General features: G+C 43.0%; 50 protein-coding genes, 14 tRNA genes, 1 rRNA gene and 1 riboswitch (1 of these 66 running past the window's edge). Of the genes, 47 read left to right on the forward strand and 18 right to left on the reverse strand.

From position 1 onward, the window contains the following. From rrf to GGQ95_RS06010, 15 genes are all read left to right on the forward strand, one after another. Nucleotides 1–94: ribosomal RNA gene (gene rrf, locus GGQ95_RS05940) — 5S ribosomal RNA — on the forward strand; the annotation flags it as partial. Between the two features lie 162 nt (nt 95–256). Next, nucleotides 257–331: transfer RNA gene (locus GGQ95_RS05945), tRNA-Asn, on the forward strand. 4 nt (nt 332–335) lie between these two features. After that, a tRNA-Ser gene (locus GGQ95_RS05950) sits at nt 336–426 on the forward strand. A 14-nt stretch (nt 427–440) separates the two neighbouring features. Beyond that, nucleotides 441–512 (forward strand) — tRNA-Glu (locus tag GGQ95_RS05955). Nucleotides 513–518: 6 nt separating this feature from the next. After that, nucleotides 519–594: transfer RNA gene (locus GGQ95_RS05960), tRNA-Val, on the forward strand. Between the two features lie 37 nt (nt 595–631). After that, nucleotides 632–708 (forward strand) — tRNA-Met (locus GGQ95_RS05965). Between the two features lie 12 nt (nt 709–720). Beyond that, nucleotides 721–796 (forward strand) — tRNA-Asp (locus GGQ95_RS05970). 12 nt (nt 797–808) lie between these two features. After that, nucleotides 809–884, forward strand: a tRNA-Phe gene (locus tag GGQ95_RS05975). Nucleotides 885–1,053: 169 nt separating this feature from the next. Beyond that, a tRNA-Thr gene (locus tag GGQ95_RS05980) sits at nt 1,054–1,126 on the forward strand. Nucleotides 1,127–1,145: 19 nt separating this feature from the next. After that, nucleotides 1,146–1,221: transfer RNA gene (locus tag GGQ95_RS05985), tRNA-His, on the forward strand. A gap of 205 nt (nt 1,222–1,426) precedes the next feature. Next, nucleotides 1,427–1,497 (forward strand) — tRNA-Gly (locus GGQ95_RS05990). Nucleotides 1,498–1,504: 7 nt separating this feature from the next. Then, nucleotides 1,505–1,578 (forward strand) — tRNA-Ile (locus tag GGQ95_RS05995). Nucleotides 1,579–1,767: 189 nt separating this feature from the next. Next, nucleotides 1,768–1,842, forward strand: a tRNA-Asn gene (locus GGQ95_RS06000). Nucleotides 1,843–1,844: 2 nt separating this feature from the next. Further along, a tRNA-Ser gene (locus GGQ95_RS06005) sits at nt 1,845–1,937 on the forward strand. A 13-nt stretch (nt 1,938–1,950) separates the two neighbouring features. Continuing rightward, nucleotides 1,951–2,022, forward strand: a tRNA-Glu gene (locus GGQ95_RS06010). A gap of 386 nt (nt 2,023–2,408) precedes the next feature. Here GGQ95_RS06010 and GGQ95_RS06015 read toward each other — a convergent pair. Then, nucleotides 2,409–3,383: a cation diffusion facilitator family transporter gene (locus GGQ95_RS06015; protein WP_066149970.1), complete on the reverse strand. Its 975-nt coding sequence runs from the start codon at nt 3,381–3,383 to the stop codon at nt 2,409–2,411. A 715-nt stretch (nt 3,384–4,098) separates the two neighbouring features. Here GGQ95_RS06015 and glgB point away from each other — a divergent pair. Genes glgB through GGQ95_RS06040 form a run of 5 tightly spaced genes read left to right on the forward strand, consistent with a single transcriptional unit; the run spans nt 4,099 to nt 12,031 of the window. Then, nucleotides 4,099–6,042: a 1,4-alpha-glucan branching enzyme gene (glgB, locus tag GGQ95_RS06020; protein ID WP_159720298.1), complete on the forward strand. Its 1,944-nt coding sequence runs from the start codon at nt 4,099–4,101 to the stop codon at nt 6,040–6,042. After that, a complete protein-coding gene (locus tag GGQ95_RS06025; protein ID WP_159720297.1) occupies nt 5,993–7,156 on the forward strand; it encodes a glucose-1-phosphate adenylyltransferase in 1,164 nt (387 codons plus the stop codon). Before glgB ends, GGQ95_RS06025 begins: the two co-directional genes overlap by 50 nt. 6 nt (nt 7,157–7,162) lie before the next feature. Next, complete coding sequence (locus GGQ95_RS06030; protein WP_044745831.1) at nt 7,163–8,191, forward strand: GlgC family sugar phosphate nucleotidyltransferase; 1,029 nt, start codon at nt 7,163–7,165, stop codon at nt 8,189–8,191. Continuing rightward, entirely contained in the window at nt 8,188–9,642 is a 1,455-nt protein-coding gene (gene glgA, locus GGQ95_RS06035) for a glycogen synthase GlgA (RefSeq protein WP_183186483.1), read from the forward strand. Before GGQ95_RS06030 ends, glgA begins: the two co-directional genes overlap by 4 nt. Then, a complete protein-coding gene (locus tag GGQ95_RS06040) occupies nt 9,632–12,031 on the forward strand; it encodes a glycogen/starch/alpha-glucan phosphorylase (protein ID WP_183186484.1) in 2,400 nt (799 codons plus the stop codon). The genes glgA and GGQ95_RS06040 overlap by 11 nt, the downstream gene beginning before the upstream one ends. Nucleotides 12,032–12,241: 210 nt before the next feature. Here GGQ95_RS06040 and GGQ95_RS06045 read toward each other — a convergent pair whose 3' ends face one another. The 3 genes from GGQ95_RS06045 to GGQ95_RS06055 form a co-directional block, all read right to left on the reverse strand. Beyond that, nucleotides 12,242–13,036, reverse strand: a complete 795-nt coding sequence (locus GGQ95_RS06045; RefSeq protein WP_159720294.1) for a TIGR00266 family protein — start codon at nt 13,034–13,036, stop codon at nt 12,242–12,244. 338 nt (nt 13,037–13,374) lie between these two features. Then, a complete protein-coding gene (locus tag GGQ95_RS06050) occupies nt 13,375–14,142 on the reverse strand; it encodes a yteA family sporulation protein (RefSeq protein WP_080862017.1) in 768 nt (255 codons plus the stop codon). Nucleotides 14,143–14,224: 82 nt separating this feature from the next. Continuing rightward, nucleotides 14,225–15,163, reverse strand: a complete 939-nt coding sequence (locus GGQ95_RS06055) for a 1,4-dihydroxy-2-naphthoate polyprenyltransferase (RefSeq protein ID WP_044745837.1) — start codon at nt 15,161–15,163, stop codon at nt 14,225–14,227. Nucleotides 15,164–15,364: 201 nt separating this feature from the next. On the opposite strand from GGQ95_RS06055, the gene GGQ95_RS06060 reads away from it, so the two are divergent. From GGQ95_RS06060 to GGQ95_RS06080, 5 genes are all read left to right on the forward strand, one after another. Beyond that, nucleotides 15,365–16,750 (forward strand): isochorismate synthase, encoded by a 1,386-nt coding sequence (locus tag GGQ95_RS06060; RefSeq protein WP_080862144.1) that lies wholly within the window; start codon nt 15,365–15,367, stop codon nt 16,748–16,750. Next, nucleotides 16,740–18,497 carry a 2-succinyl-5-enolpyruvyl-6-hydroxy-3-cyclohexene-1-carboxylic-acid synthase gene (gene menD, locus GGQ95_RS06065; RefSeq protein ID WP_080862018.1) on the forward strand — a complete coding sequence of 586 codons (1,758 nt, stop codon included), beginning with the start codon at nt 16,740–16,742 and terminating at the stop codon, nt 18,495–18,497. The genes GGQ95_RS06060 and menD overlap by 11 nt, the downstream gene beginning before the upstream one ends. Next, a complete protein-coding gene (gene menH / locus GGQ95_RS06070) occupies nt 18,494–19,318 on the forward strand; it encodes a 2-succinyl-6-hydroxy-2,4-cyclohexadiene-1-carboxylate synthase (protein ID WP_066149999.1) in 825 nt (274 codons plus the stop codon). Before menD ends, menH begins: the two co-directional genes overlap by 4 nt. Next, nucleotides 19,308–20,126 (forward strand): 1,4-dihydroxy-2-naphthoyl-CoA synthase, encoded by an 819-nt coding sequence (menB, locus tag GGQ95_RS06075; RefSeq protein WP_044745840.1) that lies wholly within the window; start codon nt 19,308–19,310, stop codon nt 20,124–20,126. Before menH ends, menB begins: the two co-directional genes overlap by 11 nt. Nucleotides 20,127–20,391: 265 nt before the next feature. Next, nucleotides 20,392–21,864, forward strand: a complete 1,473-nt coding sequence (locus tag GGQ95_RS06080; RefSeq protein ID WP_183186485.1) for an o-succinylbenzoate--CoA ligase — start codon at nt 20,392–20,394, stop codon at nt 21,862–21,864. 208 nt (nt 21,865–22,072) lie between these two features. Here the strand turns inward: GGQ95_RS06080 and GGQ95_RS06085 are convergent, their stop codons facing one another. After that, entirely contained in the window at nt 22,073–22,234 is a 162-nt protein-coding gene (locus tag GGQ95_RS06085) for a DUF1540 domain-containing protein (RefSeq protein WP_080862021.1), read from the reverse strand. 163 nt (nt 22,235–22,397) lie between these two features. Between GGQ95_RS06085 and GGQ95_RS06090 the strand changes: the two genes are divergently transcribed. The 4 genes from GGQ95_RS06090 to GGQ95_RS06105 all read left to right on the forward strand — a co-directional run bounded on the left by GGQ95_RS06090 (nt 22,398) and on the right by GGQ95_RS06105 (nt 27,438). Continuing rightward, nucleotides 22,398–22,697, forward strand: coding sequence for a DUF2325 domain-containing protein (locus GGQ95_RS06090; RefSeq protein ID WP_044745842.1), 300 nt, complete (start codon nt 22,398–22,400; stop codon nt 22,695–22,697). Between the two features lie 19 nt (nt 22,698–22,716). Continuing rightward, nucleotides 22,717–23,241, forward strand: a complete 525-nt coding sequence (locus GGQ95_RS06095) for a hypothetical protein (RefSeq protein ID WP_066150005.1) — start codon at nt 22,717–22,719, stop codon at nt 23,239–23,241. Nucleotides 23,242–23,304: 63 nt separating this feature from the next. Continuing rightward, nucleotides 23,305–25,386, forward strand: a complete 2,082-nt coding sequence (locus tag GGQ95_RS06100; protein WP_183186486.1) for a hypothetical protein — start codon at nt 23,305–23,307, stop codon at nt 25,384–25,386. Between the two features lie 96 nt (nt 25,387–25,482). Then, nucleotides 25,483–27,438, forward strand: a complete 1,956-nt coding sequence (locus GGQ95_RS06105) for a beta-propeller fold lactonase family protein (RefSeq protein ID WP_183186487.1) — start codon at nt 25,483–25,485, stop codon at nt 27,436–27,438. A 70-nt stretch (nt 27,439–27,508) separates the two neighbouring features. On the opposite strand, the gene GGQ95_RS06110 is transcribed toward GGQ95_RS06105, so the two are convergent. The 4 genes from GGQ95_RS06110 to yidD all read right to left on the reverse strand — a co-directional run bounded on the left by GGQ95_RS06110 (nt 27,509) and on the right by yidD (nt 31,458). Next, a complete protein-coding gene (locus tag GGQ95_RS06110; protein ID WP_066150013.1) occupies nt 27,509–28,549 on the reverse strand; it encodes a cytochrome d ubiquinol oxidase subunit II in 1,041 nt (346 codons plus the stop codon). A 13-nt stretch (nt 28,550–28,562) separates the two neighbouring features. Next, entirely contained in the window at nt 28,563–29,915 is a 1,353-nt protein-coding gene (locus tag GGQ95_RS06115; RefSeq protein ID WP_080862026.1) for a cytochrome ubiquinol oxidase subunit I, read from the reverse strand. 132 nt (nt 29,916–30,047) lie between these two features. After that, nucleotides 30,048–31,028 carry a metal ABC transporter solute-binding protein, Zn/Mn family gene (locus GGQ95_RS06120; protein WP_080862027.1) on the reverse strand — a complete coding sequence of 327 codons (981 nt, stop codon included), beginning with the start codon at nt 31,026–31,028 and terminating at the stop codon, nt 30,048–30,050. 196 nt (nt 31,029–31,224) lie between these two features. Next, on the reverse strand, nt 31,225–31,458 hold the full coding sequence (gene yidD, locus GGQ95_RS06125; protein ID WP_044745849.1) for a membrane protein insertion efficiency factor YidD: 234 nt from the start codon (nt 31,456–31,458) through the stop codon (nt 31,225–31,227). A gap of 150 nt (nt 31,459–31,608) precedes the next feature. Here yidD and GGQ95_RS06130 point away from each other — a divergent pair, with 150 nt between their 5' ends. Continuing rightward, nucleotides 31,609–32,082: an S-ribosylhomocysteine lyase gene (locus tag GGQ95_RS06130; protein ID WP_027409561.1), complete on the forward strand. Its 474-nt coding sequence runs from the start codon at nt 31,609–31,611 to the stop codon at nt 32,080–32,082. Between the two features lie 15 nt (nt 32,083–32,097). Here GGQ95_RS06130 and ytzI read toward each other — a convergent pair whose 3' ends face one another. After that, nucleotides 32,098–32,268 (reverse strand): YtzI protein, encoded by a 171-nt coding sequence (gene ytzI / locus GGQ95_RS06135; protein ID WP_080862028.1) that lies wholly within the window; start codon nt 32,266–32,268, stop codon nt 32,098–32,100. Between the two features lie 568 nt (nt 32,269–32,836). On the opposite strand from ytzI, the gene GGQ95_RS06140 reads away from it, so the two are divergent. The 5 genes from GGQ95_RS06140 to ytkD all read left to right on the forward strand — a co-directional run bounded on the left by GGQ95_RS06140 (nt 32,837) and on the right by ytkD (nt 36,095). Beyond that, nucleotides 32,837–33,274 carry a Dps family protein gene (locus GGQ95_RS06140; protein WP_066150023.1) on the forward strand — a complete coding sequence of 146 codons (438 nt, stop codon included), beginning with the start codon at nt 32,837–32,839 and terminating at the stop codon, nt 33,272–33,274. 412 nt (nt 33,275–33,686) lie between these two features. Beyond that, nucleotides 33,687–34,106: a phage holin family protein gene (locus tag GGQ95_RS06145; RefSeq protein WP_066150026.1), complete on the forward strand. Its 420-nt coding sequence runs from the start codon at nt 33,687–33,689 to the stop codon at nt 34,104–34,106. Between the two features lie 62 nt (nt 34,107–34,168). Then, nucleotides 34,169–34,489, forward strand: coding sequence for a hypothetical protein (locus GGQ95_RS06150; RefSeq protein WP_044745852.1), 321 nt, complete (start codon nt 34,169–34,171; stop codon nt 34,487–34,489). A 258-nt stretch (nt 34,490–34,747) separates the two neighbouring features. Further along, entirely contained in the window at nt 34,748–35,113 is a 366-nt protein-coding gene (locus tag GGQ95_RS06155) for a Na-translocating system protein MpsC family protein (protein WP_044745853.1), read from the forward strand. Between the two features lie 520 nt (nt 35,114–35,633). After that, nucleotides 35,634–36,095 (forward strand): RNA deprotection pyrophosphohydrolase, encoded by a 462-nt coding sequence (gene ytkD, locus GGQ95_RS06160; protein ID WP_066150029.1) that lies wholly within the window; start codon nt 35,634–35,636, stop codon nt 36,093–36,095. Nucleotides 36,096–36,105: 10 nt separating this feature from the next. Here the strand turns inward: ytkD and GGQ95_RS06165 are convergent, their stop codons facing one another. The 3 genes from GGQ95_RS06165 to GGQ95_RS06175 are packed head-to-tail and all read right to left on the reverse strand — an operon-like array spanning nt 36,106 to nt 38,695. Continuing rightward, nucleotides 36,106–36,915, reverse strand: coding sequence for an ABC transporter permease (locus GGQ95_RS06165; protein WP_066150032.1), 810 nt, complete (start codon nt 36,913–36,915; stop codon nt 36,106–36,108). Next, a complete protein-coding gene (locus tag GGQ95_RS06170; RefSeq protein WP_183186488.1) occupies nt 36,899–37,672 on the reverse strand; it encodes an ABC transporter ATP-binding protein in 774 nt (257 codons plus the stop codon). Before GGQ95_RS06170 ends, GGQ95_RS06165 begins: the two co-directional genes overlap by 17 nt. Before the next feature lie 18 nt (nt 37,673–37,690). Beyond that, entirely contained in the window at nt 37,691–38,695 is a 1,005-nt protein-coding gene (locus GGQ95_RS06175; protein ID WP_066150035.1) for an ABC transporter substrate-binding protein, read from the reverse strand. A 94-nt stretch (nt 38,696–38,789) separates the two neighbouring features. Here GGQ95_RS06175 and GGQ95_RS06180 point away from each other — a divergent pair, with 94 nt between their 5' ends. The 4 genes from GGQ95_RS06180 (at nt 38,790) to GGQ95_RS06195 (ending at nt 44,473) form a co-directional block, all read left to right on the forward strand. After that, on the forward strand, nt 38,790–39,578 hold the full coding sequence (locus GGQ95_RS06180; RefSeq protein WP_080862029.1) for an alpha/beta hydrolase family protein: 789 nt from the start codon (nt 38,790–38,792) through the stop codon (nt 39,576–39,578). 41 nt (nt 39,579–39,619) lie between these two features. Further along, nucleotides 39,620–39,862 carry a DUF2584 domain-containing protein gene (locus tag GGQ95_RS06185; RefSeq protein WP_066150041.1) on the forward strand — a complete coding sequence of 81 codons (243 nt, stop codon included), beginning with the start codon at nt 39,620–39,622 and terminating at the stop codon, nt 39,860–39,862. 506 nt (nt 39,863–40,368) lie between these two features. Then, nucleotides 40,369–41,865, forward strand: a complete 1,497-nt coding sequence (locus GGQ95_RS06190; protein ID WP_183186489.1) for an NADH dehydrogenase subunit 5 — start codon at nt 40,369–40,371, stop codon at nt 41,863–41,865. Then, the gene (locus GGQ95_RS06195) at nt 41,858–44,473 is read left to right on the forward strand and encodes a DUF2309 domain-containing protein (protein ID WP_183186577.1); all 2,616 of its coding nucleotides are present in this window, start codon (nt 41,858–41,860) and stop codon (nt 44,471–44,473) included. The genes GGQ95_RS06190 and GGQ95_RS06195 overlap by 8 nt, the downstream gene beginning before the upstream one ends. 211 nt (nt 44,474–44,684) lie before the next feature. Here the strand turns inward: GGQ95_RS06195 and pckA are convergent, their stop codons facing one another. Continuing rightward, the gene (pckA, locus tag GGQ95_RS06200) at nt 44,685–46,271 is read right to left on the reverse strand and encodes a phosphoenolpyruvate carboxykinase (ATP) (RefSeq protein ID WP_159720288.1); all 1,587 of its coding nucleotides are present in this window, start codon (nt 46,269–46,271) and stop codon (nt 44,685–44,687) included. A gap of 220 nt (nt 46,272–46,491) precedes the next feature. After that, nucleotides 46,492–46,607: riboswitch (SAM riboswitch) on the forward strand. A gap of 162 nt (nt 46,608–46,769) precedes the next feature. Here pckA and metK point away from each other — a divergent pair. Both metK and asnB read left to right on the forward strand, forming a co-directional pair. After that, nucleotides 46,770–47,978 (forward strand): methionine adenosyltransferase, encoded by a 1,209-nt coding sequence (metK, locus tag GGQ95_RS06205; protein WP_044745863.1) that lies wholly within the window; start codon nt 46,770–46,772, stop codon nt 47,976–47,978. 185 nt (nt 47,979–48,163) lie between these two features. After that, the gene (asnB, locus tag GGQ95_RS06210; RefSeq protein ID WP_183186490.1) at nt 48,164–50,062 is read left to right on the forward strand and encodes an asparagine synthase (glutamine-hydrolyzing); all 1,899 of its coding nucleotides are present in this window, start codon (nt 48,164–48,166) and stop codon (nt 50,060–50,062) included. Here asnB and GGQ95_RS06215 read toward each other — a convergent pair. Together GGQ95_RS06215 and GGQ95_RS06220 are read right to left on the reverse strand one after the other, a co-directional pair. Further along, nucleotides 50,059–50,910, reverse strand: coding sequence for a C39 family peptidase (locus GGQ95_RS06215; protein WP_066150059.1), 852 nt, complete (start codon nt 50,908–50,910; stop codon nt 50,059–50,061). The two genes, asnB and GGQ95_RS06215, sit on opposite strands and share 4 nt — an antisense overlap. A gap of 127 nt (nt 50,911–51,037) precedes the next feature. Next, nucleotides 51,038–51,571: a gamma carbonic anhydrase gene (locus GGQ95_RS06220; protein WP_044745866.1), complete on the reverse strand. Its 534-nt coding sequence runs from the start codon at nt 51,569–51,571 to the stop codon at nt 51,038–51,040. Between the two features lie 91 nt (nt 51,572–51,662). Here GGQ95_RS06220 and GGQ95_RS06225 point away from each other — a divergent pair, with 91 nt between their 5' ends. Together GGQ95_RS06225 and tbcS are read left to right on the forward strand one after the other, a co-directional pair. Continuing rightward, on the forward strand, nt 51,663–52,460 hold the full coding sequence (locus GGQ95_RS06225) for an alpha/beta hydrolase (protein WP_183186491.1): 798 nt from the start codon (nt 51,663–51,665) through the stop codon (nt 52,458–52,460). Between the two features lie 25 nt (nt 52,461–52,485). Next, nucleotides 52,486–53,553: a tetraprenyl-beta-curcumene synthase gene (gene tbcS / locus GGQ95_RS06230; protein WP_183186492.1), complete on the forward strand. Its 1,068-nt coding sequence runs from the start codon at nt 52,486–52,488 to the stop codon at nt 53,551–53,553. A gap of 277 nt (nt 53,554–53,830) precedes the next feature. On the opposite strand, the gene mnmM is transcribed toward tbcS, so the two are convergent. Both mnmM and mnmL read right to left on the reverse strand, forming a co-directional pair. After that, nucleotides 53,831–54,403 (reverse strand): tRNA 5-(aminomethyl)-2-thiouridylate-methyltransferase MnmM, encoded by a 573-nt coding sequence (mnmM, locus tag GGQ95_RS06235; RefSeq protein ID WP_159720287.1) that lies wholly within the window; start codon nt 54,401–54,403, stop codon nt 53,831–53,833. Next, nucleotides 54,400–55,353, reverse strand: coding sequence for a tRNA modification radical SAM protein MnmL/YtqA (gene mnmL / locus GGQ95_RS06240; protein ID WP_080862034.1), 954 nt, complete (start codon nt 55,351–55,353; stop codon nt 54,400–54,402). Before mnmL ends, mnmM begins: the two co-directional genes overlap by 4 nt. Before the next feature lie 154 nt (nt 55,354–55,507). Here mnmL and GGQ95_RS06245 point away from each other — a divergent pair, with 154 nt between their 5' ends. From GGQ95_RS06245 to GGQ95_RS06260, 4 genes are all read left to right on the forward strand, one after another. Next, entirely contained in the window at nt 55,508–55,771 is a 264-nt protein-coding gene (locus GGQ95_RS06245) for a YtzC family protein (RefSeq protein ID WP_066150072.1), read from the forward strand. Nucleotides 55,772–55,790: 19 nt separating this feature from the next. After that, the gene (locus GGQ95_RS06250) at nt 55,791–55,946 is read left to right on the forward strand and encodes a glycogen biosynthesis protein GlgD (protein ID WP_066150075.1); all 156 of its coding nucleotides are present in this window, start codon (nt 55,791–55,793) and stop codon (nt 55,944–55,946) included. A 376-nt stretch (nt 55,947–56,322) separates the two neighbouring features. Further along, nucleotides 56,323–57,516 (forward strand): MDR family MFS transporter, encoded by a 1,194-nt coding sequence (locus GGQ95_RS06255; protein ID WP_080862035.1) that lies wholly within the window; start codon nt 56,323–56,325, stop codon nt 57,514–57,516. Between the two features lie 122 nt (nt 57,517–57,638). Further along, nucleotides 57,639–57,671, forward strand: partial view of a DUF2087 domain-containing protein gene (locus GGQ95_RS06260; protein WP_159720284.1) — the 5' end (the start) only. The gene runs 543 nt beyond the window's last position; 33 of the gene's 576 nt are visible here — the first part of the coding sequence; the start codon lies at nt 57,639–57,641; its stop codon lies beyond the right edge, outside the window.

A 57,671-nucleotide genomic window follows, 5' to 3' on the forward strand; every position in this document is an offset into this window, starting at 1 on the left:
CACACCCGTTCCCATCCCGAACACGGAAGTTAAGCTCTCCAGCGCCGATGGTAGTTGGGGCTAACGCCCCTGCAAGAGTAGGACGTTGCTAGGCTTTATATTAAACATATTCCGCAATCGCTCAGCGACGAGCATTTCTCCTCTGAGCAAACAGCGAGTTGCCTCGACGCATTGTGCTTCTTCGAATGTCTTGAAGAGGAAGAGGCAGTAGAAAAATACGAATAATGATTCGTTAGTTTTTGTGTTTATCCACTATTCCGCAATAGCTCAGCGGTAGAGCAACCGGCTGTTAACCGGTAGGTCGTAGGTTCGAATCCTACTTGCGGAGCCATTTTGGAGAGCTGTCCGAGTGGTCGAAGGAGCACGATTGGAAATCGTGTAGACGTTAACAGCGTCTCAAGGGTTCGAATCCCTTGCTCTCCGCCACTATTTCATGTAATGGCCCGTTGGTCAAGTGGTTAAGACACCGCCCTTTCACGGCGGTAACACGGGTTCGAATCCCGTACGGGTCACTTTTAGGAGGATTAGCTCAGCTGGGAGAGCACTTGCCTTACAAGCAAGGGGTCGGCGGTTCGATCCCGTCATCCTCCACCATACATACTATTGATTGAAAAAAATATAATTTTGTCATCGCGGGGTGGAGCAGCCTGGTAGCTCGTCGGGCTCATAACCCGAAGGTCGCAGGTTCAAATCCTGCCCCCGCAACCAAATAAAACGGTTGGTCCCGTAGTGTAGTGGTTAACATGCCTGCCTGTCACGCAGGAGATCGCGGGTTCGAGTCCCGTCGGGACCGCCATAAAATATGTATGGCTCGGTAGCTCAGTCGGTAGAGCAAAGGACTGAAAATCCTTGTGTCGGCGGTTCGATTCCGTCCCGAGCCACCATTTATTTTATCCAACGCATCTTATGAATGCCGGCTTAGCTCAATTGGTAGAGACGAGCGGAGCATCGGTGAAATGACTGCGAGTTGCCTCGACGCATTGGACATCTTGAAATGTCTTGAAGAGGAAGAGGCACAGAACATGTGCTTTTATGGTTAGTTCTATAGATAAAGCCGGCTTAGCTCAATTGGTAGAGCAACTGACTTGTAATCAGTAGGTTGCGGGTTCAAGTCCTGCAGCCGGCATCGATTTATTAAAGTAATGGCGGCTATGGCGAAGTGGTTAACGCACCAGATTGTGGCTCTGGCATTCGTGGGTTCGATTCCCACTAGTCGCCCCATACATATTATCCCAAGACATTTGTGATAAAAGATTTGATAATCGCGCGGATGTAGTTTAATGGTAAAACCTCAGCCACGAGCGATACATCATTGAATAGGCGACGAGTTGCCTCGACGCACAACGCATCTTAGAATGAACTGGTAGAGGAAGAGGCATGGTATATCGGGATACTAGAAATTTGTAATAAAAAATTTGATAATTATGCGGGTGTAGTTTAGTGGTAAAACCTCAGCCTTCCAAGCTGATGTCGTGGGTTCGATTCCCATCACCCGCTTGTATACGGGCCTATAGCTCAGCTGGTTAGAGCGCACGCCTGATAAGCGTGAGGTCGGTGGTTCAAGTCCACTTAGGCCCATCTTTCTTTTTGTAAAGCGTTTTCTTTGCATAAAGTTTGGTGACATGTGTTGCCCATCTATAGGTGTTCTCCTCTCTGAGCAAACAGCGAGTTGCCTCGACGCATTGTACTTCTTCGAATGTCTTGAAGAGGAAGAGGCAGTAGAAAAATACGAATAATGATTCGTTAGTTTTTGTGTTTATCCACTATTCCGCAATAGCTCAGCGGTAGAGCAACCGGCTGTTAACCGGTAGGTCGTAGGTTCGAATCCTACTTGCGGAGCCATTGGAGAAGTACCCAAGTGGCTGAAGGGGACGGTTTGCTAAACCGTTAGGTCGCGTTTTTGCGGCGCGCGGGTTCAAATCCCGCCTTCTCCGCCACTGCTGAATGCAAGGCCCGTTGGTCAAGTGGTTAAGACACCGCCCTTTCACGGCGGTAACACGGGTTCGAATCCCGTACGGGTCATAAGTAAAAAGCACTGTGCTAAAGCATAGTGTTTTTTACTTTATATAAAATCATTTAAAGATAAAACGAGTGTCATCTTCAAAACACACGGGAGAAGAGGTGATGCTCGATCACCGACCGTGGAAAAACGGTATAACTCTATTATGTTAACATAATAAGTTACATCATACGCCTCAAAAATATTCGTTCCTCCAATTATTTAGAAAGAAAAATTTATAAAAAAACTTGATCTATTATATAATATTGTGCATTTCTGTTTTTGATTATTCCGAATTTTTAACTTGACAAAATGTCAAATGTAAATGAATAATAAATACAAAGAAAGGCCGACCATAAAAACAGAAAGGTCGGCATAATTTTTCTACTCATGTTCATATTCCCTAAACTCAAAATGATTCGTTAGGGCTACTCGGCTTTTTTGGTGCTTTGTTTTTTTGGCGAAGAAATTTTTCTCCGTACTCTCCATGATCATGAAAGTAAGCATGTTCAATTTGAATCGTGGAATGTTTAATTCTATATTTCCTTTCCAGCATTTCATTAATGGCTAAAATAACACAGAATGGCTGAATGTGTTCATTGATAAATACGTGAGCAGTTAAGGAATAATGGTCGGAAGAAATCGCCCAAATGTGCATGTCATGTACATCTTCTACCCCTTTAATACCGCTAATGTCAGAGCGTATTTGCTCAAGATCAAACTGCGATGGAACAGAATCCATAAGAATAAAGTACGATTCGCGGATGATTTTTGCTCCTCCTGTAAAAATAATTCCTCCTATAATCATACTAATCAATGGATCTATTAAGGCAAATTCCGTGAAATAGATGATAATAGCTGAAGCGATAACTCCGATTGAACTCAAAAGATCGCCGATAAAATGCCATAAAGCGCTTTTCACATTTAAATTTTCCTCTTCTTTTGTGCTTCTGCTAAGGACGATTGTTAAGATAAGATTAACGATCAGCCCAATTGTAGCAATTGTAAGCATCAGCTGAAAATGAACAGGCTCAGGATGAATGAACCGTCGAATTCCTTCGATAAAGATGCCAATAGCGATCATTGCAAGTGCCAATCCGTTTAAAAAGGAAGCAATAATCTCAAATCGCAAATATCCAAACGTAAATGTTTTATTGGGCTGCCGCGATGCGAGATACAGAGCAACCATACTCAAAATGAGCGCCAGCACATCTGAGGCCATATGAGCTGAATCAGAAAGAAGTGCAAGCGAATTAGATAAAACTCCGCCAATGACTTCAACAAGGGCAAAAAACAGAGTTAGGGAAAGGGTAATCCATAATGTTCGTTTTGATTTGTTTTGTTCTTTGACATGAGGCAGGTGATGATAGTCAGAGTAACTCATAATACACCCCTTTTTTAGAATAATTATCATTAGATATTTATTATAAATTATATGCTGTAAACAAGCAATTTGCAAATCATAGCTTTGTACCATTTTTGAAAGCTTCTTATCTTAATCTTTTGTTCATAATATAGCCGCTTGTTCTCCGAGAGTGGCAAATGCCTTATTGTGTCCATCCTATAAGAGAAAGGGCATATAGCTGGAAATTGCGCGAGATAAGGGAATGTTTATCAGTCAATCATAATAAATATAGCTTGAAGATTGAGCAAAGCGACTCTAGAAAAGAATATGACGAATGTGTGCACAGAGGTTTGTAGCCTATCTTCCATCACATAAACGCGTGGCAAAGCAACAAAGTGTTCGCGAATCTAATGGTTTAGCCTGAAAAATAATATTGTTTGGACATCCAATCATTGAACAAGCAAAAGCAGGGGAAAAAGAGAATCCCTTCATCCTCTTTTTGTATGAAATTTCCTGGTGAGAATTGTCACAAAATATAAACACATTTTATCAAGGAATTTATAAATCAATGTCGAATCTAATTAAATAAATACTAATGGATAAGCCAATAAGTGAAGCAGTGTATGGCGTTGGACAATGGAAAAAAGAAGATGTTGGTTCAGAAGAAAAAACAAACTGCTTCATCTTTCATTTAACATGGAGCAATTAGGATCGTAATGAAATATTGGCAAAATAAAAAAATTATAGTGAAAGGATGAGATGCTCGTTGATAGCAACAAATCCCACAGATTTTGAGGTTCATTTGTTTCATGAAGGAAGCTTATATAAAAGCTATAAAATGTTTGGCGCTCATATCGTAAGAAATGAAGGGGTGGTTGGAACAAGATTTAGTGTATGGGCTCCTCATGCGCGTGCTGTGCGACTTGTAGGGAGCTTTAACAACTGGAACGGGAAAGATCACCCACTTACCAAAATAAACGATCAAGGCGTATGGACCATATTTATCCCTGAAAATTTAGAGGGACACTTATATAAATATGAAATTTTTACGGAAAATGAGCAAGTACTCCTTAAAGCGGATCCATATGCATTTTATTCCGAACTCCGTCCTCGTACGGCCTCTATTGTATATTCATTAGATGGATATCATTGGAATGATAAAGCGTGGCAGCGAAAGAAACGCCGCAAACCAGCTTACGATCAACCGTTATTCATTTATGAAGTTCATTTAGGTTCGTGGAAAAAGAAGGAAGATGGAAGCTTTTACTCCTATCAAGAGCTAGCAGAAGAACTAATCCCTTATGTAGTGCAAAATGGGTTTACTCACATTGAACTGCTTCCCTTAATTGAGCATCCGCTCGATCGCTCATGGGGATATCAAGGAACAGGATATTATTCCGCTACAAGCCGCTATGGAACTCCACATGATTTCATGTTTTTTATTGATCAGTGCCATCAAGCTGGAATAGGAGTGATTTTAGACTGGGTCCCTGGTCATTTTTGTAAAGATGCACATGGCCTATACATGTTTGATGGAGCCCCAACATATGAATATGTCAATATACAGGATCGTGAGAATCCGGTGTGGGGAACAGCCAATTTTGATCTAGGGAAGCCTGAGGTTCGAAGCTTTCTCATCTCGAATGCATTATTTTGGATGGAGTATTTCCATATTGACGGCTTTCGCGTTGATGCAGTAGCTAATATGCTTTATTGGCCCAACAGTCATGTCCTTCATAAAAACCCCTACGCCGTGGAATTTTTGCAGAAACTAAATGAAGCTGTCTTTTCCTATGATCCTTCATTGTTAATGATTGCTGAAGATTCTACAGATTGGCCGAAGGTGACTGCGCCGACTTATGAAGGAGGCTTAGGGTTTAATTATAAATGGAATATGGGCTGGATGAACGACATTCTGACCTATATGGAGGCGGCTCCCGAACATCGTAAATATCTGCATCATAAAGTTACTTTTTCTTTGCTATACGCATACTCAGAAAATTTTATTTTGCCATTTTCACATGATGAGGTAGTGCACGGAAAAAAATCATTATTAAATAAAATGCCTGGCGAATATGAGCAGAAATTTGCGCAACTGCGATTATTATATGGGTATTTAGCTACTCATCCAGGAAAAAAATTATTGTTTATGGGAGGGGAATTCGGTCAATTTGATGAATGGAAGGATTTGGATCAACTTGATTGGATGTTATTTGATTTTGAGATGCATAGAAAAATGAGTGTGTATGTGAAAGACTTAATAAAGTTTTACAAACGTCATAAGCCTCTTTATGAGCTGGATCATTCGCCAGAAGGGTTCGAATGGATTGATGTGCATAACGCTGAACAGAGCATCTTTTCGTTTGTTCGAAAAAGCAATAAAGAGAATGATATATTAGTTGTCGTTTGTAACTTTACTGGAACGGCATACCATGATTACAAGGTAGGCGTTCCGCTGCTTGCCACGTATAAGGAAGCTTTTAACAGCGACGCTTCCCTATATGGAGGATGTGGTTATATTAATAAAAAACCGATGACTGCTCTCGAAGAGCCGTTTCATGGAAAACCATACCACATCGAAATGACTATCCCACCTTTTGGAATTTCTGTGTTGCGCCCAATGAAAAAACGAGGGGAGAGAAGTGTAGATGGTGAAGAAAAGATGCGTCGCCATGTTGTTGGCCGGCGGACAAGGTAGTCGATTAAATTCATTGACCAAACAGCTAGCCAAACCAGCCGTTCCGTTTGGAGGAAAATATCGAATCATTGATTTTACGCTAAGCAACTGCTCCAATTCCGGTATTGATACGGTAGGAATATTGACTCAATATCAGCCGCTTCTTCTACACTCATATATTGGTATTGGCAGCGCTTGGGATTTAGATCGAAGAAATGGAGGAGTGACCGTTTTACCCCCGTATTCTGAATCATCTGGGGTAAAATGGTATGAAGGAACAGCGCACGCCATTTATCAAAACATGAACTATATTGAGCAGTATGATCCGGAATATGTGTTGATTCTTTCAGGTGACCACATTTATAAGATGAATTACGCCAAAATGCTGGATTATCATATCGCCAAAAATGCGGATGTGACGATTTCTGTTATTGAAGTGCCTTGGGCCGAAGCGAGCCGATTTGGTATCATGAACACAGACAAAGAAATGCGGATTGTAGAGTTTGAAGAAAAACCGTCTGCCCCAAAAAACAACCTCGCTTCTATGGGAATTTATATTTTTAATTGGAGTGTTTTAAAGGAATACTTGCAAATCGACAATGAAAATCCGAGTTCAAGTCATGACTTTGGCAAAGATGTGATTCCGCTATTATTGAAAGAAAAGAAACGGCTTATGGCTTATCCATTTAAAGGATATTGGAAGGATGTCGGAACAGTGAAAAGCCTGTGGGAGGCAAATATGGATTTATTAGATCCAGAATGTGAATTAAATTTGTTTGATCAATCATGGAAGATCTATTCCGTTAATCCAAATCAACCTCCTCAGTATATCTCTCCAGATGCAATAGTGATTAACTCGCTGGTGAATGAAGGATGCATTATTGAGGGAACCATTGACCATTCCGTTGTTTTTCAGGGAGTTTATGTTCAAAAGGGAGCGATTGTGAGAGACTGTGTCATTATGCCGGATGTAGTGATTGGTGAAAATGCCTATATTGAAAGAGCCATTGTACCGTCAGAGCTTGAGATCCCGCCGGGAATAGTCATTCGCCCGTCTGCATTTGATGATGAGATTTTTCTTGTTACACAAGAATGGTTGCAGGCACAGAGCTCAGAAATCGTTGAGAAAGGATGAACAGCGATGAATAAAACGATGTTAGGGGTAATAGATGACACAAGGTATATGGAGTCGCTATATGAGCTGACGCTGCATCGTTCCATTGCAGCAATTCCATTTGCAGGAAGATACCGCTTAATAGATTTTGTCCTATCAAACATGGTGAACTCAGGTATGCAAAGCATCGCTATTTTCCCAAAGTATCACTATCGATCATTGATGGATCATTTAGGTTCAGGGAAAAATTGGGATTTGAGTCGAAAACGAGATGGGCTCTTTTTCTTTCCTTCCTCAGATTTAAATATTCCGGCGCATCATTTAGGGGCTTTCCAACATTTTGAACAGCATATTGACTACTTTTTACGCAGCAAACAAAAGTATGCGCTCATTTGCAATAGCTATACCGTTTGCAATATTGACTATGAGGCTGTGTTAAAGCGTCATATCGATAATCAGTGCGATATTACAGAAATACGTCATCAAGGCCGTTCGCTTGGAATGTTCGTGCTAGAAACCTCTCTCCTTCTGGATTTAATTGCGAACCGAATTCATACAGGCTACAATAGCATCATCGATGTTGTCCACGATCATCTTCATCAATTGAAAATATGTGATTATGAGCATTATGGATATGTGGCTGTCATTGACTCTATCGAAAGCTATTTTCGTCATAGCTTAGAGCTGCTTAATCCAACCATTTGGAATCAGCTATTTGTTAAATCGCGTCCTATTTATACAAAAGTGAAGGATGCGCCGCCTACTAAATATACAGAAAATGCTGTTGTCAAAAATTCAATAGTGGCTAATGGATGCATGATCGAAGGACATGTTGAAAACAGCATTATTTTTCGAGCAGTAAAAATAGAAAAGGGGACGGTTGTTAAAAACAGTATTATTATGCAGAAAAGCCATATTGGTGAACAATGCGAGCTGAATTCTGTTATTGTGGATAAAGATGTGAAGGTTGAAAATGGCGTTAAGATCGTAGGTTCGGAGCAGCATCCATTTGTTGTTCGTAAAGGAACTGTACAAGGAGAGTTGATGAATCAGTGAAAATTTTGTTTGTTGTGTCAGAATGCGTACCCTTTGTGAAGTCGGGCGGTTTGGCAGATGTAGCTGGCGCGTTGCCGAAAGAACTCAAACGATTAGGCACAGATATCCGTGTGATGCTTCCTAAATATGGAATGATTTCGGAAGAATTTAAAAAGCAAATGAAAAAGGTCGCGGAGCTGGTTGTTCGAGTCGGCTGGCGCCGTCAATATTGCGGAGTTGAAATGCTGGAATACGAAGGAGTTGTCTATTATTTTATCGACAACGAATACTATTTTAAACGTGATAGTTTATATGGCCATTATGACGACGGAGAACGATTTTCCTATTTCTGTCGAGCTGTTTTAGATGCACTTCCCGCTATTTCCTTCCAGCCGCAAATTATTCATTGCCATGATTGGCACACAGGGATGATTCCATTTTTATTACGGGAAGAGTATAAAAACAATTCGTTTTATGGAAATATCCGCACGGTATTTACGATTCATAATTTACAGTTTCAAGGGATTTTCCCTCGCAGCATTTTAGAGGATTTGCTTAATTTGAGCAGTGAGCGCTATTTTACGATTGATTATTTAGAGTTTTATGGGAACGTCAGCTTTATGAAAGCAGCTCTTGTGTCTGCAGATATGATTACGACTGTTAGTCCCACCTACAAAGAAGAAATTCAAACGGAATATTACGGAGAAAAGCTCGATGGGCTTCTGAGAGCTCGCCGACGCGATCTTTTCGGCATATTAAACGGAATTGATGATGAAATATACAATCCAAAAAAAGACCAGCACATTGCGATTCCATATGATCAGTTCACGATTGCGCGCAAAGACATTAATAAGCAAGCGCTCAGGCAAAAATTCGGTTTGCGCAGCGAAGAAGATACGCCGATTATCGCCATGGTGACCCGTCTAACGAAGCAAAAAGGACTTGATTTAGTGAAATGTGTATTTCATGAAATCATTGCGGAAAATGTCCAGTTTATTGTTCTGGGAACGGGAGATCGGGAGTTCGAACATTTCTTTCATGAAATGGCGATGACATATCCTCATCAAGTAAAAGTATATATTGGATTTAACGAAGAGCTGGCTCATCAAATCTATGCAGGCACCGATTTATTTTTAATGCCATCCCAGTTTGAGCCGTGCGGCTTGGCGCAATTAATTGCATTGCGATATGGCGCGATTCCAATTGTGCGAGAAACAGGCGGATTAAACGATACTGTCCAATCGTTTAATGAGTTTACGGGTGAAGGCAATGGATTTAGTTTTAAAAATTTTAATGCGCATGATATGCTGTATACCATTCGTCGAGCGCTTGAATTTTATAAGCAAAAAGAAATATGGGAAAAGCTTGTGAAAGAAGCGATGAGCCGAGATTACAGCTGGGCGCAGTCGGCGTTTAAGTATAATCAGCTTTATGACGAATTAATGGCTGGGAGTGGAAGTCATGTTCTCTAACAAAGAAGAGTTTAAAATGGTTTTTTTAAGAAGACTTGAGATGATGTATGGAAAGCGGTTTGAGGAATCGACCGTGCGCGATCAATATCATACGTTAGGGAATATGGTTCGCGAATATATAAGCCAGGATTGGATTCGGACAAATGAGCGGAGTCGCGCGAAAAGCAGCAAGCAGGTGTATTATCTATCCATTGAATTTCTGCTTGGCCGTCTTTTGGGAAGTAACTTATTAAATCTTGGAATCCGTGATGTAGTTGAAAAAGGATTAAAAGAGCTGGGCATTGATTTAGAAGAAATTGAGGAAAGCGAGGCGGATGCGGGACTAGGAAATGGCGGTCTTGGCCGCCTTGCCGCTTGTTTTTTGGATTCTCTTGCTTCGTTAAATTTGCCCGGACATGGCTGTGGAATACGATATAAGCATGGGCTGTTTGATCAAAAAATTGTCGATGGCTATCAAGTGGAGCTTCCAGAGCAATGGTTGAGGCATGGGAATGTTTGGGAGGTAAGAAAGGAAGATTTAGCAATTGAAGTGAACTTCTGGGGAAGAGTAGAGGTATCAAATGAAGGAGGAAGGCTGGTATTCCGTCATACAGATAGCGAAAAAGTAACAGCTGTTCCCTACGATATGCCTGTGATTGGCTATGGAACCAAAACGGTTAATACTCTTCGCCTTTGGAGCGCCGAACCTTCTAAAACCTTTCCTAAACATAAAAGTATCATGCAGTATAAGCGGGAAACGGAAGCTATTTCAGAATTTCTATATCCAGATGATACGCACGATGAGGGGAAAATTTTACGTCTTAAACAGCAATATTTTCTTGTAGCGGCGAGTGTCGGAAGCATTGTTCGCGCTCATCGTCGTCAGTACGGGAATTTATCTAACTTGCATAAGCATGTAGCCATTCATGTGAATGATACGCATCCAGTTTTAGCGATTCCAGAGTTAATGAGGGTGTTGTTGGACGAAGAAGGAATGAGCTGGGAAGATGCATGGGAGATTACGACGAACACAGTGTCTTATACGAATCACACAACATTATCAGAAGCGTTAGAGAAATGGCCCATTCATATTTTTCAGCCATTGCTTCCACGCATTTACATGATTGTCGAAGAAATTAATGAGCGCTTTTGTCGTGGTTTATGGAATAAGTATCCAGGTGAATGGAAACGAATTGAGGATATGGCGATTATTGCTCATGGACTTGTTAAAATGGCCCACTTAGCAGTGGTCGGAAGTTATCGTGTAAACGGAGTGGCAAAGCTTCATTCGGAAATCTTAAAAAAACGTGAAATGAAGCAATTTTATGAAGTATTTCCGCAAAAATTTAATAATAAAACCAATGGCATTACGCATCGCCGCTGGTTGCTAAAAGCAAATCCGCAGCTTGCTTCGTTAATTACGGAAGCGATTGGAGCACGGTGGATTCAGCGGCCGGAAACGCTGCTCGATTTAACGTCCTATGCATCAGACCGCTCTTTTCAAAGAGCATTGGCTAAAGTAAAGCAGCAGCGAAAGGCGATTTTAGCTAAACGCATTTACGAGCAAACTGGCATCGCCGTTGACGAGTCTTCGATTTTTGATGTGCAGGTTAAACGGCTTCATGCTTATAAACGCCAGCTTTTGAACGTTTTGCACATTATGTACCTTTACAATCGATTGAAAGAGGATTCGAGCTTTTCGATTTATCCTCGTACCTTTATTTTCGGGGCAAAGGCTTCGCCAGGCTATTATTATGCGAAGCGAATTATTAAGCTGATTAATTCTCTTGCGGAAAAAGTAAATCATGATCCCCAAACAAATGAACAGCTGAAAGTGATTTTTTTAGAGAACTATCGCGTATCTTTAGCAGAGGATATTTTTCCGGCAGCCGATATTAGCGAGCAGATTTCCACAGCTAGCAAGGAAGCTTCGGGAACAGGGAATATGAAATTTATGATGAACGGTGCCATTACCATTGGCACGATGGATGGAGCCAATATTGAAATTTTTGAGGCAGTAGGCAAGGAGAATATTTTCATCTTCGGATTAACGGCTGAGGAAGTTTTGAATTATTATCAGAATGGTGGTTATCGTTCTCATGAGTATTATCACCATGATCGAAGAATCAAGCAAGTCGTTGATCAGTTAGTCAATGGATTTTTTCCAGACGCGCATGATCATTTTGAACCGATTTACGATTCGCTTTTAATGCAAAATGATGAATATTTTGTGCTGCGCGATTTTGCTGATTATGCCGAAACGCAAGAAAAAATCTCCGAAGTGTACCAGGATAGGGAAAAATGGATGGAAATGAGCGCGATCAATATTGCTCATTCGGGCCATTTCTCAAGCGACCGAACCATTCAAGAATATGCAAATGAAATATGGGACATTCATCCTCTTATCTAATGAACAAGAAGAACACAGAGCCATCTGTGTTCTCTAGGTTGTCGACAACGTCCATCTTGATTATGTCTACAATCATTTGACGCATCATCCGTTCAACTACATCAGTCGGGATTGAAAATAAACACTTGGTAAACAAGGAATAGAGCCAATGACGCAGGATGAAGTATGGAGGGCACAGAACCATCTGTGCCCTCTTTTATACATAAGAGATTAATCGTCTCCATTGAGCAAATCTCCAATGCCTCCAAGAATGCTTCCCTCGCCTACAGATCGGCCACCTGAGCTTGGAGCGGAAGCGATAATACGATCAGCGAGACGGCTGAACGGCAACGATTGCACCCAAACGGTTCCCGGACCGCTTAACGTAGCAAAAAATAACCCCTCTCCGCCGAAAAAGGCTGTTTTGATTTTGCCGACATACTCGATATCGTAGTTCACTTCTTTTGTCATAGCGACTAAGCAGCCAGTATCGATTCGCAACTTTTCCCCAGGCTGAAGCTCACGTTTATAAATGGTTCCCCCAGCATGCAAAAAGGCAAGTCCATCTCCTTCCAGCTTTTGCATGATAAACCCTTCACCGCCAAAGAAGCCGGTACCGAGCTTTCGCTGAAAGTCGATGCCGACGGAGACTCCTTTAGCAGCGCAAAGGAACGAATCCTTTTGACAAATGATTTTACCGCCTAGCTCGCTTAAATCAACAGGGATAATCTTTCCGGGATAAGGAGCGGCAAAGGCGACGCGTCTTTTATCTGTTCCGTTATTCGTAAAGACGGTCATGAACAAACTTTCTCCGGTCAAGAGACGTTTTCCGGCACCAACAAGCTTGCTAAGAAATCCTTTGCCAGTGCTTGCTCCATCACCAAAAATCGTTTCCATTTCAATTCCATCTTCCATCATCATCATGCCGCCTGCCTCAGCAATAACACTTTCCTGTGGATCTAATTCGATTTCTACGAACTGCATGTCATCTCCATGCAGGGTGTAGTCAATGTCGTGTGCATTCATTTTTTTCACCTCTAAATGACTTTTTATGATGAATCTATTCTTTATACGGAAGGAAATCCCTTTTAGTTTCACTAACAAACCAATGTTTTTTCCATCAATATAACTTAAAAATCGAACCAATCCTTGACGAAATATTGCTAGTCGGAGGCGAGCGGGCGGCTTGCCTTCGCTAGGGAGAGGCGTTGCAAAATCCCACATGTTAAGGTGTTTTTTATATCGGTTAGGATGTTTGAAAATGCTGCTTTTCTGTTTTGCTTTAGGATGATGGAGAGCTGAGTGTGCGAATAAAAAGGCCAGTGCTGCTTATAACAAGATGCAGATCCATGGCCTTTTTCATCTTAAGATCTTTTTGGTTTAGCTTCGTCTTGCGTATAAGGCTCCTTTTCATATGCTGGCAAATCGCCGATATTTGACATGATCTGTTCTTCATCTAATACACGTTCAAAGCTTTGATGTTTCTGCGTAGGGTAAACGGCCATCTGCTGACCATATAAATCAACAGCAGCAAAGTTTTCGAAATCCTCGACATATCCTACGTTTTCTGTTGCTTCTGCGTATGCTTCGTTATAATGGTCCACATCCTGCCAAAGATCGGATAGTGTATCGGATGTTCCGTATTGTGCTACATCTTGCCAGGCATCTTCGGCATCATACGCTACAACATCGCGATGATCAAAATCAAATTTTCCAAATGGGGGCATCAGCACGCCTTCTTCAAGAGGACGCTGGTGTGAAACGGATTGATCTGCACTATGCTCCTTGCAAAATGTAGTCGTTGGCAATGCCTCCAGACGTTCATATGGAATCGGCTTTCGGCATGTTTCACAAATGCCATAGGTTCCGTCATCGATAGCCGCCAACGCATGATGAATGTCAGCTAATTCTCTTTCCGCATGCTCATTAAGTGCCAAATCTTTTTCTCGCTCATACAATTCTGTTGCCTCATCAGCTGGATGATTGTCGTAGCTTGCTAACTCGCCGACTGAATCGTGGGCATGGCTTCTTTCCAAGCCGAAATGATCATTATGATGAAGGCGATTCTCTAGCTCTTGTTTTGCCTTTAGAAGCTGTGCCTGTAAGGCAGATATTTGTTGATTGGTTAACATTAGGAAATACCCCTTCCTCAAAATTCGCTTTTATGATGTAGTATGAACGAAAAATAAAAAAAAACACGGTTAGGCAACCGTGTTATAGCCAGTGACCGATGAGCAGCCCAATCGCCAACAAAAAGCCAAACTGTGTATTGGCTTGTGCCGTCGCTTTCATCGCAGGCATCATTTCAATCGGTTTGGTTTTTCCAATGAATCCTTTTGTAGCTGCCACAGCTTTCGGCACGCTTAGGAAAACAAGCAGCGTCCAAGGAGAAACGACATGTAAAGCTATTAATCCAATCATCCAAGCGAAGGAGACGATAAACATCCCTCCTAATAGACGGATCGCGTTGGTTCTGCCGATTAAAATTGCAAGGGTTTTCCGTCCGTGCTGCTGATCCCCGTCAAGGTCGCGAATATTGTTAGCAAGCAAAATGGCCCCAACTAAAATGGCAATTGGAATAGAAACAACAATTGGAACGAATGTAATGGTTCCTGTTTGAATGAAAAAGGAAATTAAAATGATGATAAGTCCCATAAAAAATCCTGCCGCAAGCTCTCCGAATGGAGTATAAGCAATCGGAATCGGTCCGCCTGTGTAAAAATATCCTGCTGCTACACAAATCGTGCCGACGACAGCAATCCACCAGCTGCTGTTCATACAAATATATACACCAATTAGAATAGAGATTGCGATGAAGGAAAACGCTAACAACAATACGGTTTTAGGTGCAATTCCTTCCCGAACAATGGCTCCGCCAATACCAACAGACTCGGAGGAATCTAAGCCGCGCTTGTAATCATAATACTCATTAAACATATTGGTCGCTGCTTGAATTAATAATGAAGCAATAAGCATAGCCAAAAATAATGTAAGATGAACAGCTGTTTCCCGAAAAGCTAAAGCAGTTCCAATCGAAACAGGCACGAAAGCAGCCGTCAAAGTATGGGGACGTGTCAGGTTCCACCATACACGCCAGCTTCGATTGTATTTCAACGAAGGTGTTGGTTGATGTTTAGGTAATGGTGATTGCATAAATCATACCCCTCATATTAGGATAAAATCAAAGCATAGCTCAAAAAATATTCAAAATAAGTGTAGGTAAACCCTTCACAGGTGTCAACCCCTTAGGAATAGATAAATTATTTCCTGTTATATATAATGGGAAGTGATAATAACTTTTCAGGAATCTAGTTTCATCAAAAAGTTTAGTAATAACAAGAAAGCGGGATGGCAGTGGCGACTTTATATCAGCATCAAATTCGAAAAAAACTAGAGATGATAACAAAATCCGCGTGTCAGCCGTTTGTAAGCTGGAGCGGAATCGTACCGTCTATTGCCCCAGTTTATTTGTTTAAGCTGGGAGAAACGAGCTCGTTTTCTGAGCGTTTTTATTGGTCTGATCGTTCAAACGAGGTTGTTTACGCTGGGATAGGCTGTACATATGTCATCGATGAGGAGGGAGATGGCCCGCGTTTTTCCATCATTGAAGAAAAATGGCACGATTTTTTAAATATGACAGAAGTGCATGGTGAGGAAGAGAAAGCAACCCCTGTTTTATTTGGAGGCTTTTCATTTGATCCTTTAAAAAAGAAAACAGATAAATGGACGCATTTTTCAAATGCAAAATTTATTGTTCCGACGGTTCTATTATCTCTAAAAAAAGACTGTGCAATGATTACGATTACGGTTCCTTCAAAAAATAACCAGAGCATGCTTGAAGAAATTGATCGCCTGCTTGGGTTGTTATATACCAAATCATTCCATTCAACTCCCTCTCTTCCGCGTTGTGTGACATACGAAGAGATCCGAACGGATGAATGGATCCATGCTGTGCGGCAAATCATTGACGGAATACAACAAGGAAGTTTTGATAAAGTGGTGTTAGCGCGAGAGGTACGCCTTCAATTTGATGGACAGCTCACGCCAAGCGCCGTGCTGGAGCACTTGTGTGAGCAGCAGCCGTTTAGCTATCTGTTTGCATTTGAACAAGCCGGCAGCTGTTTTATCGGTGCTTCCCCTGAACAGCTTGTAAAAAAAGAAGAACATACATTTTATTCAACGTGTTTAGCTGGCTCGATTCGTCGCGGACGTACAAGCAGTGAGGATGAATCCCTTGGCCAAGTGCTTTTACAGGATGAAAAAAATTTACACGAACATCGGTTCGTTGTCGAAATGATTAGACAAGCGATGCAGGATGTGTGTGAGGATGTCAAAATTTCCCCGGAACCACAGCTGCTAAAAATGAGAGATATTCAACACTTATATACTCCTGTGATCGGTAAAAGCGACAGCCGTGTTTCCTTGCTTTCGGTTGTGGAACGGCTTCATCCGACCCCTGCCCTTGGAGGAGCTCCAAAAGAGAAGGCGCTTGAAATGATTCGAGAAGCTGAGCCGCTAGACCGAGGATGGTATGCTGCTCCCATTGGTTGGATGAATGCAATGGGAGATGGAGAGTTTGCCGTTGCCATTCGCTCCGGTTTGCTGCAAGGAAATGAAGCTTTCCTTTTTGCGGGATGCGGTGTTGTGGGCGATTCAGAGCCGTTCAGCGAATATGAAGAAACAAACGTGAAATTGAAACCAATGTTATCCGCATTAGGAGTGAAGCAAGATGAGCGATGATTTAACACTGTATGTCTCTGCGTTTGTAGATGAGCTGGCCAAGACCGGGATAGAAGATGTGGTCGTAAGTCCGGGATCGCGCTCTACCCCTTTTGCCATGGTGATGGCAGAGCATCCAAAAATGCGCGTACATATGAATATTGATGAGCGCTCTGCCGCTTTTTTTGCATTGGGGATGGCAAAAGCCAAACGAAAACCTGTCGCTCTTCTTTGTACATCGGGAACGGCTGCGGCAAACTATGTACCTGCTGTAGTAGAGGCCTATTATTCAAGGGTTCCTCTCGTCGTTCTTACAGCTGATCGTCCTCATGAACTCCGCGATGTCGGAGCGCCGCAGGCAATCGATCAAATTCATTTGTATGGAAAGCATGCCAAATGGTTTGTCGATATGGCGCTTCCAGAAAGCTCAAATGAAATGCTGCGCTATGCTCGAATGATGGCAGCGAGAGCGGCAGCCGTGGCGATGAGTGCGCCGCGAGGTCCTGTCCACTTAAATTTTCCGCTCCGTGAACCGCTTGTGCCAGCTGTTACAGATCAAACATGGGAGCAAATTAACGAAAAGGAAGCATCTTATATTCAAATTGCTATCGGTAAAAAAACACTAGATGATGCGCAGTTTCATCAATTATATAAGCAGCTTTCATGTATTGAAAAAGGCCTTATTGTTTGCGGAAATATGGATGAGCCGGAATTTGCGGAAGCGGTCACTGAACTTGCCGAAGCGCTACAATACCCGATTTTGGCTGATCCACTTTCTCAGTTGCGCAGTGGAACTCATACGAAAGACTATATTATTGAAAGCTATGATGCTATTTTTAAAGACGCAGCAATAGCGGAAGCGCTGCTTCCAGACGTTGTTATTCGATTTGGTGCCATGCCGATTTCAAAACCGCTTTTACTTATGCTAAAGCGGCATCCGTCCATTACCCAAATTGTGGTGGACGGGGAAGGCGGATGGCGTGAGCCAACTTTTACTGCTTCGCAAATGATTTATTGTGACGAAATTGAATTTTGCCGACGCTTAGCGGAACTTGGGTCCGCTGATCGCCGTGTGCCAAACGAATGGATGCAACTATGGCAGGACATCAATAAGCTGGCTAAAGAAGAGCTTTTGGAAGCAGGAAAAGAAGAAGAAATGTTTGAAGGAAAAGTATTTATCGAGCTGACGGAGCTTTTACCAGAGAAGTCTACGCTATTTGTCGGCAACAGCATGCCGGTTCGCGATGCCGACACGTTTTTTATGACGAACGATAAGCAAATCCGCTTAATGGCGAATCGTGGCGCCAATGGCATTGATGGGGTTGTTTCAAGCGCTTTAGGAGCTAGCCTTGAAGCCGATCCGCTTGTGCTTGTGATTGGCGATCTTTCCTTTTATCATGATTTAAATGGCTTGCTAGCAGCGAAGCTTTATCAGCTGCATGCGACCATTATTGTTATTAATAATAATGGAGGCGGCATTTTTTCATTTTTGCCGCAAGCAAGGCAAGAAAAGCATTTTGAAGCATTGTTTGGCACTCCGACCGATTTGCGGTTTGAGCATATTATCCGCATGTATGATGGCTATTATCAAAAGGTGGATACATGGGACGAGTTCCGTTATTACGTAAAGCATTCTATCCAATCTCAAGGGCTGCATGTCATCGAGCTGTGTACATCGAGGAAAGAAAATGTAACCAAACATCAATGGCTTTGGAAAAATGTCACAGAGAGAATAACAGAGTTTCTTCAAAAAAGGGGAAGATTATGAAAAAACGGATTCGCGGTGTTTCCTATCATGTAGAAGTTTATGGGGAAGGTCCGCCGCTTTTATTGCTACACGGCTTTACAGGGAGTACAGAAACATGGTATCCGCTTATTCCGTATTGGAAAAATTGGCAGCTCGTTATGGTTGATATTATAGGACATGGTTTAACAGAGTGTCCGGATGAACTCGACCGCTATCATATCGAAAGCGTAGCGGCTGATTTGCATGAATTGTTGCAGCAGCTGGAAATTCATCGTGCTCACGTTCTTGGCTATTCGATGGGGGGAAGGCTCGCGCTTACTTTTGCCATTCGTTATCCGCACCGAGTAGAAACATTGTTGCTAGAAAGCAGCTCGCCTGGACTAAAGACCGAAGAGGAACGCCAATTGCGCATTCAGAACGATGAGGCGCTGGCGATGGAAATTGAGCAATATGGAGTGCAAGCATTTATTGACAAATGGGAGCAACAGCCGCTTTTTGCTACGCAAAGACAGCTGCCTGAGACGGCCAGAAGGCGAATTCGTACAGAACGATTAAGGCATCAAGCCAAAGGGCTAGCCAATAGCTTGCGCGGCATGGGAACAGGAAGACAGCCCTCTTGGTGGGAACACTTGTCGCAAATAAAAGCCCCAACACTGCTTCTTTGCGGGGAACTTGATCAGAAATTTTGCCAAATAGCGTCAAAGATGGTTGAACTGCTGCCCAATTCGTACATGTCGAAAATTTCCGATGCGGGACATGCAATTCATGTGGAACAACCAGAAATTTTTGCTAAAATAATAAATGAGTTTATTGAAAGAGGAGGATGTGTGAATGGCGATTGAATGGGTAGCTGAGCGCAAGTACGAAGATATTCTATACGAAACGTACAATGGCATTGCTAAAATCACGATCAACCGTCCAGAAGTACATAATGCCTTTCGTCCAAAGACGGTTCAAGAGTTAATTGATGCGTTTTCATACGCTCGTGATGATGCCAATATCGGCGTCATTATTTTAACGGGTGCAGGCGGAAAAGCGTTTTGCTCTGGCGGGGACCAAAAAGTGAGAGGCCATGGTGGCTATGTAGGCGAGGATCAAATCCCACGCTTGAACGTATTGGATTTACAGCGTCTGATTCGCGTGATCCCTAAACCGGTCATCGCAATGGTAGCCGGTTATGCGATCGGCGGTGGACATGTATTGCATGTTGTTTGCGATTTAACGATTGCAGCAGATAACGCTATTTTTGGACAAACAGGTCCGAAGGTAGGAAGCTTTGACGGAGGCTATGGAGCCGGTTATTTAGCTCGTATCGTTGGCCACAAAAAGGCTCGTGAAATTTGGTACTTATGCCGCCAATATAACGCTCAAGAAGCATTAGAAATGGGACTTGTCAACAAAGTGGTTCCGTTGGAGCAACTAGAGGAAGAGACGGTAAAATGGGCGGAAGAAATTTTAGAAAAAAGCCCAACAGCGATTCGTTTCCTAAAAGCGGCATTCAATGCTGACTCTGATGGCTTAGCAGGCATTCAGCAGCTTGCTGGCGATGCTACATTACTTTACTATACGACAGAAGAGGCAAAAGAAGGAAGAGATGCGTTCAAAGAAAAACGCAAACCGGATTTCAAACAGTTCCCGCGTTTTCCATAATGCAAAAACGTAGCAGCTTGAATGTGATGGATCAAGCTGTAGAACGGTAGACAAAGTCCATTTAGACTTTGTCTACCGTTATTTTAAGGGTCTTTTCATTTAGACTGTCTTGAAAACGCTGGATGGACAGGGAACGCAGCAAACGAAGATGAGCGAATCAAACCGAGATGCTCATGAGCGGATGAGTGATGCGATTCACTTAGGATGAAAACGTTCGTTAACAGTCTGAAGCTGCTTCTTTGTATCAAGCAAAGGAGGGGACTTTATGTATACATCAACACCAAACTGGCTTATGCAGCGTGCGTTTTTGACTCCAGAACGCATTGCTGTTTACGAGGGAAGTGGGCAAAAAACATTTGCTGAGCTTCATACAGCAGCGGTAAGAGCGGCGGGAAGGCTAGCTTATCTTGGCGTCCAACGCGGTGATATTGTCGCTATATTGATGAAAAATAGCACGGCGATGGTGGAAATCATTCATGGACTTCATTATATTGGAGCCGTTGTATTGTTGCAAAATATAAGATTAACAGCCTCAGAATTGAATTGGCAAATTGAAGATAGCGGAGCGAAATGGTGGATTGTCGATGAACAATGGCGCGATGATGCCAACAGCAGCTCAGTTCCTGTTGTAACGGCAACAGAGCTTGCTTCATTGCCAGAGCAAGAGGTGCCGCTTCAGCAAGAATATGATTTTCACGAAGTAGCAACAATTATGTATACATCGGGCACAACAGGAAAGCCAAAGGGAGTATTACAAACTTATGGAAATCATTGGTGGAGCGCGATTGGCTCAGCTTTAAATTTAGGCTTATTGGAAAGGGATTGTTGGCTTGCCGCTGTTCCGTTCTTTCATATAAGTGGGTTGTCGATCTTGATGAGAAGTGTGATTTATGGAATGAGCGTTTATGTGATGCAGCACTTTGATGCGAAAAAAGCAAATGAGATCATTCTAGGAGAAAAAGCCACGATTATGTCTGTTGTCAGCACCATGCTACAGCAAATGATTTCCGAATTGGGAAGCTTGACATATCCCCATACATTCCGGTGTATGCTGCTTGGGGGAGGACCCGCGCCAAAGCCGCTGCTGGAAGCGTGCCGCGATAAAGGAATTCCTGTGTATCAAACTTATGGAATGACAGAAACGGCATCACAAATTGTTACATTAGCGCCAGAGTATAGTTTTTCTAAGCTAGGGTCAGCAGGAAAACCGCTTTTTCCCGCTCAGCTTCGCGTCGAAACGGATGGGCGAACAGCTAGGCCGTATGAACCTGGAGAAATTGTTGTGAAGGGGCCAAATGTAGCGAAAGGATATTTGCATCGGCCAGAAGCAACTAAAAAAGCGTTACGGAATGGCTGGTTTTATACAGGGGATATGGGCTATATAGATGAAGAAGGGTTTCTTTATGTTCTTGATCGCCGATCCGATTTGATTATTTCTGGCGGTGAAAATATTTATCCGGCAGAGATTGAAGCGATACTGCTTTCGCATGAAGCGGTCGAAGAAGCGGGAGTGACGGGAGTGGAAGATGAGCGCTGGGGACAGGTGCCTTATGCTTTTGTTAAACTGAGAAATGGCGTATCGGTTACACCGCCACAGCTTTTAGAATTTTGTCGGGAGCGCTTGGCAAAGTACAAGGTGCCAAAACGTATATATATAGTAGATGAGCTGCCGCGCAATGCGGCCAAAAAGCTGTTGCGGCGCCAATTAATTCATTTAATTCCAAAACACGAACAATAAAAAAAGAGGTAATCCGTCTATATAAACGGATGAACCTCTTTTTATTTTTATGGCTTAACTATTCATATAAAGGAATTGATACAAATTGAAACGATAGACAACTGCTAGCCTATTTCGTTTTCTTCTGCACAGCCTGTGTCCCGCTTTTTCTATGACATAACAGGGAAAATTCCGAATTATGGTAAAATGCGGATAAAGATAAGCTCTTTTATAGCTCGTCGTTTGGTACGAACGTTTTACAGTCCGTCTCGCCAGAGTTAGAAGCTTCTGTTCCGGTGTGACTGACTACATAAATGGCTTCTGCACTGCAGCGATTTCCTTCTGCCCAGTAATGACAGTTTTTCACTTCACAAAGCACATCTTTTGCCATCGTGATTCCCTCCATAAGTTTAGTAAATTTAATACATTTTTATTTTTGACTGATTAAAAAAAAGATATAACGGAAATAATAAGAAATTTTATATCTATTGACATAGAGAATCATTCTCAATTAGAATGAAAATAAAGTTGAAAGCAATGGAGGGAAAGAAAATATGTCATCGTTGCTTGTAGTAGGTGCTGATCATCTCGGAAATATTACCGATAAATTGATAAATTCAGGATTTAAGGAAATTATTCATCTGGATGGCCGCAAAGTGAATATGGTTAAGCGGGATATTCCTGAACATATCGATCTTGTTCTGGTGATGACCGACTATGTTAATCATAATTTAGCCAAAGTAATTAAGCAAAAAGCGAAAAACCAAGAAAAACCGATTTATTTTGTAAAGCGTTCATGGAGTTCTATTCATCTTGTGCTGCAAAAAGCGAAAGTAACGAAACAAGCGAATTGAGAGGTGGAGGGATACATAAATGAGTGCCGTCAAGCTATGTATGCCTCAAAATTGGCGCCAGCTAGTAGGTGAAGCGATGAAAAAAATCATTACAGAATATTATCAGGCTCCTTCTTCGTCGCGATCCGCTTCACTTGTATTAAAGCTTGTAGAAAAACATTGGCGCCACGTAGATCAAGAAGTGTTTCATTCCAATATCCATTATTATACAGTACTAGCGAAAACGACGGACTATTTACTTCGTTTTTTAGATCCGACGATTGACTGGTTTCTTTTATTTGAGAGAATTGAATATGGGACGAAACATGTCGATGTTGATATTGCATACAAACAAGATGAAATGTGCATCATCCGCAAATTTATCCTCCAAGAGGATGAAGCGTTTTATTCTTATTATATGAATAGGATAGCAGCGGCATTTGAGAGCGAAAGAAGAGAGAGCTCTAAAACAGTAGCAGTAGAATTTTGTTCGCTTCTTACTGGACAACGCCAAATACAGGCTGTCGTTGCGCAAAATCGTTTAAAACAGTTGAAAACAAAATAAATTAAGATAAAATAAACATAGATGATAATGAAAATCGTTTTAAAGTTACTGGGGGATGTAGCTATGGGAAAAAAACCGTGGAAGGTTATGACGACAACGGCCGTGATTTCATCACTCTTGCTGGCTTCAGCGTGTTCACCAACCAATGAAGCGAGCGAGAAAAAACAGAAAGGTGAGACATCAGCCAATATTTCTGTGCCGGTGACCGATTATTCTTTTGATACAGCCGGCAACATGTTTGCGTATTCAGAATTTGAGTTGTCAGGGGAGCCTTTGGCCGAGGGGCTTGGACTTGATTTGGATGTATTGGATGCGCGTAAAATGGATAAACCGACAAAATTTGATTATATTGCAGGGATTGAATCGTACGAATACTCAGAAGAAGCAATGTACGAGGTCACGGAGAAGTCGGGACTTGGGCTGCATTTGATTTATGGTCCAATGACAGAGCAGCAGGCGCAAAAAGCGCAGAAGTCAAACGATGAGGTGTTGGCAGAGCGATTTTACCAATTGGCTGACAGTGTAGGGTATGCGCATGAAGAAATTTTCCGCAATATGTTTCCGACAATGATTGAATATGCAGGCGGTGATCCGCATTATGCCCAAAAAGTCGATACAGACGTGTATGCGGAAAATAATGACAAAACCTATGTTCCGGTTTATCAAGTCGATTTTCAATCGCTTCGTTGGGATCGGAGCAAAATGGAGAAACGATTAACTCCTTCTGCCTATGGCGGCACATTTTTAAAACAGGCATTATGGGCTGGAGATTTTTTAGGTGGCTTACATACCGTTGATAAAGATGAAGAGATTGAAGCGAAAACCAAAAATGACGATCAAGATCCTAACATTGCGCTTGGAGTAAGCTCCGCAGATGGCATGCAAGGCATGATTTTAACTGAAGAAATTTGGAACAAGCTTAATTTTGTCCGCGATCATTTATTTTACAGTGCGAAACAGCAAGGGCTAACAAAAGCAGCAGGAAGCCAATATAATCCTCAAAGCGGCTGGGTATATTTGCCTCATGAAATTGAGGTGATAGAAGATGGGAATGAATTGGCGCCAAAGGTAAAACAGCTCATTGTGAAGGATAAAAGAAGCTTGTTGCAAGATCAATGGCTGATGCTTTGGCCTGCATCAGAATTCTATGGTGTGACAGATCAGCGGCCGGATAATAAAAATCAAAATCCTGCTTTTCTAGCTGTATTTGACGGATCGCCATATCCAAGTGCGCCGAAAGAAAATCTCGATCAAAATCCAACGAATGATGTTGTTTCGAATGATCCATATTCAGTGAATCGCGATGTGGTATTGCAGGTGTTTAAAAATATTGATGCCATGCACTTTAATCAAGAAGTAGGCGCTTTTGTTGAAGAGAATAACGGAAGTGCACAAGGAAAACGAGTAGATACGTTCCAGGCAGGCTATACGATGGAAGCGCTGCGCATTTTTGAGCGCGCGATTGATGGATTGCCTGTGGGTTACGCAAGCGGAGAAGATGCCCAAGGCCTTGGCACTCCTGAAGGAAAACGTGCACTTGAACTGATCAAAAAACAAGCTGATTTTATCATGAATGAATTAATAAGGGAAGATGGCCTTGTAGCAAATGGCTGGATCATTGGTCAAGGTCCTGAAACAGACGAACCTACTCTTCTTGCCCAACTCGGTGCGATTCGCGGTCTCACAGCGGCATTTTTAGCGACGAAAGACGAGCAATACCGGGAGGCAGCACGTAAAGTTTATGAAGCGATGGACAAGCATTTTTGGGATCAAAAACTCCGTGTTTATAAGACGGGAAAAAATGAAATGAAATATACTCCATTTGTAGCTGGAGCGTTATCAGGTGTGCTGCGCATTGCCCTTAACAATCTCAATAACACGGACTCCGATCAGCCTGTCAAAGTACTGGAAAGAGAGACCATCATTTCGCGCTATGTTGATTTTTATGATCGGATTATTGATGGTCCAAGCATCAAGGAAGGAATGCAGGCCAGTGAATTTTGGGATACCGGAGATGTGTATATAAAAGGCGACAAATCAGGCAATACAGATGGGGACAATGTGCCACAAGTGCAAGCAGGACACGGAAAATATGGAATTGCGCCAATTTTATTGAATGTGGAAGTAAAACCAAAAAAAGAATAAATAATGGATAAAAGCGGCAAGCATTGAGATTTGCCGCTTTTTCATATAAAATGATAATGGTTTTCATTTTCGTGAATCAAAATGGGGGAAACGCTGATGAAAAGAGGGGTCTTACTTATTTTTTTTCTGATTCTAACGAGTTGTCAGGCAAGTCCAGTGTTTCATTCAGACCAAAAAACCATTCGTCACTATGCCGTCCACAGCGACAATATTGCCATTAACAAAAAAGGAACTATGCTGTATATCGCCAATATTGATGTTCCTTCTGTCACGCTAATCGATGCAAAGACGAAGCAGAAAAAAGCAGAGATTGCTGTCGGAAAGGAGCCTAGACAGCTTGCATTAAGTCCGGACGAACAATTTTTATACGTGTCCTGTATGCATGATGACCGAGTAGATATTATTTCGCTTAAAGAGAAAAAAGTGATGGGTCATTTAAAAACAGGAATTGAACCATTTGGAGTTGTGACAAGCCAGGACGGAAGAACGCTTTACGTAGCTAATTATCGTTCAGGAACGGTATCAGTATTTGATTTGGAAAAGCAAAAAGAAACGAAAGAAATTCCAGTTGGTGATCGACCGCGTACGCTGGCGTTAACGGCTGATGGCCGAAAGTTGTATGTACCTCATTATCTAGATGGAAAAATAAGTGTGATTGATACGAAAAAAAATCAAGTCATCAAAGAAATTACGTTAGCGCCATCACCGGATCAGGAGGATCGGAAAAAGAGCCAAGGTATTCCGAACACGCTTGAGCAGTTTGTCATTGCACCAGATGGAAAAAAAGCCTACATTCCTCATTTACTGACGAATATTGATACGCCGATTCAGTTTGAAGAAACGGTTTTTCCGGCCATTTCTGTCATTGATCTTGCATCCGATCAAGAATTGGTGGATGAGAGAAAGGAATTATTCGCGGAAATCAATGTCCAAGATGTGAAAAATGAAACGATCATTGTTTCGAATCCATATGATATTGTGTTTCAGCCAGATGGAAGCAAAATGTACGCCGTGATGTCAGGAAGCGAAGATTTAGTCGTATTTGATTTAAAACGCGGCGGAAACGCAACCCAAATTTTGCGGCGCATTGAAGGGAATAATCCGAGAGGGATTGTAATTTCACCGAATGGAAAGCAATTATTTGTCCACAATGCAATGAGCCATGATCTTGCCGTCATTCATACAGGAGGCAAAGCGCCTTATGCGAAAGCAAGATCAGTAAAAGGAACGATACGCTTAATTGCCAAAGATTCTTTATCACCACTTGTCCGTGAAGGAAAAACGATTTTTTATAGCGCGAATAGCGACGAATTTGCGATCGATATTACAGGAAATAACTGGATGAGTTGTGCTTCCTGCCATAGTGACGGGGAAATAAACGGGCTGACACTTTTGACGCCCAAAGGGCCGCGCAACGTGCCAAGCAATGTGCTAACGACCAAGACGGGATTGTTTATGTGGGATGGCTCTCGCGATGATTTTAGCGATTACATTCATACGGTACAAAATGAAATGGGCGGGATGATGGCCCTTGATCCAGGGAAGCCGCTGCCATCGGATGTGCAGCATATGTATGATGCGATTCTTGCGTATTTAGATGATCCTCATTCGTTTCCTGTACCGAAAAGCCCGTATCGAAATAAAGATGGAAGCTTGACAGCAAAAGCGCAAGAAGGCGAAAAGCTGTTTAACGGTAAAGGGAACTGTCTCAGCTGTCATCGAGGAGAATATTTTACAGATAGTACAAAAGCAGTGGACGATCAAGGAGTATTGACGATAGCGAATACCGCTTATTTACATGATATTGGCACAGCGAATCCACAGGATAAAGCTTCAAATGGAGACGCGAGAGCCCATTTTGCCAACCCTCGCACACCAAAACAATGGGATACGCCGACATTGCGAGGAGTTTGGGCGACGGCCCCTTACTTGCATGATGGCAGCGCCAAAACGATCGAAGAAGCCATTCAGCGCCATCAGACAAAAGAGGTGACAAGCTTAACAAAAGGAGAAATAGCCGCTATTGCGGAATATGTGCGTTCACTTGAATAAAGTCACCGGGAAGCCGTTTTGACCATGGCCAAAACGGCTTTTTTATGACGATCTCAATAACTGCCAAACGTTATGATGGATCATTTTTTTGAAGATAGCGTTTATCCTTCATAAATAATCGCCAAAAATAGATGAATCCCGGAAAGAGAATAACAAACCCGATGATGTATGACATAAACAGCGCGCGAAAAGTATTCGGATGAGTGAAACCTGACTGAATCGTGACATCCGGATAGATCATATATGGCAAGTGGGCCTTTCCATAAGCGTAGCTCGCTAAAAAGTATTGAATGACAATGGCGACGACCGCTAATCGAGGTTTTCCCCGTATGGACTGATGCTTGGCAGACGGCAAGAATAGAGCGGCCCCCGCTACAAAAAACATGGCCACGGAACCGATGAGCCATGGCAAATAGTCCATTATTCGCTCGTACAGCCAAGGTGCTTCATCCTGCATCGTCAGCATAATAAAAAGCGCCATTAATAAGGAAATGGGTCCGAGAATGAGAGCATCTCTGCGATAGGTTTGATATGCCTCCAGCTCATTCGCTTCATTGGAGTAGTCGGCAAGCAGCAGGGAAGAAAGAAACAATGTGCTGGAGATGGCGAAGCCAATGAACGCATATTCATGCGGGCTTGTAAACAGCTTATCCATTCTCAGTTTTGCGACCCCGTCAACCGTTTCAATAAATTCGCCATGTGTGATTGGCAAGACGCTAATCAGTAGAGCTGGGATGATCATGCCGCTGATTCCCGAAATGTAGGTCAGCACTTTTTCATATTCCTTAGCGATATGGGCAAATACTAAAAAAGCGCTGCGAATCGCGAGAAGCAGTAAAATAATGCTCCCGGGAATTAATAAAACAGTTCCCAACAAAAAGGTCGCTCCAGGAAAAAAGCTGACAAGCGCGACAACGATTGCCACAATAAACACATTGGTCACTTCCCATGTAGGGGAAAGATAGCGATTGGCAATATTGGTTGCGGCTGTTTTTTCCCGATTCATATAAATCATCGACCAAAAACCAGCTCCAAAATCCATGGTTGCCATGACCGCATAGATAAAAATAAATCCCCATAGCACAGTGATGGCAATGAGTTCATTTGTCATGTTCCTCGCCTCCTTATTGCGTAAAATGATTTGAATGTCCGGTTTCCTGTGAATCTAGTTCGTTGATGACAGGATGGCGCCGAAAATAGTATTTTAATACGAGAACGACGGCGATGCTTAATACAATATAGATGGCTGCGAACAAGATAAACAGCAGTGCCAAATTCTCCGATTGTGTCACAGCGTCCTCTGTTTTCATCATCCTGTATATAACCCATGGCTGTCTGCCTGTACAGGCAAAGATCCAGCCAAATTCAATAGCCAGCATGGAAAGAGGTCCGGAAGCGATAATGGCCCACATCAGCGGACGAGGAAACGCAGGGCGTTTCATCACTTTGCTCCAAACCAATCCGATCAAGGAGAGCAGGATAAGGAATGAGCCGATGCCTACCATCGCATTAAATAGTGTATGGATAAATAATGGCGGCCACCATTCTTTAGGAAAATCGTTTAATCCTTGTACAACGGTATCAAAGCTATTACCGGCAAGAAAGCTGAGGAGCCATGGAATTTCGATTGCCCATTTCACCGATTGCGTGTCAGGATCTGTAAAACCGCCAATGGCAAGAGGAGCGTGCGATTGCGTTTCGAACAATCCTTCAGCTGCTGCCAGCTTTTCCGGCTGATATTCATGCAAAAGCTGTGCGGCTTCATGGCCATTCAGCGCTGTTAAAATAGAAAAAATCCCGCCAACAACAAGCGAAAGCATCAGTGCTTTACGATAAAATTCAAGAACGCGTTTATTTTTTTCCCGCAACATTTTGTAAGCAGAAATTGAAGCAAGGACAAATGCTCCTGTCATAAAGGCTGAAACTGTTACATGTCCAGCGGTGACAAAAAAGCTGGGATTAAAAAATGCAGCCCAAGGATCTACGTCAACGACTTGGCCGTTTTCGATGCGAAAACCGTCGGGAGTGCCTTCAAAAGCATGAACATTTGTAATTAAAATAGCGGAAGCGCTTGCGCCAAGGGCAACAAGAGTAACGCTCAAAATTCTCATGGCCGGCGAAATACGATCAGCGGCATATACGTAGATAGACATGAATAATGCCTCAACAAAAAAAGCATAGATTTCAATTTGGAAAGGCAGCGCCATCACTTTGCCGATCACTTCCATAAATCCAGGCCATAGCAATGAAAGCTGGACGCCGGCAATGGTTCCGGAGGGAATGGCAACTCCCAGCAGTACTGCTATCCCTTTTGTCCATCTTTTAGCCATAACTGCATAGTCGCGATTTTTCGTTTTTTGATAGAGCAGTTCGGCACATAAAATCATTAGCGGAATTCCCACACCGAGAGACGCAAAAATAATATGAAACGCCATAGTAGTGCCAAATAGAGAGCGGGCAATGACCAAATCATCCATAAAAAGACCGTCCTTCCATTCATGATTAGCTGCTGTTATTATCCACATATTTCTAAAAAATATGCAGAGAAGAAATCATAGGAAAAAACGAAACCACACTGTCAAGTGGACAGTGTGGTTTCGTTTTTTTTATTATTGCAACGCTTGTTTTAATACGTTGATATTTTGATGCATGATGGTGAAGTAGTCTTTATTTTCTTTTATATCTTCGCTTGTAAGTGTTTCTAAATTATGAAGGCGAAGAACTTCAGCGCCGATTTCGTTTTTGACAACTTCAGCCACCTTTGGTGTGACATTTTGTTCAAAGATGACATAATGAATTTGTTTCTTTTTCGCGAGTTGAATCATTTGAGCCAGCTCTTTTTGTGAAGGTTCATTAGTCGGTGAAAGACCCGCGATGCTTAATTGCTCAATGCCATATCTTTTTTCCCAATAGCCGTAGGCTGCATGAGAAACAAGAAGTTCTTTTTTAGGAGCGTCTTTTACTACAGCTTGCAATTGTTGATCTATATCAAGCAACTGCTGTTTTAAAGCGGCAAAATTGTTTTCAAATGTTTCCTTCGCATCTGGCTTTAGCTCAATCAAAGCATTTTTTATGTTTTCGGCAATTGTAATGCATAAAATAGGATCTAACCAAACGTGGGGATCTTTATCGCCATGATGATGACCGTCGTCATCGTGCCCTTCCGCTTCTTCATGCCCTTCGTGTTCTTCCCCTTCTTCATCGTGATGGGCAGAATCAAGCAATTGAATTCCTTTAGAAGCTTCCACGAGCTTTACATGCTCGTTTTTTAGTGCTTGTTTCGTTTGATCGACGAATCCTTCCATTCCTTGGCCGATATAAATAAATGCATCAGCATCTGCTAAATTTTTCATCGTTTGCGTTGTCGGTTCAAATGTATGTGCCTCAACGCCAGGAGGATAAATGCTTTCTGCTTTTATGTAGCGTCCACCAATTTTTTGCGCAAAATCTTGCAACGGATAAACAGTCGTATAAATAGTAAGTGTGTTTTTTGGCTTGTTTGTATCGGTTGCTTCTTCACGTTTATTGCAGCCAAACAGCATGATTGATCCAACAAGAAGAATGATGGTTAACAGTGTTTTTCGTCTCATGAATGCTCTCCTTTCTCATTTTTACCAAGCAGAGATGAATGGTCTCATTTATTATATCGTAATCATTACGATTTGAATAGTATTTTTTTTCTTTTTATTCACCCATGCAGTTAGTTAATCATTACGTGTAGCTATAAGAAAGACGGACTTGCTGCCATTACATGAAAATGCACGATAATAAGCCGCAAGCCCATGCTTATTTGGCATCTTCCCATTTTTCCGGGACTGGATCGAAGCCTCCAGGATGAAAGGGGTGACACTTGACAATGCGTTTGATCGTCAACCAGCCTCCTTTGATTGCGCCAAAGCGCTTAACTGCTTCAAGACCGTAATGGGAGCATGTCGGATAAAAACGGCATGTCGGCGGCTTTAACGGAGAAATCACCATTTGATAAAAACGAATGAGAGCGATCAATAAGCGTTTCAACATTTGCATCACACCCAGTGAATAAAATATACTATCATCAATGTATCATAAATCGCACAAGTCATCACCTTTGAATAATCCGTATAAAGTAGATGAAAAAAATCGGATTTATGTGTATGATAGTATTTAGAAAATAACGATAGGAGTGATACAATGCCTTCAGTAGAAAGCTTTGAACTCGACCATTGCGCTGTGAAAGCGCCGTATGTGAGACATTGCGGCGTGCATAAAGTGGGAAGCGATGGCGTTGTGAATAAATTTGACATTCGTTTTTGCCAGCCAAATAAGCAAGCGATGAAGCCCGATGCTATTCATACGCTTGAGCATTTGCTTGCATTCAATATTCGCAAGCATGCGGAAAAATACGATCATTTTGATATCATTGATATCTCACCAATGGGATGTCAAACGGGCTACTATTTAGTTGTCAGCGGTTCTCCTACTGTGGAGGAAATTATCGATCTGCTTGAAGATACAATGAAGGATGCGGTAAATGCGACAGAAGTCCCAGCTGCAACGGAACAGCAATGCGGGCAGGCGAAGCTTCATGATTTAGAGGGAGCTAAGCGTCTAATGCGTTTTTGGCTGGAACAAGATAAGGAAGAACTGAAGAAAGTATTTGGATAATCGTAAGGCGGCCATTTAAACATGGCCGCCTTCGTTTTTTTCTTTCTGCTTGTGTTCTGGTAAATGCGGATTGTTATCAATAGGATCGACGGTATGCTTGTATTGATAGGCTTTTGATGTGGTGGCGACAGCCAGAATAAGAACGACTAAAATAATGATGATGGAAATGATAAGGATTGTAAACATTGGCTCCCCACTTTCTATGTTTGAATTCCTCTCTTTATTTTAACATACTCCACCGAGAAGTCTCCCATCTCTTAACGGAATATAGATGGGAGCGGTTCATCATAAGCGCTGAGAAAGGGAACGAATAAGATTGTAGCCATTTAAATGGAAATAGTGACATAAGATAAAGAGGCAAAAAACGAACTGCTTTGAAGCGTGATGCCTAGGGTTGAAAGCGACGGTGTTCCCATGCACCAGCATGCCGCAAAAACAATCGACCCATTTACTTTCTGATCGGATTTATACATATGTTCGTTTCTATTGATATGGCACAAGTAAAAGGAGTGAAGCAATGGTAGTTAAGTAGGTGGATGATCGAACAAAACCAATGGGAGTAAGTTTGAGCATATTCTTCTTGAGCAACGAATGCTTTGCGGGCAAATAGATTAAAATAATGGGTCGTCCACCTTGTATTTATAATTGAAAAGAGAGAAGAATTTTTCCGTTTTTTGCGAGATGGGTATGAAATAGGTTATAATTAGAAATGTAAGTTTATTTTGTAAAAAATATGGTGAAGGAGAGGATCAAGATGAAAAATCTAACGGACATGGTCAATAAACAGATTGCCAATTGGAGTGTATTATACATCAAACTCCATAATTATCATTGGTTTGTCAAAGGACAGCAATTTTTTACATTGCATACAAAATTCGAAGAATTATACAATGAAGCAGCCCTCCATATTGACGAGTTAGCAGAGCGGCTGCTTGCGCTAGGAGGAGCGCCTGTCGCTACAATGAAAGATTGTCTCGAAAGCGCGTCTGTTAAAGAAGCAAAAGGCAATGAAACAGCTGAAGAGATGGTTGGCGCGCTTGTCAGCGACTTTGAGACGATGATTCAAGAGCTAAAAGATGGAATGCAGCTAGCTGATGAGGTAGGGGATGAAACAACGGGAGATATGCTTTTAGGAATCCACCAAAGCCTTGAAAAGCACGTGTGGATGTTAAAATCGTTTCTTGGCAAATAAGCAAAAAAGATCGCTTCCATATCGGGAGCGATCTTTTTTGCTGTTTGGGCAGTTGTTTACACTCTTTTTTTCTATTTTCATAAAATAGAGTAACTACGTGTTGATCATCGATGGTTTTATCACTTTACCACATAACGAGGCTTTTCAGCCATTTTCGTATTTTGGATCAATCGATTGTGGCATCAGAAAAGCTATCTGCCTGTCCATGATCCCTCCATTAGGCGTGTTGATGATTATGTTCTATGCCTGTTCCTTTTTAACAAGGGGTAGTACGGAAAAGATCCCCCCTTTGTCTCCTTGATTCAGGAAATAAGGAAGAAAGACTTCTTTTCGGTCTAGCTCTTCCGCATTTCTTGCATGAAATCATAGATCATCAACAGATGTGATATTGTTGAATCAACACTTTTGACCTATGAAACATGAAAGGCGGGAAACCGTGGCCAAACATTCATTTTTTTTCGGAATTTCGCTCATTGGTTCATTTGTTTCATCTGTATTTGGAGGATTGGACATATTAGTGGTGATTTTAGTTTGCTTCGTCGTGATTGACTATATAACTGGTATTGTTGCAGGGGCTCTTGAAGGAAAGCTGTCAAGCGAGATCGGTTTTCGGGGGATTGTGCGGAAATTATTGATTTTTGTATTAGTAGCAGTGGCACATCTAATCGATCTTGCTTTAGGACAGAACAATCATTTTATTCGTGATGCAACGACCTTCTTTTATATGGCGAATGAAGTCATTTCAATTGTTGAAAATGTAGGAAGGACAGGATTACCTATTCCGGGCTTTCTGATAAAAGCAATTGAATTATTAAAAGATCGGGCTAAATAAGCATAATTTTTATTTGTTCATCCACACTACGAATAGGACAGATTGTAAAGGAGCTGAAGGGTGTGAAAGAGCAAAATAAAAAAACGTATTATGTGTCGATTGCTCACGGTGAAATCTCTCAAGTAAAGACAGCGTCTCCATGGGATTTTCAAATCGAGGCAACGGACGAAGAAATTATTCAATTAAGGGAATATTTTGACCAAAACTATTCCTCTGATTGGCAGGCGTTTTGGAGAGCGCATGTTCCATATATACAGTATCATTATGATCGCGAAAACGATGCATACGATGATACGATGAAAAAAATTTATCAGCTTATTTATAAATTAGGAAATGAAGAAGCAAGGCAGCATATTCGCTCAATGGGATGGGTTCAAGAATAAGGATGGGCTGCTGCGCTTCATGTCATACCTTTGTTTTTCTTGACAGTCCAAATCGATTCGCTATAATAAAAAATAAATTGAGACAAGGACTTGATAACTAAATGACATGGACAGCTTTCGCGCTTTTGTGAAGGAGACGAGCAAAAGGAAGAAGCGAACGAATGGATTAAGTGATGTGATGTGAACCGAGATGGATCGGTATGTTTCACTTTTTATAGTGGAGCATGCCGTTTTTGTTTCGAAGGGGGAGAAATACGAATGAAATCTAAAGGAGAGATGGAAGATCAAATTAGCCGGGCTCTGACGCAATGGGAGAAAGAGTATTTGGGGAGGGGCCCCATATCCGTTAAAACGGATATTATCCGCAATATGATTATTGTGCAAATGCGCGGACTTTTAACACCTGCTGAACAAAAATTGGCAGAGACAAAAGAAGGGCTGTTGGCCGTTAAAAGAATTCGCTCAGATTTAATTGAATCAGGCAGCGAGCAGCTAAGAGAGATCATCGTAACGATGACAGGAAAACAAGTAATGAGTGTTCATACAGATATAAGCACCCGTACAGGAGAACGGATTATTGTGTTTTCGCTAGCCGACAACTTTGAAGAAGAATTTCAAAAATAATGGAGTGCAGTTCACCTAGTTCTTTCATTTTCTTTATCTTCTTTATCGTTTTTTGTATTTCTTATGAAGAAGGCTGCCTAATCAGTCGATTTTTCGGCTGCAGGCTGCCTCTCTTTATTTTTGCGAGAAGTTAGTACGGCGAATGTTTGAGGTTTCTATAATATAAATGCCACTTGAAGCTGGACATGCCAAGTGGCTTCTTGGTATAAGCAAGTAAACAGGTGTTGATGCTCCATTGTTTTTAATAAAAAACCACAGAATGATAGGATGACACACAAGCTTTTCCGCTTTTCTCCTCGAAACAAACGCATTTGCCCGTAAATTCAAAAAAGCATGCTGAAACATTCCAGTCGGCAAACAAACGGTGTGCGACTACGGCAGAAAAGCGGGGAATGAAGCGATGCCAATCGGCTTTTATTGGCTGGCCGACACATTATATAGCGCTTAAGCTTAACTGGCACTGCGAGTAAAGTGAGAAGTATAATAGGAATAAAGATCATGACAATGGAGTTTGATAAGGATGTTTGTTTTTTGGGACTATTATGGAAATCAAGTGCAGTTGTCATTTGCTGACCATCCGTTTTCCAAAACGCCAGATCATGTTTGGGTCGTCTGCCGTTACCACCAGCAGTGGTTGCTGACCAATCATCGCGAACGTGGTTTAGAGTTTCCTGGAGGAAAGAGGGAAGGAAAGGAAACACCTGAACAAGCAGCGATTCGCGAAGTGAGAGAAGAGACCGGGGGAGTCATCGAACAGCTGGAATATATCGGGCAGTACAAAATTGGAAATGAGATGATTAAAAATATTTATTTTGCTGAAATTGAAGCGCTTCAGCCACAGTCCACCTATTTGGAAACAGATGGCCCAGTTCTGTTAAAGGAACTGCCTCAGCATGTAAGAACAGATGAACGCTTCAGTTTTATTATGAAAGACGATGTGCTTATGTATACACTTGAAGAAATAAAGAGACGTTCTCTGTAATTGAACGTCTCTATCGGTTTTTGATCAGCGATTTTTCGATTAAAGCCACTATTTGGTACATCAAAGTGGCTAAAACAGCAATAATAAGCAGACTTAGCAGAACGAGCGTGAAATTAAATACTTGGAATCCATAAATAATCATGTACCCAAGCCCTTGCTTGGAAACAAGGAACTCACCGACGATCACTCCAACCCAAGATAAGCCGACATTCACTTTTAAAGTGGAGATAATGGCTGGGAATGAAGCGGGCAGAACGGCTTCTTTAAAGCATTGAAAACGGCTGGCTCCGAAAGTTTTGAGCACCTTGATATAATTCGCGTCCACTTCGCGAAACGAGGTATAGACGACGATGGTGGTAATGATCACAGAGATAACGGTTCCCATCGCGATAATCGAAGAAAAATTAGGTCCAAATGCGACGATTAAAATCGGACCGAGCGCTACTTTGGGCATGGCGTTTAAAATGACTAAATACGGATCAGCGATTTTAGAAAAGCGCGGAAACCACCAAAGCAATGCGGCTAAGCATGTGCCAAGAAGCGTACCAAGAATAAATCCAAGCACGGTTTCAAATAAGGTAACACCAATGTGTGAAAAAAGCGATCCATCTTCTATCTTTCCCATCAACAATGACCAGATTTTTGACGGGGAGCTGAACAAAAGCGGATCAATCCATTGATAGCGGCTAGCAGCCTCCCAAAGCATGAAAAAACCAACGAAAATGATGAGCTGATAAAAACGAACCCACCGTTTCTCTTTTCGAAGCGATGCAAGATACTGGTCATGCAAGGATGGCTTGTGATTAGTAAGTGGTTTCAAGTGAATCCAGCTCCTTCCAAAGAAATTGGAACAGCTCGGAAAAGGACGGATGCTGCCGGGCGGCAAATGGCGGCAACTGCCGAAGCTCGCTAGGTACGAGGAACGTTCGTACAAGGCGTCCGGGTTTAGCTGCGAATAAGAAAATTCGATCGCTCATGGCAATGGCTTCGCCAATATCATGAGTGACAAGCAAGGCGGTTTTTCTGTATTCTTTCAAGGTTTGCCAAACGAGTTCCTCTAATCTGAGTTTGGTTTGATAATCTAAAGCGGAAAATGGCTCATCAAGCAGCAAAATTTTCGGATCCGTTGCCAACGTCCGGGCTAGGGCAGCTCGCTGGCGCATGCCTCCTGACAATTGATTCGGGTAATGCTTTTCCGTTCCCTTTAGATCCATGCGTTCAAGCAATGAAAGCGCGCTGGCTCGCATTTCTGGGGTGTCAATCTCCATAATCTTTAAACCGAGAAAAAGATTTTCTTCGATTGTTTTCCAAGGGAATAGATAGTCCTGCTGCAGCATATAGCCGACAGCTGGATGAATGGCCTGCATTTTTTTCCCTTCCAGCGTGACGGTTCCTTCTGTCGGCTGAATAAGAGAGGCAATGATAGAAAGCAAGGTAGTTTTTCCGCAGCCGCTAGGACCAATAAAAGAAACGAATTCTCCTTGATCGATGGACAAGGATATATGCTCTAAGGCTGTAGTAGCTGTTTTTTCGGTAAAATACGTGTGGCTGATGTCATGAACAACTAAAAAACTCATCTTGTTCACCTGCCGTTCTTATTTTTCGATTGTTTTTTTCGCAAAGGAGTTGTCGACGAGCGCGGAATAGTCTGAGTGTGGCGGCAATTCCCCTGCTTCTTTCATAATGGCTTGCAGGTTGTTCCATTCTTCTTCGTCAAGAACGGGGTCAGTTGCATAACTGCCTTGTTTTTTGTAGCGATCGACGACTTTTTCGATAATGGAGATATCTGTATCTTTAAAGTATGGTTGGATGGCTTTTGCAATTTCTGCAGCGGTATGGGTTTCGACCCATTGCTGCGCTTGATAAAGAGCGCGAGTAAACTTTTGGATCGTTGCTTGATTATTTTTGATAAAGCTTCGTTTGGCCATGAAGGAAGTATATGGAACATGCCCGGATTCTGTTCCAAAGGAAGCGACAATGTATCCTTTTCCTTCCTGTTCAAAAATACTGGCAGTTGGCTCAAATAATTGAACATAGTCTCCTGTACCGCTGGCAAATGCACTAGGAATGTTGGCGAAATCAATATTTTGAATGAGCTTTAAGTCTTGTTTCGGATCAATTCCGTGTTTTTTGAGGACAAATTCCCCGACCATTTGCGGCATGCCGCCTTTTCTTTGACCGAGAAAGGTGCTTCCGTTTAGTGAATCCCAAGAGAAATGATCGATTTTTTTGCGAGCAACGAGAAACGTCCCATCTGTTTGGGTTAATTGGGCAAAATTAATAACAGGATCTTTCGTTGCTTGGCTATAGACATAGATCGATGTTTCGGAACCGACTAAGGCAATATCCGAGCCGCCGGAGAGCAGGGATGTCATCGTTTTGTCTCCGCCCCATGCGGTTGATAATTCGACATCAAGCCCTTCCTTCTTAAAAAACCCTTTAGAAATGGCAACATATTGAGGAGCGTAAAAAATGGAACGGGTGACTTCTGCAACGCGAACTTTTTGTACAGAAGGCTGATCCTGCTTTTCGCAGGCTGCCGAGATGACGAAGCTAATGGTGAAAAATGAAATCAGCGCGGTGCGCAGCCATTTTTTCATTGTTATAAACCTCCTTAGTAATAGATGTTAAATATGTACCTTATCGTATGCTGTCGGAAAAAATGTGTGAATGCCTATGGAAAGGAAGAAAGACATGGATGGACAGATCATAGAGAAACATCGATTTCCATCACCTAATCCGCATATCGATGTATTCTTAATTACCTATTTATCGCAAGGATTGCAAGTAAAAGGATTTTTAGCGATACCGAAAGCTAAAGGGACTTATGATGGCTTCCTTTATCTTCGCGGCGGAATGAAAAATGTTGGGAAGGTGCGTCTTTCCCGAATTACGCAATTTGCAGCTGAGGGATTTGTCGTCATGGCTCCTTTTTATCGCGGCAATCAGGGTGGGGAAGGAAATGAAGATTTTGTTGGAGAAGATCGCTATGATGCGTTAAGTGCTTTTCGGGTGCTACAAAACCTCCCGCAGGTAGATAGCAGACGCATTCACGTGTTCGGTTTTTCTCGCGGAGGAGCTATGGCCCTCCATACAGCTATCTTAGAAAATCAAATTTGTTCAGTTGTTGTTTGGGGAGGAGTTTCCGATGTGATGTTGACGTATTGGGAGCGGCTTGACTTGCGAAAAATGATGAAGCGGGTCATTGGCGGAACGCCGACAAAATATCCGGAGCGCTATCGTTGGCGAACACCGCTTTATAGCATTGATCGCATCAAAGCGCCTGTGCTGATTATTCATGGCGAAAAAGATCACAACGTCTCGATAGAACATGCTTATCGGCTTGAAAAGCGGCTAAAAGAACTAGAAAAGCCTGTGACGGCTTGGTATTTCCCTGACTTCACACATTATTTTCCACCAAAGGACAATCGGGAAACGGTTCATCGTTTAGCGGAATGGATGAAACAGCAGGGACGGTCATGATACTATAAATAAAGAACGAAGAGGAAAGGATGTAGATATAAATGGGGATGCCATTAGAATTGCAAACATTGATTGTGACAAAGGGAAAAGAACAGCGAATTGAAGATAATTTGTTTGTGCTTGAAAAGGAAGGATACCGCCTTTATCCAATCGATATCCCCCTTGAAGTAAAGCGGACGTTGCAAAGCGAAGCAAGCGGACAAGCAGTAGTTAAAAAGCTAGAACTGGCGAATAACCGAACGATTATCACATATGAACTCATCTCGCTTCATTCGACCAACTAGCATTTTCTAGATGGATCTGGAGCCCTCTGCCTCCCAATGAAATCGCGAATGGATCAAAAACGATTTTGCCTCGGAGCAAAATCGTTTTTGTTGATAAGCGCTTGGCTTGCATCTTTTCGTTGTATTTATTACGATCATGAGTCATATAAAAAATAAAGGATGCAAAGTTGACAAAATTGTTGTATAATGATAATAACTTTTTTATAGTAAATATCATAATATTTGTATATTCTTCCATGCAGGGAGTTCTTCAAAAAGCAGGGTGGCGTTCACCTCGGCTTGTTGGAGGAAACCCAATCATGGAAAAGCAGGGACGGGAGATCTTCTACGATCTGGAAATCACATAGATGGAATGAAGATAAACCGGCTATGATTCATTGATAGACAGAAGGGCAGCCTTTTGCTGAAAAAGGCGCCTCTGTCCAATGGCATAGTCGGTTTTTTCTTTTCTTTCCAACGTCATTAATAAGCACCATGCACGGAGGAGAAGGAGAGGGGGAAACGGATTGTTATTTATATGGAGTTGGTTTATTTCAGTAGGAATCGTATTTGTCAGCGGTGCCCTATGTCTATATTCGCGTATTCCGGAGCGTTACGTATACATTCATACCCGTTTATTGCTGCTGCCGGCGGCCGCGGCGCTTATCGGATGGATCGGAGCGGGATCAGGGACGGAAGTTGGAGCATGGAGATTCGATGGAATTAGTTGGCTTATGGCCTTCTATATTTCTTTACTCAGTTGGATCATTCAAACGTTTTCGCTGCGCTATTTGCATGGCGATCGCGCATACCGGCATTATTTTTGGCTGTTAACATGGACTGCTGGAGCGGCATCGGTCATATGGAGCAGCAATGATTTGCGCATAATGGCCATTTGTTGGGGACTGCCATTCGTTGGTCTTGCCGCGTTGACATGGTTAAAAAGGGAATGGGCGCCGTCACGCGCGGCTGCGATGCAAATGGGAATCATGTTTTTGGCAAGTTGGCTGGCAGTGGCGGTGTTGGCTGTATGGATATGGACTGTGACGGGGAAATGGAGCATGTCGGCCGCTTTATTAGCTGATCAATTGGCAGAGATAAGCTTTTGGGGAAGAATAGCAATGAACGGATTATTGCTATTGGCTGCGCTGATTCCGGCGGGACAATGGCCGTTTCATCGCTGGTTGCTTGAGTCTGCAGTGACTCCGACTCCTGTATCAGCGGTGATGCATGCAGGACTCGTTAATGCTGGCGGCCTGCTGTTGGCGCGCTTTTCCCCACTATTTAACATGCCAGCGGCGCATGAGGCGCTATTTATCATCGCCTTTCTATCTATTTTGCTCGGTACAGGTATTAGCTTTGTCCACGTCGATTATAAGAGGCAGTTAGTCGCTTCAACGATGGCGCAAATGGGAGTGATGTTCGTTCAATGTGCTTTAGGCGCTTACGGGGCAGCTGTGGTTCATCTGATTTTACATGGATTGTTCAAAGCGACATTGTTCTTGCAATCAGGATCTGTTGTACCGCGTCCTGAACGCATTGTGCGTGTGAAAGGAGGCGGATCCTGGTGGGGAGGCGCTTTAATAGGATTAGCAGTGGGGATGGCGTTTTGGATTGCTTCTCCTTCAGAGCCGACTCGGCTTTTCAGCGCATTGCTTCTTGGAGCATCGATGATGATAGCCTGGGGACGTCTTGCTGATTTTCGTGAAGGGCGCTGGCTTGGGTTGGTGACGGTGGTCATGCTAGCATTAGCTTCTGAAGAAGTAAGACATTTCTTGACGGAGTTTGTGCAAGCTGCGTTACCATCTGGAAGCGCACCGCCGTCTGCGCTCGAATGGCTGGCATTTGTATTGTTTGCTTCTGCTGCTATCGTTACTTTCTGGATTGTTCGGCATCGTTCATCTCTATTGTTTGTCCGATTCTATATGTGGCTTGTTCATTTTGGAGAGCCGCGCCTATCAACTGTTGAACCACACCCGCACTATTTGAGCATTTATGTGAAGGAGGGAGCTAGTGATGAGTAAACAGGCCATTTCGCTTGAACGTCCCCGCAAGCAGGCAACACGAAAAGCGGTGTCTGGCATAGAGCGCCCAATCGCTAAGATAGTCGAGAAGGCAAGCGAAGTCATTGCTCCGCTTTGGCCTATCTCTACTTTCATTGCCCGTCATCCGTGGATGGAACTTGAATATTTACCATTTTCAGAAGTGGCCGAACGATTTCAACGCATGCCTGGCATCCATCTATATCCGACGATGGCATCCTTTCGTGCAGCGCTTGAAAAAGGCGAAATTGATCTCTCATTTTTGGAGAGAAAGCTGCATCGCTGGCTTGATGCACAGAATCTTTCAGTGCCTCGCCATGAAGCAGAACGATTATGCCGCGCCTTTCTTTGGAATGATGAGGTACCAGCGGAATGGTTGGCTTCCTCTGAATGGAATCAGTTGCTGGCAGCTACTTCTTGGCGGAACGCGGTTATTCAGCCGTTAAGTGCGCATAATAGCAAGCAAAAACAACGTCTTGATCAGCAAATGATAAAATGGTGCAAATTGTTTTTAGATGAAGGACAGGCGGCGTGGGGGCTGCCATTTCGAGAGCTTGGATTGTTTGGCGCCTGGCGCCAGCTGGTCGGGCATGATCCGGCGTTGACGAAAGATGAACGGCAACGGCTTTTTGACTGGCCGAGTGCTCCAGAGCTGGCGTTGCAGCGCGTCTTGTCTGAATTGAACGTAGATGAAGAGACAGCGGTCAACTATCTTGAAGCCCACCTTCTGGCTTTGCCGGGATGGGCTGGCATGTTGCTCTGGCGTTCTAAACAAACGGGTCAAGATACCGCCTTACTCGTCGATTATTTGGCCATTCGTCTTTCGCTAGAATGGACATTGATGGCTCCGGATTTGCCATTGGATCCTAGCATGGACGATGATGTTGCTGATGATTGGCGTCAGCTATTGGTTGCGTGGCTACATTGGGGAGGTATGACAGCAGCTAAATGGCAGCAACTGAAAGCAGAGGAACAATGCGCCCGCCTAGCGTTTGCCGACCGCTTTTGGCGCTTGGAGCGATACCGCCTTTGGCTTGAGGCATGGGAAGAAACGTATGAAGAACAGTTAAAGACAACGATTCGATCTTCTTGTTCTGCAGATGAGCAGAAACCTGCTGCCCAGTTTCTTTTTTGCATTGACGTTCGTTCAGAAGTGTTTCGCCGTCATCTTGAAGAAGCCGGACCATTTGAAACGTATGGATGTGCTGGATTTTTTGGCATTCCGATCAAGACGCGTGAACTGGATAGCCATCATACTCATCCATCATGTCCGGCCATCGTCCAACCGCAGCAGGAGATTTGCGAAGTGGCTGCTGTACCGGAAAGCGTGACGGATTATCGACGCCGTCGCAATATGTTCCGGTTTGCCGGACAAATATTTAAGAAAGTAAAGCAAAATTTGCTAGCGAGTTTATTATTGCCCGAAATGAGCGGATCTTGGCTTGGATTGCATACTCTTATGCGCAGCGCCGCTCCTAAGAAGGCAGGTCATTTGTTCCGAAAGATAGAAGAGACGATGGAGAAAAAGCCGTCAACAGCGCTGGTGCTCGAGCGGCAAGAGAAATCAGAAGCATCAGATCTGCCCATCGGATTTTCAACGGAGGAAAAAATTCAATACGTTCAGCAGCTGCTTCACAGTATAGGACTGACTTCATCGTTTGCGCCATTGGTGATCGTATGCGGCCATGAAAGCGCAACAGTGAATAATCCGTATGCTTCTTCGCTCGATTGCGGCGCATGTGGCGGAGCAGCGGGAGCATTTAATGCCCGAGTGTTTGCCGCTCTTGGCAATTTGCCAGAAGTACGCGAGGGACTTGCGCAACGCGGCATCGTCATTCCAGATGAAACCGTATTTGTGGCTGCAGAGCATGTGACAACGATCGATGAACTGCGCTGGATTGAAATTCCGGTGTTATCAGAATCAGCACAGCAGGCGTTCCACTTAGTAGAAAGCGTGCTTCCTAAAGTAAGCCGGAATGCGAATGAGGAGCGTTGTGCAAAATTGCCGTCCATTGGAAAAAGACCAAATGATGCGGTAGCGGAGGTACAGCGTCGGGCTGTTGACTGGAGTGAAATTCGCCCGGAATGGGGGCTTGCGGGAAATGCCGCGTTTGTAATTGGCAGCCGTAGCCGAACAAAGCATTGCCATCTCGATGGAAGAGTATTTTTACACAGCTACGATTGGCGACAAGATCCTACTGGTGAGCTTCTCTCGGGCATTATCAGCGGACCGGCTACAGTAGGACAATGGATTAATTTGCAATATTACGCATCGACCGTTGCCCCTCACTATTACGGAAGCGGCAGCAAAACGACGCAGACGGTCACTTCCGGGATTGGAGTGATGCAAGGCAACGCCAGCGATTTGCTTACTGGGCTGCCTTGGCAGTCCGTAGCCGCTTCGGATCAGGAGTTATTTCATTCGCCGCTTCGATTGCTTGTTGTCATTGAAGCGCCGCGTTACTATATTGAGCGTTTGCTCACCGAGCACTTGCCTTTTTCTCAAAAAGTGAAAAACGGCTGGCTCCGTCTCGCATCGATTGATCCCGATAGCGGGGAATGGGTGTCGTGGGGACGCTCCCTATTTTAAAAGATATGGAAAAGCCGCTTGGTCCAAGTTATTGGTAAGCGGCTTTCCATATAATCAGGACCAAAATGGGTGAAGAGGAATTTTAACACATGGACCGAGAAGTCTTCTCCCTCTTAACGAAATGGAGGTGGGAGAGGTTTATGCAAGTTTTAGGGTTGCTACATGTACAAAAAAAGGGGGGATCTACACGACGGAAGATGCCCCCTAAATATTAAGCAATTGGTCCGCCAAGCTTTTCAATGCTTGGATCGACATTCGTAAATTTTTTGAAGTTTTCACGGAATTTTGCGGCAAGATCTTTTGCTTTTTGCTCGTATGCTTCTTGATCAGCCCACGTATTTTTTGGAAGCAATACTTCATCAGGCACTCCAGGAACATGCGCCGGAATTTGCAACCCAAAAATTGGATCTTGTACCGTTTCGACGTTGTTCAACTCCCCTTCAAGGGCTGCTTGCACCATTGCTCGCGTATATTGCAGTTTCATGCGGCTGCCGACTCCGTATTCCCCACCGGTCCAGCCTGTATTCACTAAAAACACTTGTACTTGATGCTCGTCGATTTTTTTGCCGAGCATTTCTGCATAACGTGTTGCTGGAAGCGGTAGGAACGGAGCTCCAAAGCAAGTCGAGAACGTTGCTTGCGGTGACGTAATGCCGCGTTCTGTGCCAGCCAATTTGCTTGTATAGCCGCTCAAGAAATGATACATCGCTTGTTCTTTTGTAAGCTTGCTGATTGGCGGTAAAACGCCGAATGCGTCAGCTGTCAAGAACACGATAGTTGCCGGATGGCCAGCGACGCTTGGATCAACAATATTGTCGATCGATTGAATCGGATACGCTGCGCGCGTATTTTCGGTCAACGTTGCGTTGTCGTAGTCAGGAATGCGTGTGTTTTCATCTAGAACGACGTTTTCCAGTACAGCGCCAAAGCGGATCGCATCAAAGATTTGCGGCTCTTTTTCACGTGAAAGATTGATGCATTTTGCATAGCAGCCGCCCTCAATGTTAAACACTCCGCTATTGGACCAGCCATGTTCATCGTCTCCAATTAAACGGCGCTTCGGATCGGCAGAAAGCGTCGTTTTTCCGGTTCCTGATAATCCGAAAAATAGTGCGACATCTCCTTCTGGACCGACGTTTGCCGAGCAGTGCATTGGTAAAATGTTTTGCTCTGGAAGAAGGAAATTCATCACAGAGAAAATGGATTTTTTAATTTCTCCCGCATATTCAGTACCGCCAATGAGCACGATGCGGCGTTCAAACGAAATGATAATAAACGTTTCTGATTTTGTTCCATCGACAGCTGGATCCGCTTTGAAGTTTGGTGCGGAAATGACTGTGAACTGTGCATCGTGTGTTTCCAGCTCTTCCTGTGTCGGACGGATAAAAAGCTGATGTGCGAATAAATTGTGCCAAGCAAATTCATTGATAACCTGAATAGGCAGGCGATAGGCCGGATCAGCTCCAGCGAAGCCTTTGAATACGAATATCTCATCTTTTTGCATTAAATAGTCGATGACTTTATGATATAATTGATCAAAGACTTCTTCGGAAATCGGTTGATTAACTGTGCCCCAATCGATTTTTTCTTTTGTGGAGGCTTCCGCTACAATATATTTATCTTTTGGTGAACGTCCCGTATATTTTCCAGTTGTAGTGGCAACCGCGCCAGTCGCTGTCAGCATTCCTTCTTTGCGCTCAAGAACTTTTTCTACTAGTTGAGAAACAGACAAATTTTGCTGTATGTTTTGCCGTTGGAGCAGTATATTCAACTTATTGGTAACATCAACAATGCTCATCTACAAAACCTACCTTTTTGTAAAGTTATAAACCTGAAATTAGTATAACACATTTAAATAATTAGTCCATACTATTTAACGTAATTTTTCACGTTTATTTTTTGTCTATTTTGTTGCAAATACATATGGAGAAAATTACCCTGTGCAACATGAAAAAATTTTGCCGAATCATGTTGACTTTTTTTTGTTGATTAAGCTATGATAACATATTGAACGGTTACTCTTATCCCGAGTTGGTGGAGGGACAGGCCCAATGAAACCCAGCAACCGTCACAACAATTATACATGTGAAATGGTGCTAACCTGTGGCAAGGCATAGCCCTTGAACGATAAGAGTGAAAGGCGCGATATGAAAGCAAATCACCTTTCCTCGATATCGAAGGAAAGGTTTTTTCGTTTATATAAGCGGGGGAATGAGTGCCGTATCAATTTTTCAGTGATCAGAGGCGCAAAAGGCGGCGTCTCTCAAACATGAACATAAGAGGAGGAAAACAACGAATGTCAGCCAAACGCCGTTTATTCACTTCTGAATCTGTTACAGAAGGCCATCCTGATAAAATTTGCGACCAAATTTCCGACGCGATTTTAGATGCGATTTTAGCAAAAGATCCAAATGCCCGCGTAGCATGCGAAACAAGCGTAACAACGGGTCTTGTATTAGTGAGCGGAGAAATTACGACATCCACATATGTGGATATTCCGAAAATCGTTCGCGATACGGTTCGCGAAATTGGTTATACTCGTGCGAAATTTGGCTTTGATGCTGATACATGCGCAGTATTGACATCGATCGACGAGCAATCACCTGATATTGCCATGGGTGTTGACCAGGCATTAGAGGCGCGTGAAGGTCAGATGACTGACGAAGAAATCGAAGCGATTGGCGCGGGCGACCAAGGATTGATGTTTGGATTTGCTTGCAATGAAACAAAAGAGCTTATGCCTCTGCCGATTTCGCTGGCGCACAAATTAGCTCGCCGTCTCTCAGAAGTGCGCAAAGAAGATATTTTGCCGTATTTGCGTCCAGATGGCAAAACGCAAGTAACAGTGGAATACGATGAAAATGGCAAGCCGGTACGCATCGACACGATTGTTGTTTCGACACAGCATCATCCAGAAATTACGCAGGAGCAAATCGTGCGCAATATTAAAGAACATGTGATTCAACCAGTTGTTCCAGCGGAATTAATCGACGAAAATACAAAATACTTTATCAATCCAACAGGTCGTTTTGTGATCGGCGGTCCACAGGGAGACGCTGGATTAACAGGCCGTAAAATCATTGTTGACACATATGGAGGCTATGCTCGCCACGGCGGTGGCGCGTTTTCAGGAAAAGATCCGACAAAGGTTGACCGTTCGGCAGCCTATGCTGCGCGTTATGTCGCTAAAAATATTGTCGCTGCTGGCCTTGCTGAAAAATGCGAAGTGCAGCTAGCCTATGCAATCGGCGTGGCAAAACCAGTGTCCATCGCCATTGATACATTTGGCACAGGAAAGGTATCTGAAGACATTTTAATTGAAGTGGTGCGCAATAACTTTGATCTTCGTCCTGCTGGCATTATTAAAATGCTTGATTTGCGCCGTCCGATTTACAAACAAACGGCGGCCTATGGTCACTTTGGCCGCGCGGATGTGGATCTTCCATGGGAGCGCACAGACAAAGCGGAAGCGTTAAAAGAGCAGGCTCTTGCATTGGCCAAGTGATAAGGCATCAAAAGAGAGTTACATGAATATGTAGCTCTCTTTCTCTTTTCTGTTTGATTTGCAACGAATGTTGATAAGGTTCGACTAATTTATTGTAATCAATGGTTAAAATAAATGTAACGTTCCAAATGTCCAAATCTGTGGTATAATTTTCGAGTTGAATATAAAGAAGTAGGTGAAACGGCATGTGCGGTTTTATAGGTTGTGTCCATGATCATCCAAAAACACTTGATGAACAATGGAAAAAAACGTTTGAAGAAATGAATGACATGATTACTCATCGCGGTCCTGACGATGATGGATATTTTTTTGATGAACATGTTCATTTCGGCTTTAGACGTCTCAGCATTATCGATTTAGAAGCTGGTCATCAGCCGTTATCGTATGAAAACGAAAAATATTGGATTATTTTTAACGGTGAAATTTACAACTATATTGAACTGCGTGATGAATTATTGCAAAAAGGATATCCATTTGCGACCCACTCCGATACAGAAGTCATTATTGCTTTATATAGCCATGAAAAAGAAAAAGCGGTCGAAAAGCTGCGCGGCATGTTTGCCTTTGTCATTTGGGACAAGGAAGAAAAAGCGGTTTTTGCCGCTCGGGATCCTTTTGGAATCAAGCCATTCTTCTATATGGAAGAGGAAGACCGCACCTTTTTTGCATCGGAGAAAAAAAGCATTTTGCATGCGATAGAAAATGATTTACTTGACTATGAAGCATTGCAGCACTACTTAACATTTCAATATGTCCCTGAACCGATGACGATGTCTGCCGGAATCCGCAAGCTGGAGCCTGGCCACTATATCCAAAAGAAAATTGGCGAACCATTGACGATCCATCGCTATTGGAAAGCGAACTTTCAGCCCGTTGTTCAATCTGAAGATGAGCTTGTAAAAGAAATTCGCGAAGTATTATTTGATTCGGTGAAGGTGCATATGCGCAGCGATGTGCCTGTCGGATCATTTTTATCAGGAGGAATTGATTCATCGCTTATTGCTTCGATTGCCAAGCAATTTCATCCCAACATTAAGACGTTTTCTGTTGGCTTTGAGCGTGAAGGATTCAGCGAGATTGACGTAGCGAAGGAAACGGCGGAAAAACTGGGAGTCGAAAATATTAGCTATGTCATCTCTCCTCAAGAATATATGGATGAACTTCCAAAAATTATGTGGCATATGGACGATCCGCTTGCTGATCCGGCGGCTGTTCCGCTTTATTTCGTTGCTCGCGAGGCAAGAAAGCACGTAACCGTTGTCCTTTCAGGAGAAGGGGCTGACGAGTTATTTGGCGGCTACAATATTTACCGTGAGCCGCAATCGCTGGAGGTTTTTGAACGAATGCCTCAGGCGGCGAAGTCAGCATTGCGAATGATTGCCCGCATTCTTCCTGATGGAGTAAAAGGGAAAAGCTTTATTGAACGCGGTTTAACACCGATGGAGGAACGATATATCGGCAATGCGAAAATGTACAGTGAAGCAGAAAAGCAAAGCTTGCTGAAAAGTTATCGTAGTGGACTGGAGTATACGAATATTACGGCTTCTCTTTATCAGGAAACGCCGGATTATCCGCCTGTCAATCGGATGCAGTATGTCGATATCCATACATGGCTTCGCGGAGACATTTTATTAAAAGCGGATAAAATGACAATGGCGCATTCGCTGGAGCTGCGTGTTCCATTTTTAGATAAAGCGGTGTTTGCGGTAGCAGCCAAAATCGCTCCTGAATGGAAAACGGCGCAGCAGACAACGAAGTATATTTTGCGAAAAGCAGCAGAAGGTATTGTTCCTGACCACGTTTTACACCGTAAAAAACTTGGGTTCCCAGTTCCGATTCGCCATTGGTTGAAAAATGAAATGCATGATTGGGCGAAAAATTTAATTAAAGAGAGCGATACGGATTATTTATTCCATAAAAATCAGCTGTATCGTCTTCTTGATGAGCACTGTGCAGGAAAAGCAGACAATAGCCGAAAGCTTTGGACTGTGTTTGCCTTTTTAATTTGGCATCAGGTTTATGTTGAAAAAAAGTATGATTTTTCCTATTTATATAAAAAAGACAAACAACCATTATCAATCTAATCCGATTGATAAGTGATTGCTTGTCTTCCCATTTGCACCCAAGCATCTAAAAACTCGGCTTTGGGTGCTTTTTGATTTTTTGTCTTTTTCAGCGGGTCGTTAAAATAAATATAGTCCTTATCATATCCAGTAATCACAACAGAATGCTCGTAGTAGGTGATTTGAATAGGGCCGCTTGGAGTATCCCACTCGCGGAAGGCGGAGGCTGGGAGCTTTTTGAATGTGCTGTTTGTAATGATCCAAATGGGCGAGCCTTGAGAAAGATATTTTTGCAGCTCACTAAAATCGCTGCCGGTTAAATTGACAATTCGATGCGGCAAATATTTCTTGGCGAGCTGTTCAATTGGTTCGTGATATACCCCCAGTCCCGGAGTAGTTAGAGAATACATATCGCCGACAAATCCATCATGCGGATTTCCAAAGTATACTTTGCCATTTCGCCGTTGAAACGGAGTCGGGTCCTTTTTTACTTGCTTTGCCAAGGTGATCTTGTCGACTTTCACTCCAGCGTCTTGCAGAAGCATAGCGAGACTAGTTACTTCACAGCCGCGCGGCAGCTCAGGAAGCTGAGAGATCAGCGGGACATCGAGCAAAACGAAAGGTTTGATGTCCTCTTCAATAAAAGTGGAAACGACCCGGCGCAAGCTCGCTTCCTCTTTCATGAAATCCAGTTGTTTCCAACGATTAATCGCCGCTTTAAATTCATGCTGACGAAGCATCACCAATGCTAGCATGGCCAGGCAAAAGGCGACAACAATCATTTTCCAGCCCGTTCTTAGCAAATAAATCGTAATGGCTCCAAGTAAAAGAACGATGAGCGCAAGCAATAAAATAAGACTAGACGACATGCTGTTTTCTCCCTTGTTTTCAAAATTCATACCCTATCATATCATATTCTCAGTGAAAAAAAGGAGAATTTTTAAGCGAAGCGAAAAGATGATGATCGGGTCTTTTGAAAATAGTGAATCATCCCTATCAGTCAGAAGATTCTTTCGCGCGAAGCTGCAGCGATTTGTAGTATTGGCCTTTTTCCACATATTCGCGGCGGATGCGGCTCATTTCTTTTTCATCCTCTTCTGTCAGCTCGCGAATCACTTTAGCAGGACGCCCAAACGCCAACGTTCGCGGCGGAATTTTTTTGCCTTGCGGGACAAGGCTGCCTGCACCGATAAATGCCCCTTCACCAATTTCGGCTCCATCCAAAATAATAGAGCCCATGCCAATTAACGCATTTTTACGAATGATCGCGCTATGCAAAATGACTTGATGTCCGACGGTGACGTCATCTTCAATAATGAGCGGATTATTTGGACTTTGATGCAAAATCGAGTTATCTTGAATATTGACGCGATTGCCGATTTTTGTCGGAGCGACATCGCCTCGGATGACCGTATTAAACCAGATGCTTGTTTCTTCACCGATGATCACATCGCCGGTAATCGTTACATAATCGGCGATAAACGCTGATTCTGCAATTTGCGGATGCTTATCTTTATACGGATAAATCATGGACTTCTTCCTTTCTTCTGATGAAGGTATGTATTTACTATAAGTGTACAAACTTTTTTTATATTCGTAAATGCGAAAGGGGGATTTTGGCATGTGGAAATGGGAAGCAGAGCAGGCAAAATCGGTGGTGGTTATCGTTCACGGTGCGGCTGAGCATCATGGCCGCTATAAATGGCTGATCGAGATGTTCCGTTTACATGGCTTTCACGTAGTGATGGGTGACCTCCCAGGACAGGGAACCACGACGAGAAGGAAAAGAGGGCATATTGGATCATTTGATGAGTATATCAATGAAGTCGCAGACTGGATTAAGGCCGCCCAAGCTTTTCAGTTGCCGATTTTTTTGCTTGGGCATAGCATGGGGGGACTTGTGGTCATCCGTGCTTTGCAGGAGAAACGCTTGCCCGTCAAAGGCGCGATTTTATCTTCACCTTGCTTAGGGTTAGTCACTTATCCGTCTAAAGGCTTGGATCTATTATCGAAGGTATTAAACCATATCGCTCCTTCCATGCTGTTTGACTCAGGACTGTCAGTAGAAGCAGCGACAAGAAATGAAGAAGTACGCGAGATGGATAAAAATGATTCCCTCTATGTCACGAAGGTATCTGTTCGCTGGTATCGTGAATTAGTGAAAGCGATGCAAATGGCCTCTCGCAAAATTCATAAAATTTCCGATATTCCATTGTTGCTCATGCAGGGCGGAAACGATAAAATTGTGGATAAAGTAGTTGTAAAAGAATGGTTTGACAAATTGCCAGTATCAGAAAAGGTGTATAAGGAATGGAATTTACTATATCACGAAATTTTTAATGAACCGGAGCGTGAAGCGGTCTTTTTATACGCAAAGGCATTTTTAGAAACGCAGCTGCAGCTGCAAAAAACATTGTAAACGGCATGAGGTTGGGGTGAGCTTGTTGAGTATTCCGAAGCATCCAGTTTCTTTAATGAGGAGAGTTTATCGCGATGTATTTCCTGTCGTACACCGCGAATTAGCATATTGGAAGCGAAAAGCCGAGGCAATTCCTGATCCGGAGCTGCGAAGGCAAGCGCTGGCCAGTATTGAAACGAAAACCTTTCATTGTGAGGGAGGTTCTATTTTAGCGTTATTGGCTGAAGAGGATATAGCGCCCTGTATCCGTTTTATTGTAGCTTACCAAACCATTAGCGATTATCTTGATAATTTATGTGACCGCAGCACATCGCTTGACCCGCTTGATTTTCAAACATTGCATGCTTCGATGCCAGATGCGCTGCGGACTGACGCGATTCCTTTCAATTATTATCGCCATCGCAATGAACAAAATGATGGCGGCTACCTTTGGGAGCTTGTTCATACCTGCCAAAATGTGCTGAAACAAGTGAAGCATTATCACATTATTGCTCCATTTTTGCAGGAGCTGGCAGGCTATTATTGCAATTTGCAAGTACATAAGCATGTGAAGCAAGAAGAACGGGTACCGCGCCTTGAACGGTGGTTTGAAGAGCATAAACATCATCTTCCACCGATGGAGTGGTATGAATTTTCCGCTTGTTCCGGTTCGACTCTTGGAATTTTTTGCCTAGTTGCCTACGCATTTACCGATTCGTTTAACGATGAGATGGCTTTGCGCGTCCGTAACGGTTATTTTCCTTATATTCAGGGACTGCACATTTTGCTTGATTATTTTATTGATCAAGAAGAGGACCGTAACGGCGGAGATCTGAATTTTTGCTTTTATTATCCGAATGACGCGGCTTTATTTGAACGGCTTTGTCATTTTATCGAGGAGGCGGATCGCCATGTGGAGGAGCTGCCGCATGGAGCTTTTCATCGTTTGATTCACCGCGGGTTACTAGGTCTGTATTTATCAGATGGAAAGGTGAATGAACAGCGCGAAGTACAAAGATTGGCTAAGCGTTTGATCCGTTGCGGCGGAGCTATTTCTCACTTTTTTTATTGGAATGGACGCATGTATCGAGCATGGCAGAAATGGACAAAGTAAAGGGCTGTCCATAGCTTGGACAGCCCTTTTTATGGTAGACGAAGTCCATTTTGAGTTGGTCTTCTATTTATTTTGAACTTCATCCATTCCGCATCAAACATTGAACAGACAAAGAATGAAGCTGAGCTAAGTGTGTGGATCAACCAATAAAACGAATCGGCCTTGCTGGATTCCACGCTTTTTTTGTAGTCGGCAATCCCTTCTTAAACAAAGAACGCTTTGCGGGCAAATGGATGGGGCTGTTGCCGTTCTTGGATGATCAACGCTTGTGGGACTTTTATCTTTTTTCAATGGCTACAATAAATGGAGGGCTGTTGATTTGATTGATAAACTCATATCGCAATACATGGGCCTGCTTTTGATCTAATGTTTGCACATACTTAAGCAATGCATCCCGTTCAATCGCTCCTTCGGGATGCCCGTGATAAATAACCAAAACGATGATGCCTTCCGGTGCCATGATTTGTAATAGCTGTTCGAGCGCTCGAATGGTGGAATGCGGCTTTGTTACAATTTGTTTATCACCGCCAGGCAAGTAGCCGAGATTGAAAATGGCGGCGGTGATCTGACCGTGATGGCGCTGCGGAATCTTTTCAATTAATTGGTCATGGCTCGCTTGAAACAATGTCACTTGCTCCATTACACCATGCTCTTGTAGGCGTCCCATTGTGTTTTGAATGGCTTGTGCTTGAATATCGAAGCCAAACACATGCCCCTCTTTTCCGACACGTTCTGCTAAATATAGAGTGTCGTGGCCGTTTCCGACCGTTGCATCGACGGCGATGTCTCCTTTTTTTACCGCTAAGTCAATCAGCGAACGGGCAAACGGGAGAATGCGTGCAAGCTTCATATCGCTGTCCCTTCCTTTGTGCAGTATTTCCCTTGATAGCTATTGCGTTTTTTCAGTTCGGCGTCAATAGCATTTAAAACCCCCCATTTATGAACGCTCCACATCGGCCCGATCATTAAATCAATGGGACCGTCTCCAGTAATGCGATGGACGATCATTTCAGGAGGCAAAATTTCGAGCTGGTCGCAAACAAGCTGGATATATTCATCAAAAGATAAAAACTTCAGCAATCCTTTTTCATATTGCTTCACCATTGGCGTTCCTTTTAGCAAATGCAGCAAGTGAATCTTAATTCCTTGGACATCTAACTCAGCCACTGTTTTAGCTGTTTCCATCATCATATCATAATTCTCGAGCGGCAATCCGTTGATAATATGAGTGCAAACGCGAATCCCGTGCTTGCGAAGCTTCTTGACTCCTTCTACATAGCAAGAAAAATCGTGAGCCCGGTTAATAAGCAGCGCTGTTCGTTCATGGACGGTTTGCAGGCCAAGCTCGACCCATAAATACGTTCTCTCATTTAATTCTGCTAAATATTCGACGACATCATCTGGCAAACAATCGGGGCGGGTGGCAATCGATAGACCGACGACCCCGTCTAGGCCTAGCACGGTTTCATATTTTTGGCGCAGCACTTCAACAGGAGCATGTGTATTGGTGAAAGCTTGGAAGTAGGCTAAATATTTCCCTTCCTTCCATTTAGCATGCATTTTTTCTTTAATATGATGGAATTGAGTCACTAAATCATCCGAACGATTTCCTGCGAAATCGCCAGAACCGGCTGCACTGCAAAAGGTACATCCGCCATAAGCCACTGTGCCATCGCGATTAGGGCAATCAAAGCCTCCATCAAGTGAAACTTTGAACACTTTATGACCAAATGTTTGTCGCAGGTGATAGTTCCATGTATGGTAGCGTTTATGGTCTGTCGTATATGGAAATGGGTTCATGAGCATCCCCCTTTTGTTTGCATCATGTCATTTCAGCATTGTAGCATGATTTTTATGAAAAATCGACCGTTGCCAATCATTAACGTCATAATGGAAACAAGAATCGCGCACATTAAAAGTGGAAAATGATTATTTTTCAGTTGGAGGGGACAGAATGGCAACGCGGCAATCAGTTGAACAATTTTTACAGCATTGTGAGGATGTCGTTCGCTATGCGAAGGATCAATATTATCAAGCGCAAAAGCAAGAGCATTATAACGATACGGAATACACGAATGCCCAGCAAATGCTTGAAAATACAGTAAACGATTTAGCTCATTTGGCTTTAAGCTGTAATGCCCAGCAGCGTGAACAGCTGCATCGTATGCGATTGCAATTGGAGCAGCTGCAAAATGACATGATTTTGCTGGATCACTAAAAAAGGAGGAACCGGTAACATGAAAAAACGTTCCAAGCAAAACAATCCCGAACAAACCACGAGACATAACGATCCCGAATTAGGAAAAGAGTTTGACCCCGTCAAACAGTCTAAAAAAGCGTATGAGCAAACGGGCGGACAGCCGCAAAAATCGAAACAGCATATTGAATCATAAGAGTTCAAGGAGCTTCCTATTTTTATGTATAGGCAAGCTCTTTTTTGTGGAAAGGAAGCGTTGTAAAAGCTTGAACAGAAAGGAGAAAAAATCGAGCTCCATTTTTTTAGGCATTGCCTGCACCGATGAGATGAGCGATAGAACTTGGGTGCTTCTATATTTTGTTCCCTATGTAAGCAGCCGATCGTCCGCTTTCGGCGTTTTGGCGTGGCTGAGGTAAGCACCGCTTGCCTCCTGACCATGAGTTTTGGGCCCACGAGTTTATTTCTATATCGCCGCCATGTGTATCAAAGCCGCTATTGCTTTTTGATTGCGTTAATTTTGAAAAACGAATACAATGAATTTGGAAATGGAAATCATTTTAGGAGGAACTTGTATGCCCCGTGAGCTTTGGATGCTGCTGATTGGGATGGTTTTTTACGTAACAGGGGCTTCTTTTTTATGGCCCTTAAATGCGATTTATGTTCATGAAGAGCTGCATAAATCTTTGGCGGTAGCTGGGGTTGTGCTCATGCTGAATTCTGCTGCGACGATCGTTGGCAATCTGCTCGGTGGGATTTTATTTGATAAATGGGGCGGCTTTCGGTCATTAATGCTAGGAGCGGTGACGACTTTAGTGGCCATTGTTTTTCTCGTTTTTTTCCATGGATGGCCTGCTTATCCTATCTTACTTGCCGTGATCGGATTGGGATCTGGCATTGTTTTTCCGGTTGTGAATGCTTATGCAGGCGCAATTTGGCCAGAAGGAGGAAGAAGGGCGTTCAATGCAGTCTACGTGGCGATCAACATTGGGGTAGCCGCTGGCTCATCCTTCGGTGGCTGGATTGCTTCTTATTCGTTTGAGTGGATTTTCATCACAAATACTCTTATGTACCTTTTGTTTTTGGTTGTTGTTCTTTTTGGATTAAAGGCTGTTCAATGGAAGAGTGGGCAAAAGCCATCCATTAAAAATGCTGCTTCTGTCTCTATACATTCACGAACGGCGTGGCGTGCGTTTTTGATTTTATGCACCGGTTATTTTTTATGCTGGCTAAGCTATGTTCAATGGTCTACGACTGTTGCGGCTTACACCCAACAGCTTGGCCTTTCATTAAGGCAATATAGCCTGCTTTGGACCATAAACGGAGTGCTGATTGTGCTGGCGCAACCGCTTCTTGGAAAACTGTTAAGCCGTTGGTCCAATCAACTGAAGCCGCAAATGATCGTTGGCTTTTTTATTTTTGCCCTTTCCTTTTTGATTTTATGGAAGGCGAGTGCATTTTGGCACTTTGTTGCCGCGATGGTTGTGTTGACCATCGCTGAAATCATGGTTTGGCCCGCGATTCCAACCGTGGCCAGCCAGCTGGCATCACAGGAAAAGGAAGGATTTTATCAAGGAATTGTGAACAGCACGGCAACGGCAGGACGAATGATCGGTCCAGTTCTTGGCGGTTTGGTTGTGGATCATGCTGGAATGAAGCCACTGCTTGCGATCCTGTTTGTTTTTGTTCTTATTGCCATTTTGACGACAGCGATTTATGACCGCAAGCTTAAGCAAGAAAGTCCAATCGAAACAAAAGCCGCTGTCTAAAACATTCGGAGTTCTTCCGAATGTTTTTTATTTTTTATTGACAATACGCCATTAATTCGATATATATCTAATTAGGTTTATATCGAATTTTAAGGGTGACAGATGAAAAGGAGGCGTAACCGATGCAATTAAGCCGGTTAGTGAGCTTTTTTAAA

Origin of the sequence: Anoxybacteroides rupiense, assembly GCF_014196195.1 — a bacterium.
In the GTDB taxonomy this organism is placed as follows: domain Bacteria; phylum Bacillota; class Bacilli; order Bacillales; family Anoxybacillaceae; genus Anoxybacteroides; species Anoxybacteroides rupiense.

Coding starts and splice junctions, on each gene's coding strand:
- GGQ95_RS06015 (WP_066149970.1), bottom strand. CDS start 3,383: ATGAGTTACTCTGACTATCATCACCTGCCTCATGTCAAAGAACAAAAC.
- glgB (WP_159720298.1), top strand. CDS start 4,099: ATGAGATGCTCGTTGATAGCAACAAATCCCACAGATTTTGAGGTTCAT.
- GGQ95_RS06025 (WP_159720297.1), top strand. CDS start 5,993: ATGGTGAAGAAAAGATGCGTCGCCATGTTGTTGGCCGGCGGACAAGGT.
- GGQ95_RS06030 (WP_044745831.1), top strand. CDS start 7,163: ATGAATAAAACGATGTTAGGGGTAATAGATGACACAAGGTATATGGAG.
- GGQ95_RS06040 (WP_183186484.1), top strand. CDS start 9,632: ATGTTCTCTAACAAAGAAGAGTTTAAAATGGTTTTTTTAAGAAGACTT.
- GGQ95_RS06045 (WP_159720294.1), bottom strand. CDS start 13,036: ATGAATGCACACGACATTGACTACACCCTGCATGGAGATGACATGCAG.
- GGQ95_RS06050 (WP_080862017.1), bottom strand. CDS start 14,142: ATGTTAACCAATCAACAAATATCTGCCTTACAGGCACAGCTTCTAAAG.
- GGQ95_RS06055 (WP_044745837.1), bottom strand. CDS start 15,163: ATGCAATCACCATTACCTAAACATCAACCAACACCTTCGTTGAAATAC.
- menD (WP_080862018.1), top strand. CDS start 16,740: ATGAGCGATGATTTAACACTGTATGTCTCTGCGTTTGTAGATGAGCTG.
- menH (WP_066149999.1), top strand. CDS start 18,494: ATGAAAAAACGGATTCGCGGTGTTTCCTATCATGTAGAAGTTTATGGG.
- menB (WP_044745840.1), top strand. CDS start 19,308: ATGGCGATTGAATGGGTAGCTGAGCGCAAGTACGAAGATATTCTATAC.
- GGQ95_RS06080 (WP_183186485.1), top strand. CDS start 20,392: ATGTATACATCAACACCAAACTGGCTTATGCAGCGTGCGTTTTTGACT.
- GGQ95_RS06085 (WP_080862021.1), bottom strand. CDS start 22,234: ATGGCAAAAGATGTGCTTTGTGAAGTGAAAAACTGTCATTACTGGGCA.
- GGQ95_RS06090 (WP_044745842.1), top strand. CDS start 22,398: ATGTCATCGTTGCTTGTAGTAGGTGCTGATCATCTCGGAAATATTACC.
- GGQ95_RS06095 (WP_066150005.1), top strand. CDS start 22,717: ATGAGTGCCGTCAAGCTATGTATGCCTCAAAATTGGCGCCAGCTAGTA.
- GGQ95_RS06100 (WP_183186486.1), top strand. CDS start 23,305: ATGGGAAAAAAACCGTGGAAGGTTATGACGACAACGGCCGTGATTTCA.
- GGQ95_RS06105 (WP_183186487.1), top strand. CDS start 25,483: ATGAAAAGAGGGGTCTTACTTATTTTTTTTCTGATTCTAACGAGTTGT.
- GGQ95_RS06110 (WP_066150013.1), bottom strand. CDS start 28,549: ATGACAAATGAACTCATTGCCATCACTGTGCTATGGGGATTTATTTTT.
- GGQ95_RS06115 (WP_080862026.1), bottom strand. CDS start 29,915: ATGGATGATTTGGTCATTGCCCGCTCTCTATTTGGCACTACTATGGCG.
- GGQ95_RS06120 (WP_080862027.1), bottom strand. CDS start 31,028: ATGAGACGAAAAACACTGTTAACCATCATTCTTCTTGTTGGATCAATC.
- yidD (WP_044745849.1), bottom strand. CDS start 31,458: ATGTTGAAACGCTTATTGATCGCTCTCATTCGTTTTTATCAAATGGTG.
- GGQ95_RS06130 (WP_027409561.1), top strand. CDS start 31,609: ATGCCTTCAGTAGAAAGCTTTGAACTCGACCATTGCGCTGTGAAAGCG.
- ytzI (WP_080862028.1), bottom strand. CDS start 32,268: ATGTTTACAATCCTTATCATTTCCATCATCATTATTTTAGTCGTTCTT.
- GGQ95_RS06140 (WP_066150023.1), top strand. CDS start 32,837: ATGAAAAATCTAACGGACATGGTCAATAAACAGATTGCCAATTGGAGT.
- GGQ95_RS06145 (WP_066150026.1), top strand. CDS start 33,687: ATGAAACATGAAAGGCGGGAAACCGTGGCCAAACATTCATTTTTTTTC.
- GGQ95_RS06155 (WP_044745853.1), top strand. CDS start 34,748: ATGAAATCTAAAGGAGAGATGGAAGATCAAATTAGCCGGGCTCTGACG.
- ytkD (WP_066150029.1), top strand. CDS start 35,634: ATGTTTGTTTTTTGGGACTATTATGGAAATCAAGTGCAGTTGTCATTT.
- GGQ95_RS06170 (WP_183186488.1), bottom strand. CDS start 37,672: ATGAGTTTTTTAGTTGTTCATGACATCAGCCACACGTATTTTACCGAA.
- GGQ95_RS06175 (WP_066150035.1), bottom strand. CDS start 38,695: ATGAAAAAATGGCTGCGCACCGCGCTGATTTCATTTTTCACCATTAGC.
- GGQ95_RS06180 (WP_080862029.1), top strand. CDS start 38,790: ATGGATGGACAGATCATAGAGAAACATCGATTTCCATCACCTAATCCG.
- GGQ95_RS06185 (WP_066150041.1), top strand. CDS start 39,620: ATGGGGATGCCATTAGAATTGCAAACATTGATTGTGACAAAGGGAAAA.
- GGQ95_RS06195 (WP_183186577.1), top strand. CDS start 41,858: ATGAGTAAACAGGCCATTTCGCTTGAACGTCCCCGCAAGCAGGCAACA.
- pckA (WP_159720288.1), bottom strand. CDS start 46,271: ATGAGCATTGTTGATGTTACCAATAAGTTGAATATACTGCTCCAACGG.
- metK (WP_044745863.1), top strand. CDS start 46,770: ATGTCAGCCAAACGCCGTTTATTCACTTCTGAATCTGTTACAGAAGGC.
- asnB (WP_183186490.1), top strand. CDS start 48,164: ATGTGCGGTTTTATAGGTTGTGTCCATGATCATCCAAAAACACTTGAT.
- GGQ95_RS06215 (WP_066150059.1), bottom strand. CDS start 50,910: ATGTCGTCTAGTCTTATTTTATTGCTTGCGCTCATCGTTCTTTTACTT.
- GGQ95_RS06220 (WP_044745866.1), bottom strand. CDS start 51,571: ATGATTTATCCGTATAAAGATAAGCATCCGCAAATTGCAGAATCAGCG.
- GGQ95_RS06225 (WP_183186491.1), top strand. CDS start 51,663: ATGTGGAAATGGGAAGCAGAGCAGGCAAAATCGGTGGTGGTTATCGTT.
- mnmM (WP_159720287.1), bottom strand. CDS start 54,403: ATGAAGCTTGCACGCATTCTCCCGTTTGCCCGTTCGCTGATTGACTTA.
- mnmL (WP_080862034.1), bottom strand. CDS start 55,353: ATGAACCCATTTCCATATACGACAGACCATAAACGCTACCATACATGG.
- GGQ95_RS06245 (WP_066150072.1), top strand. CDS start 55,508: ATGGCAACGCGGCAATCAGTTGAACAATTTTTACAGCATTGTGAGGAT.
- GGQ95_RS06250 (WP_066150075.1), top strand. CDS start 55,791: ATGAAAAAACGTTCCAAGCAAAACAATCCCGAACAAACCACGAGACAT.
- GGQ95_RS06255 (WP_080862035.1), top strand. CDS start 56,323: ATGCCCCGTGAGCTTTGGATGCTGCTGATTGGGATGGTTTTTTACGTA.